The following is a 57671-nucleotide window of genomic DNA, read 5'->3' as shown; positions in this document are numbered from 1 at the left end:
CAAGGTATTACATAAAGGTTTCAAAAATCAAACAAGGCTCTTTCTTAATTAGCCTTGTTTTCTTACATATAATCTCGTTGAACTACTCATGCGTTAGTTACATTAATTATCAAATAATGGCATTATATCAATACCACCCAAAACCAAGTATGCCATTATCTAAATTACTTTCATTCCATTCTAAAATTCCTTCTCCTTCGACGATCCCTTGTTCTTCCATCTCTTTTTTATAGAACTTTATAATATCATTACGTTTTAAGTCATCCTCAGGTAATTCAACTAATAAGGAGTCAGCATAGGGTCCTCCTTCATCTTCAATACGGTCTTTTTCATCACTAATACCTACTACACACACTTTTCCTGCACCTAGTTCATAAAGTTTCTCGACAAAATTAATAGCGTTAATTGTTTCACCGAATCGATTAGTCGCAAATGCTGATGGATTATTATTACTCTTAAGCCACTCTAGTGCTTCAATTTTTTTCAATCAAATCATTCCACCTTATTGTAATTTTACGTTTATGTTAGGATTTTGATATAAAAGAAAAATCTCCTGCAAAATAGACCCTTTTTTAATGTGTTTTTAAAGTTCTACAATACAATGTTTCTTATTGAACTAATCTGCAAGTAAGTCCCACAAATTATCAACAATGTACATAAACAAACATAAAAAAAGGAAGTGAATTTAATTCACTTCCCTTTTACATCATAACCAGATTAATGTTAAGAATGTTAAAAGTGTAATTACAGCAACTGTAAGTCCTGAATATAGGAAGAATGCTTGTGTGCTGTGACCTTTATTTTTCATGTGCATGAAGTAATAAAGTTGGAACACTAATTGTACTACAGCAAGTAATAAAATAAATGGTACTGTAAAGTATGGGTCCATTTTATCTCTGTATAATACTGCTGCGAATGATGCAAGTGTTAAAACGATCATTAATGCAAATGAAATTAATTGCTGTTTCATTTCTTCTGCATGTTTACGTCTGTGATACTTTATTTCAACTTGATTTCTTTGATGAGAGTTTGTATTTGTACCCATTTTCTTATCCCACCATTCCCATTAAGTATACTACTGTAAAGATGAAAATCCATACTACGTCAATGAAGTGCCAGTATAAACTTGCAATATAAAACTTCGGAGCGTTGTATAAATTTAAACCTCTTCCACCATTTCGAAGCATTAAAGTAGTGATCCAAAGTAAACCAACAAATACGTGGGCACCATGAGTACCTACTAATGTATAGAATGAAGAACCAAATGCACTACTCTTAATTGTAAAATGATATTCGTGCATATAGTGTCTAAATTCGTAAATTTCTAATAATAAAAATCCTAGACCTAATAAAACTGTAATTCCTAACCATAGCATCATCTTTTTGTGTTCAAAGTTTTTCATGTGGTACATAGCGTAAACACTTGTAAGAGATGATGTTAAAAGTAACATTGTAGCAATGAATACTAATTTTGGTTCGAACATTTCTGCAGCACTTGCTCCACCAGCAGTAGAGTTTCTTAAAGCTAAGAAAGTACCAAATAATGATGCGAATAATACAGTTTCTCCACCAAGAAATAGCCAGAATGCTAAGAACTTATTTTTACCTTCTTCTGTAGCTTTTTCAGGGTTATGAGGAAACGTTTCAGCTGTAAATTTTTGATTCATTTCCATTATGCCTCAACCCCCTCATCAGCTATGTCTTCTTTATGGATATGGAATCCATGATCATCAATCCAAGAACGTAAGAACATTGAACCGAATGTAATAACTAAGCCAAGAATTAAAACACCAACTGCAGTGTGATTCTTAAGTTGGTCATTATACAATGCCCCAAATGCTGCAATAAATAAGCCAACTGACATAACAAACGGTAAAATAGATGAGTTTGGCATATGAATATCACCTAGTGGTTCAGCAGGTGTCATTTTGCCGTCTCCTTCTATTTTTTCTACCCATAGAGCGTCTAATCCACGTACATATGGAATTTGAGCAAAGTTATATTCTGGTGCAGGAGAAGGAATTGACCACTCAAGTGTACGACCTACACCCCATGCATCTCCAGCAGCTTTCTTACCTTTAATTGCTGTATAAACTACGTTGATTAACATAACGATTGTAGCTAGACCCATGAACATTGCTCCGATTGAGCTGATCATGTTTCCTGTATCTAAGCCTTGTCCAGGTAAATATGTAAAGTAACGACGAGGCATACCCATTAAACCTAAGAAATGTTGGATAAAGAATGTTAAATGGAAACCAATAAAGAATAAAAAGAATGTAATTTTACCTAATGTTTCATTTAAGATTTTACCAAACATTTTTGGCCACCAGTAATGTGCACCGGCAAATAGACCAAATACTACCCCACCTACGATTACGTAGTGGAAGTGAGCTACTACGAAATAACTATCATGGAATTGATAGTCAGCAGGAGCTGCAGCGTTCATAATACCAGTTACCCCACCTAGAACGAATGATGGAATAAAAGCAACTGACCAAAGCATTGGTGTTGTAAAACGAATTTGTCCGCCCCACATTGTTAATAACCAGTTAAAGATTTTAACCCCTGTAGGAACTGCAATTGCCATTGTTGCAACAGCGAAAATTGCATTTGCTACTGCACCAAGACCGTCTGTAAACATATGGTGAGCCCATACCATGAATCCTAAGAAACCAATCAAAACTGTTGCGAATACCATTGAAGAGTAACCGAATAAACGTTTCTTTGAAAATGCTGGAATGATATCTGAGAAGATACCAAATGCCGGTAATATAAGAATGTAAACCTCTGGATGTCCGAAAATCCAGAATAAATGTTCAAAGATCATTGAGTTTCCACCTAAAGATGCATCAAAGAATGCAGTTCCAAATAGGCGGTCAAACATTAATAACGCTAACCCGATTGTTAATGCCGGGAACGCAAATAAAATAAGTGCTGATGTTACAAAAACTGTCCAAGTAAATAGTGGCATACGCATGTATGTTAACCCTGGAGCACGCATGTTAATAATCGTTGCTAAGAAGTTAATACCACCTGCTAATGTACCAATACCTGAAATTTGTAGACCTAATAAGTAGAAGTCTACACCATGTGATTTACTGTGTAGAGCTAGTGTCGCATATGAAGTCCAACCTGCGTCAGGCGCTCCACCTAAGAACCAACTTAGGTTTAAGAAAACTCCACCAACGAAGAATAACCAGAAACCTAAAGAATTTAAAAACGGGAAAGCTACGTCACGAGCACCAATTTGTAAAGGTACTACCGCGTTAAAAAATGCAAAGATCATCGGCATCGCCGCTAAGAAAATCATTGTTGTACCATGCATTGTTAATACTTGGTTATAAGCATCACCAACTAAAAATGTGTTGTCTGGCTTAATTAATTGTATACGAATAAATAACGCTTCCATCCCACCAACTAAGAAAAAGAATCCGCCTGCAATTAAATACAGGATTGCAATTTTCTTATGGTCGACTGTCGTTAAGTAGTCCCACAATAGTGGTTTCTTTTTCGCTACAGAACTCACAGTATTACCCCCTTTGCTTCATATCCATTAATTTATTTTGCAATTTTTAAGCTAGTTAAGTATGCAGTTAATGCATCAATCTGATCAGCTGATAAGTCACCATATTTACCTGTCATAAGGTTTCCTGGCTTCATAGCTTCCGGATTTGTTAACCATTTTTTGATGTTTGCTTCATTATTTTTAGCAATACCAGCAACCATATCACGATCACCGAAGTTAGCTAAGTTTGGAGCAAGTCGTGCAGCAGGTGGTCTTGTATCATTTGCATCTGCAGCATGACAACCAATACAGCTTTGTTTGAAGATTTTTTCACCTTCTTGTGCATCTGCTGTTACAGCTTGACCTTTCTGATTCTTCATATCAGCTAACCACTTATCGTAATCGGCTTGACTTACAACTTTAACTTTAAATTGCATTAATGAATGTGAAGGACCACAAAACTCTGCACAGAATCCATTATATGTACCTTCTTTATCCGCTGAAAGCCACATTTTGTTTTCGCCTTCAACGTTTGTATCAAGCTTACCTGCTAATGATGGTACCCAGAATGAGTGTTTGATATCTTGACCTTTAAGGTTTAAGATAACTTTTTTACCAACTGGGATATACATGTCTTGAGAAGTAATGAATTTTTGTTTTGGATACTCAAATTCCCACCAGAAAAGATGAGCATTTACATTAATAACAATTGCATCTTTTTTCTTCTCATCTTTTGCTATTTGCTTCTCATCTGAAAGCTTAAACGTTTGTGATACTGTTGGTACTGCTAAAATAATAAGTAAAATAACAGGAATAATTGTCCAAAGAAGCTCTAAGAAATGATTACCTTCTACTTGCTTTGGAATAATATTCTCTTGACCTTTACGGTGACGATATTTCACGATTACGTAAAGGAAAAGAACTGTTACTACAGCAACAACGAATACCATGATCAACGTACTTAGCTTCATAAGATCGTATTGCATTTTTGCTACTTCACCTTGAGGATTCAGTGTAGATTGATTTGCATGTCCACATGCACTCAAAATAACTGCTATCAAGGAAATTAGCGAGACTAATCGCCAATGTTTCATAAGTATACTTCCCCCTCTTTCAATTTAAAGTGTTTCATTCTTATTTAAAAATAAGATTAAACAAACAATAAAAAAATCCCCCGTAATACCCCTAATTAAAACGAAATTGTAAACACAATCATTGACATAAATAGAAGAGTTAAATAGTTTATGGAGTATATAAACATCAGTTTAGAGAACTTTTGATCATCCTTTTGTTTATAACAATATAATCCTAAAATAACCCATCCAATATTCAATATTGTTGCAAAAATAATAAATGGTAAACCTAGAGCTTGCATGTAAAATGGCAGTGGTAATAAACATAATACCCAAATCATCACTTGACGTTTCGTCATTTCAAATCCGTAAACGACTGGTAGCATTGGAATTCCCGCTCTTTTGTATTCTTCAGAACGTCTCATCGCAAGTGCTAAGAAATGAGGTGGTTGCCATATAAACATGATTAAAAACAGCATCCAAGCAATTGGATGCAAATTCGCATCGATTGCTGCCCATCCAATTAATGGGGGTGCTGCACCAGATATACTACCTACTACTGTGTTTAACGTGTAATTACGTTTCGTCCAAAGAGTGTATAGTACGATATATGTAAATGCACCAATAAATGCATATACAACAGCCATTAAGGTTGTGAAAGCCATAAAAGTAAAGCCCACAATTAATAAAAGAATACCAATCGAAATTGTAACGCTTGGTTTAATATTACCGGTTACAGTCGGTCTGTTTTTCGTTCTCTCCATATATGGATCAATATCACGATCAATATAGTTATTGATTACACATGATCCCGCAATAATAAGTGATGAACCAATTACAGTAATAATTGCTTTTGGTAAATAATCTAATATATCTAATCCATTTATTTGGATTGCTAACCAGATACCTGTAAAAGTTGTCAGTATATTAGAGTTTACGATCCCTATTTTCATTAAAGAAAGTAAATCTTTCTTTAGTGAACTAGAAGGATGATTAGTTTCTTCGTTATTAGAAACATTATTAGCTAATTGTTCCAAGTCAATCCTCCTCTTTTTTTGCAAAACTTCATTTTTCATACCCATTTTTTAATGGTTCATAATGAGTTTTTAATTTAGACATACTTCTATTAAACTAAATTCAATGAAATTTTTGTGATAAATATATGAACAAATTGTGTACGTTTCAAAAAAATTTTAACGTAAACAGCCTATCTTTTCAATACTAAATACTATTTAATTATAAAATTAATTATTTCTATATTTCAAAAATGAATACATTCAAAGTTAAGAAAAAACAAATATTATGTCTAAATATGAAGGTTACCTTTGAATTTTATGTCGTAATCTTATATGATATAGAAGTATTATTTACAGAATAATTTTTTTAATAATTAAATTTTAAAATTATTATTATTTTATAAAAGTGGGTGGATATACTTGCTACGTGTTTTAAAAGGGGTATCGTTAATTACCTCATTCATTCTTTTAATTGTTTTATTGGGTGGTGCACTCGTAACAAAGACTAATTCTGGACTCGGTTGCGGAAGATCATGGCCTCTTTGTAAAGGTCAAATCATTCCTGATCATCTGACTATTCAAACTGTCATTGAATTATCTCATCGTGCAGCATCAGGCCTTGCTGGGATATTTGTTTTATTATTAGCAGTCCTTGCTTGGATTGTCATTCCTCATAAAAGAGAAACAAAGTTTTTAGCAATCATTTCTTGTATTTTTCTAGTTGCTCAAGCATTAATTGGGGCAGCCGCGGTTGTTTGGGGTCAAGTCCCAGCTGTAAAAGCAATTCATTTTGGTATTTCTCTAATTTGTTTTGCTGCTGTAGTCATGTTAACATTATTAATTTTCGAGCGTGATCGCAATTATCAAAAAAATTCTTTTTATGTCGGAAAAAGAATGAAATTTCATACTTACGGTTTATGGATTTATTCATACTTAGTAGTTTATACTGGCGCTCTTGTCCGTCACGAAAATGCTAGCTTAGCTTGTCCTAGCTGGCCATTATGTAGTAAAGCAAACAACGGTATTCCCACACAAGTTCATGAATGGATTCAAATGGGGCATCGATTCGCTGCATTTCTTTTATTCGTCTGGGTAATTATTGCTTTTGTACATGCTTATAAATACTATCGTAATGAGCGTGGCATTTATTTTGGATGGTTTGTATCTTTAATTCTTGTTACTCTTCAAGTAATTTGTGGAGCGGTTATAGTCTTTACAAACCTAAATATTTATGTTGCATTAACACATGCCATTTTAATTTCATGCTTGTTTGCAATATTTAGTTTCCAAAGTTTAGTTTGTACAAGAAGTAAAAGCTCAAATTCTGAGTTACTTCAAAATAAAAATATCTCATAAAAAAGGTATTTCTTCCACTTAATTGTAGAAGAAATACCTTTTTTTACATTTAAAATTAAAGCGAAGAAGAGATGTCCTTTTACTGCAACTTCTCTAACTTCGCTATACATTGTACTTTTTATCTTTGATCTAGTTCTATTAGTAAATCACCTGTAGAAATACTCTCTCCTGATGTAATTAGAATGTCTCTTATGACACCAGTAAATGGAGATTGGACAGTAGTTTCCATTTTCATTGCTTCTGTAATTGCTAAAGTTTGACCTTTTTCAACTACATCTCCCTTTTTAACTAGTACATTTAAAACAGTACCTGGCATTGTTGCGTTAATATGGTTTGGATTACTAGTGTCCCCTTTTCTTTTTTGAACGACAGTAGATTTAATAGAGTAATCTTTAACCACTATTTCTCGAGGCTGACCATTTAATTCAAAGTATATTACTCTTGTTCCGTCAGGTTGAGCTTGACCAATCGAAACAAGTTTAACAATCAGTGTTTTACCTCGTTCAATATCTACTTTAATTTCTTCATCCAGTCTCATTCCATGGAAGAAAGAAGGTGTATCAAGTACAGATAAGTCTCCATAGCTTTCTACATTTTTTTGATAGTCAATAAATACTTTAGGATATAGGCAATAAGCTAATATATCAAAATTAGTAACCTGGCGATTTAACGTCTTGAATAAATACTCCTCAACATCTTTAAAATCGATTGGTTTTAATGACTCACCAGCTCTTTCAGTTAATGGCTGTCTGCCTTTTAAGATGATACGTTGTAAACTCTTTGGAAATCCTCCATGAGGTTGTCCCAATTTTCCTTCAAAAAATTCGATTACTGAATCAGGAAAATCGATATGCTCTCCTTTTTCATATACAGAATCTTCGTCTAAATTATTTTGAACCATAAACAAAGCCATATCTCCAACAACTTTTGAAGAAGGTGTTACTTTAACGACATCTCCAAATAGTTGATTTACCCTACCATACATATCCTTAACTTCTTCAAATCGGTCTCCTAAACCAACACCTTTAGCTTGTTGTTTTAAGTTAGAATACTGACCACCTGGCATTTCATGTTGATAAACCTCTGTATGTGGTGAAACCATACCACTTTCAAAACTACTATAATACTTACGAACGCCTTCCCAGTATGTTGATAACTGCTCTAAGCCGTTTATATTTAAGTTTGTCTCGTTATTTGAACCTTTTAGAGCATAATATAAACTATTTGCACTTGGTTGAGAAGTTAATCCAGACATACTTCCAATTGCGATGTCTACAACATCTACGCCAGCTTCTATTGCTTTTACATATGTGTATAAACCATTACCACTCGTATCATGAGTATGTAAGTGGATTGGTAGATCTACAGTATCCTTCAATTCACTAATTAACGTATAAGCAGCCTGAGGCTTTAATAGACCTGCCATGTCTTTAATAGCTAAAATATGTGCACCAGCCGATTCTAAATCCTTTGCAAGCTCTTTATAATACGCTAGATTATATTTTGTTCTAGTTGGGTCTAATATATCTCCTGTGTAACAGATCGATGCCTCAGCAAGCTTTCCACTCTCTCTTACAGCATCTATTGCAACTTCCATCCCTTTAATCCAATTTAGACTATCAAATATTCTAAATACATCGATTCCAGCTTGAGCCGATGCTTCAATAAACTTTTTAACAAGATTATCAGGGTAATTTTTATATCCAACTGCATTTGATCCACGTAAAAGCATTTGGAATAATACATTTGGAACTTGTTCTCTTAAATTTAATAATCTTTCCCATGGATCTTCATTTAAGAAACGGTAAGCTACATCGAAAGTTGCTCCGCCCCACATTTCCATAGAGAATAAGTTAGGTAATAATTTTGAAGTTTGTTCTGCTACTGTAATTAGGTCTTTTGAACGAATTCTCGTTGCAAGCAGTGATTGGTGAGCATCCCTAAACGTTGTATCTGTAAATAAAACATTCGGTTGATTTTTTAACCACTTCGAAAATTCATCCGCACCTAATTTATCTAGTAATTGTTTAGTTCCACTTTCAGCATTTTTTATATGATTTACATTTGGAATGATAATATCATCATAAGCTGGTTTTTCTTTAACCGATATACCTGGAAATCCATTCACTGTTACATTCCCGATATAATTTAATAATTTTGTTCCGCGGTCTCTTCTTTTTGCAAAAACAAATAATTCCGGAGATGAATCGACAAATGAAGTATTATACTCACCAGATAAGAAATCTGGGTGTGTCGTAACATTTTCTAAAAATGGAATATTTGTTTTAATCCCACGGATACGGAATTCTTTTAAATTTCGATTTAACTTCGCAATTGCGCCTTCGAATGTCAATGCATGAGTTGTAACTTTTACTAATAATGAATCATAGTAAGGTGTAATAACAGCACCTTGGAAGCTGTTACCAGTGTCTAATCTTACACCAAAACCTCCACCTGAACGATATGCCATAATTTTTCCTGTATCAGGCATAAAATTATTTAGTGGGTCCTCCGTTGTAACACGTGCTTGAATCGCAAAACCAATTCTTGGAATCTCATCTTGTAATGGTATTCCTACTTTATCACTATGTAAACTATTACCTTGTGCAATTAAGATCTGTGTTTGAACAATATCAATTCCTGTAATCATTTCAGTAATTGTATGTTCAACCTGTACGCGTGGATTAACCTCAATAAAATAAAAATCATTACCAGAAACTAAAAATTCAACTGTACCAGCGTTAACATATTCTACTTCTTTCATCAATTGAACAGCCGCGTCGCAAATTCTATTTCTTAAATCTTCACTAATCGAAGTACATGGTGCAACTTCAACTAATTTTTGATGTCTTCTTTGAATTGAACAATCGCGTTCAAACAAATGAATGATATTCCCTTGGTTATCCCCTAATATTTGAACTTCAATATGCTTTGGATTTTCAATAAACTTCTCAACATAAACTTCATCATTACCAAAAGCAGCTTTTGCTTCAGACTTAGCACGCTCGTATGCATCTTTTACTCCTGCATTCGTACGGACAATCCTCATTCCACGACCGCCACCACCTAGAGCAGCTTTAATAATAATCGGGAATCCATAAGTTTCACCAAATTCCTTTACATCATCCAATGAGTTTACTGGACCATTACTCCCAGGAATGATTGGCAAATTAGCTTGAAGAGCTTGCTTCTTTGCTTTAATTTTATCTCCAAAAATATCTAAGTGTCTTGAATATGGTCCGATAAAAATAATTCCCTCTTCTTCACATCTTTGAGCAAATTTAATATTTTCTGATAAGAATCCATATCCTGGATGAATTGCATCTACATCGTTTTTCTTTGCAATTTCAATAATACCTTCAATATCTAGATAAGCATCAATTGGCTTTTTACCTTTTCCAACTATATATGCTTCGTCAGCTTTATAACGGTGATATGACCCTTCATCTTCTTTAGAATAAATACCAACTGTTCTAATTCCTAACTCAGTGCATGCTCGAAATACTCGAATTGCAATTTCACCTCGGTTAGCAACAAGAACTTTTTTAATCTGTTTCGTGTAAGTCATTTGTAAGCCTCCTGTATTTATGAAAGATAATTATCAATAAATTAAGAATAAACTTTTTTCAAAATGCATTTTTGAAGATTTTATAAAGTTTCTTTATGAATCTTATTTCGTATTGAAATATTCATTAAAATACCAACCATCGAAAGCATAACGATTAATGAAGTTCCTCCATAACTAACAAAAGGTAACGGAACACCCGTAAGTGGAATTAACGAAGTGACTCCTCCAATATTTATAAATGATTGAATGACGATGATTGCACTAATCCCTGTAGCTAATAATGAATCAAAAGAATCCTTTGATTGATGAGCTATTAACAATCCACGCCAAACAATTATGAATATACATAAAATAACTACAATTACTCCTATTAAACCTGTTTCTTCACCGATTATTGCTAGAATAAAGTCGGTATGAGGTTCAGGTAAATAACCTAATTTTTGAATACTTTTACCTAATCCAACTCCAGTAAGTCCACCATTGGCAAATGCTATTAGTGAATTTACGATTTGAAATCCGATTCCTTGTGCATAGTCAAAAGGATTTCGGAAAGCTAAAAATCGATTAACTTGTACATCTGTTAAACCGATCCCTAAACTGATACAAATACTAATTAATGGATATAGTAATCCAATGCCACCAACGAATAAGAGAATTAATCTCTTTACAATAAAACCACTACAAAACGAAACGACAGCACAAGTACCGATTATTAATAAAGCTGTACCTGTATCCGGTTGTAATCTCAATAGAATGATATAAATAGCTACTATGCTCCATGGAGCAAATAGCATTTTCCAGTTCTTTGTAATTCGTTTTTGTCTTTTGGAGTACCATCCTGCTAATAGAACGATTGACCCTAATTTGATTAACTCAGCTGGTTGAATTCCAAATACCCAGCTTTTTGCATTATTTCTAACTTCACCAAAGAGTAGAACTGCAATAAGTAATCCTATACTTACCCCTATATTTAATATCATGGCAATTCTTTTTCTAAAGAAAGTTGCAGGTAGAAACATTAAAAAAACAAATGCAAACATCCCTACTTCAAATGCAATTAATTGCTTATGAAAGAAATAGTCACTTGGCCAATGTTCACTTTGATAACGAATGGATGGTAATGGTGAGCTTGCACTATACACCATAATTAATCCAAATAAACACAACACTAATAATGGAACAAAAATCATATAATCAATATTTTTCAAATATTTTTTTAACATTACTTAATCATCCCTGCTTTGATTAATTATACTTTATGTATTCAACTATTTTGCTAAATTCCCTTTTTAAATAAAAACATTGTAACATAGATTAATAGATTTATTACTTATAACAATTAAAAAAATTCACAAAAAAAAGCTCAAACATTTATTGTTTGAACTTTTGTTGCAAATAATTATTTATTCTTTTGATCTGTAAACGCTTCATGTAGAGCAGAAAGTTGACGCTCTAGTTCAGAAAGAAGTTCTCTTCCTTGTTCTGCTTCAATTAAACCTAAACGAGAAGCAAAATCAATCTCCCTTGATAATCCAAACATTTGAGTATCTAAAACCTCTTCATATAGAGGGCATTGTGGCATCGTTAAATGATCAAGTTGCACATTTATTAATTTTAATATTTTTTCAGCATCTTTTTTTAATAATTCAAATGCTTTGTCTTTGTAATCTGTTACAGCATCAGACCTCAATTTTCTCCCTCCGCTTCCGTACAAGCTATCTATTTAATATTATAGTTCTTTTTAGGAAAAATCAACTTAAATCAAAAGTTTTACAAATATGTATTTTAGAAAATTATATTTTTGCAACAGTTTATTTATTAGAGTTTTCTTATGTTAGGATGTAATTTTAAATAAAAATCTAATTTCTACAATAAAAGAACGCTCTAGATAATCACTATAAAAAAGTTGAAAACATAAAAAAATTAAATGAAAATAAGTGCCTATATTGTTCAATTGTTTGTCTTTTTACTTAAAATAGTCGTACACTATAGTTAGACTTAGTACATAGAAGGGGTTTTGGTATGAGTGATGTTTTTCAATTAACAGGTAATGTGGAGTTTCCGTTAACGATTGATCCAAGTGTTTGGATTTTTGATGAAAGAAAGGTTAAGTTAGATAGTTTGTTAGCTGGTGATTTGAAAAAGGTTGATGAGCTTGAGCAATATACGAAAAGTGTTTCAAAGCATTGGGATCGTGAAATTGTTGAAGGTGCAAAGGTTGATAATAGCCCTTTATACGCTACTCAAAAAAAAGAATGGCTTAAGGAATCGTATGCAATGCCATTTTCATATTTTATAGATAATAGTAATCCGAAAAATCGTAATTCAGAAGTTACAATCGAAACAGAAGATGAATTAATAAAATTACCTTTTGAAACTGTATATGAAAGTTATTTAGCATTTTCATACAATGGCAAGAGAATCCTTGAAGATGGGCCAGTACATTTATATTTTGCTGATGGCACAAATAAAGAAACACCAATTACATCAATCAAGAAGATTATTTTATAGTTTAAAACAAAAGCAACATCTTACTGATCGATTTTGGTAAGATGTTGCTTTTGTAAGCATTTAATTATTACAATATATCCGCTGCAAGTTGGGCAATTGATGAACGTTCGCCTTTTATTAGTTTTACATGTCCACTTATTTTTTGATCTTTAAATTTTTCAACTACATATGTTAATCCATTGTTGTATTCATCTAAATATGGATGATCAATTTGTTCTGGATCCCCCATTAATACAATTTTACTCTTATCACCAACACGAGTTAAAATTGTTTTTACTTCATGCCTAGTTAGATTCTGTGCTTCATCTATAATAATAAATTGCTCTGGGATACTTCTACCTCTTATATAAGTTAAAGCTTCTACTTCAATTGAGCCCATTCCGGCTAATATCGCATCGAGTTCACCTGGTTTTTTCGTATTGAATAAGTATTCTAGGTTATCATAAATCGGTTGCATCCATGGACGAAGTTTTTCATCCTTTTCACCTGGTAAATAACCAAGATCTTTTCCAACTGGAACAATCGGTCTAGCAACTAATAACTTTTTATAGCTTTGCAGGTCCTCACTTTGCATTAAACCTGCTGCTAAAGCTAATAAAGTTTTTCCAGTTCCTGCTTTTCCAATCAATGTAACTAATGGTATATCGTCTCGAAGTAGTAATTCTAAGGCCATGGACTGTTGTGCATTTCTTGGTCTTATGCCCCAAATATGTTCATTCGAGAAAACAAATTTCTTAATTTTTGTACCTGTTTTATCTACAACTCCAAGAGCTGAACTCTTACCACCGAGAGCATCCTTTAATACGATGAATTGATTAGGATAAAATGGATGGTTCGCTATATCTGAAACAGGAAGTTCAGTTTTCTCGTAAAACTTGTTTAATAAATCTGTATTTATGTAATACTCTAGATAACCGGTATAAATATGATCAACTTCCACTACTCGATCACTTAAATAATCTTCAGCTAGTAAATTTAATGCATCCGCTTTTACACGAACTAATGTATCTTTACTAACTAAAATCACTGTTTTTCCACTTTCTTTTGCTTCTTCTTCAAGTGATAAGTTTTTTGCAACAGCTAAAATGCGATTATCGTTCGTTTTTTCAACAAAGATCTCTTGCAATTGTTGAAATGAGCGATGATTTAATTCAATTCTAAACGAACCACCGTTTTCAAGAGGAATACTTTCATGTAATTTCCCTAGTTCTCGAAAGCTATCAATTAGTTTGGATACATACCTAGCATTACGACCAACTTCATCCATATATCTCTTCTTTGAGTCTACTTCCTCTAATACAACAGCTGGTACAACTACTTCATTATCTTCAAATGAAAAGATTGCTAGTGGGTCTTGCAGTAGTACATTGGTGTCGAGAACGTATATTTTACTCAATCCTTAACCTCCTGACTAAAAATAACTCAGATTAGAATAATTAGTTTTAATTCTAAATTGATTGGTCTTACATTTGGTTACTAGTCGAAGAATGGACGAACCGTTAATATATTATATGAAATTCTCTCTACTTTAGAATATTTTTTAATGTTTAAAGCTCAGTTGGATCTAAGACCACTTAAAACTGCAACATCTAATTTTTTTGCAGCTCTCTCATCATAAGTTTTTGCATACTCTGGTTCGACTGTTATTTTTGACCCATAAAACAATATATTTTTTACTTCATTAACTTTCACTTCTATACACGCTAATTTTAATGGAATCCCAGGCATTTGCTTCGTTAAAATTTTTGCATTTCCTGAGATACTATAAACTGTTTCATTTGAGAATAAGCTTAATGATACCCCTTCAACCTCTTCGATATTCGATATAATTGCTGATCTTTGATCGACTGCAAAACGAATCGTCTTATCGTCTAAGGCAGCAAGCCAAGAAATTGCATTCGTAACTGGTGCATTCTTTTCGGAGTTAAAAGTACTTAAAAAAACAATCTTTTCTTTATTACAATCTTCTAATAAGCTTGGTGATAATGTTTTCTCAATACTGTTTGCCATCACTATTTCATCTCCTTCAAATAAAGAGTATACTAATATAATTCAAAGTTTATTGAAAACTTCCTGCTAAAACCACTGTTTTCTAAAAATATATTCTAAAACCTGTTATAATTATGTTAACTTAAGCTTCATATATAAGGAGAGAAATTTCACATGAGAGTTAAATGCATGATTTGTGATAAAAGCGAATCTATTAGCGATGAATCACCTATTGCAAAAAAATTAAGAAATCGTCCTATCCATACATATACATGCTCTGAATGTTACGATCGAATTAAAATAAAAACAGAACAAAGAATTGCAACAGGAAATTTCCGTTTCTTAAAACCGGTAAAGGACAATGACGAGTGGTAAATTATTAAAAAAGAAGCCTATTGGGCTTCTTTTTTTCATAGTGTTGAAATATAAAATGTTCAATAAGTAAAAAGGAAATTAAATGTATATTTATGCTGAAATTATTTTTTGGGATGATCTATTAATGGTTATATATGTTAATATATTTGAGCAATGTTATGATTCCAATTACACTAGTAATGTTTTTTTCAGAAGTTAAAAATACTTTGAGTAAACTTTTTACAAAAACAAATTCCATTGATCAGTTAGTTTATTAATTAATGTTCGATTGTAATTGAACTAAAAACTGATTAATAAACAGCTGTTAGGTTACTCTTAGTAAAGGCTATTTGATAATGATTTATTGCAGACTTCTTTAGATGAATATGTTGATTGGAACGAAGGGGTGCTCGACTCCTATGGGATAAGTGGGAAGGCTGAGACCCCGCAGGCTTTTGCCGAGGAGGCTAAAGAATCTCGCCCCATGGAAAGCGAGCATCCTGTAGTGGAAATCAACATCACTATACTCCTTTTACGAAAATTTGGTAAATTAATTGACAAGATTGTTTTTCAACAGCGTGAAAAAAAGCCAATTGGGCTTCTTTTTTTGGACTTAGATATTATTTTCATGTATAAATCCAATATAAGTTTAAACAAAAAAAACCTAGATTAATTTCTAGGTTTTTAATACTTCTCTGGATTAACTCTTACTTGATCTAAAAAGCAATCAATCATTTCAATAGGAAAGCGCGTAGTTCGCTCTTTTTCTGCTTGTGTAAATGTAATTAAATAGAAATCTTCCATTTTTTCTATTTTCACGTTAGATACTTGATGATCTTCTTTTAAAATCGAATCAAACATCTCATACGTCTCTTTAGCAGCTTCATCCGAAGGTCTACCTTCATATATAACTTTTATCGTTAACCAATTATATAAAGCGTCCTGAACAGATTTCATCTAGATACCAACTTTCTAAAAAGTGTTACATTATGTAGTAGCATTATTCTTTTTTGATTGATGTAAACGAATCTTATAAACACCTAATACGAAAACACTAGCAAGTAATGCTTCCACGATTGGTATCCTTAAAGCTAAGAAAGTAAGGAAACTACATCCAATCATAAGCAAAACATAAATGATTAAACTTTTAAGGATGCTCAATTTTTTTGCGAAACCTAAATGATATACTACAATACATAGTACAACAATTAAACCATATAATATCCACATGGAAAGATGAATATCATGAGTTATATTTATTAACTGTGTGATGACAAATTCAAAACCCTTTGGAGCTTTTTCCAAATCCATATCCCCCTATTTTATAATAAAACTAAAATACTTCTATTCGTTTTTAGACTGTCTGAAAATCAATATTTTGTACTTTGTTTACAAAAATGAAACCGACTATTTCTAGTCGGTTTTATTATATCATAATTATTTTAAAATTTAATTATTCTTGTTCAGCGAATTTTTTCTTTTTCGCTGCACGCTCACGCTCATTTTTATCAAGAAGCTTTTTACGTAAACGAATTGATGTTGGCGTAACTTCACAGTACTCATCATCATTTAAGTATTCTAAAGATTCTTCAAGCGTCATAATACGTGGTTTTTTCATTGTTGTTGTTTGGTCTTTATTCGCTGAACGGATGTTAGTAGCGTGTTTAACCTTAACAACGTTTACTGATAAATCATTATCACGGTTATGCTCACCAACAATCATACCATCATAAACATCTGTTCCTGGCTCAAGGAAAATTACACCACGGTCTTCTAGACCCATAATTCCGTATGTTGAAGCTTTACCAGTTTCCATTGATACTAATACACCTTGACGACGTCCACCAACTTGACCTTGAATAGCTGGTTGGTAGCTATCGAATGAGTGGTTAATGATTCCATAACCACGAGTTAAAGTTAAGAATTCTGTAGTATAACCAATTAATCCACGAGCTGGTACCATAAATGTTAAACGGACTTGACCGTTACCATTATTCACCATATCTCTCATTTCACCTTTACGAGCACCCATTGATTCCATGATTGAACCAGTATATTCTTCAGGAACGTCAATTTGTACATGCTCAACAGGCTCACATCTTACACCGTCAATCACACGAATGATAACTTCTGGTTTTGAAACTTGAAGCTCATATCCTTCACGACGCATGTTTTCAATAAGGATTGATAAGTGAAGCTCTCCACGTCCACTTACGATCCATACATCAGGAGAATCAGTATTTTCTACACGTAAACTTACGTCAGTTTGAAGTTCTTGTAATAATCTCTCTTCAATTTTACGAGAAGTTACAAATTTACCTTCACGACCTGCAAAAGGTGAATTATTAACTAAGAATGTCATTTGAAGAGTTGGCTCATCAATACGTAAGATTGGAAGTGCTTCTTGGTGTTCAGCAGGACATACTGTTTCACCTACGTTGATATCTTCCATACCAGAAACTGCTACTAAGTCACCAGCTTTTGCTTCTTGGATTTCAATACGTTTTAATCCAATGAATCCAAACATTTTTGTAATACGGAATTGTTTAACTGATCCATCAAGTTTCATTAAAGCAACTGATTGACCAACTTGCATTGTTCCACGGAAAATACGTCCGATACCGATACGTCCAACATAGTCATTGTAGTCTAATAATGTTACTTGGAATTGTAAAGGCTCTTCACTATTATCGATTGGAGATGGAATGTGCTCAATAATTGTATCGAATAAAGCATTCATATTCGGTTCTTGTTTAGAAGGATCAGATTCTAAGCTAGAAGTTCCGTTGATAGCTGATGCGAATACAACTGGGAATTCTAATTGATCTTCATCTGCACCTAATTCAATAAATAAATCGATTACTTCGTCAACAACTTCATCAGGACGTGCGAAGTCACGGTCGATTTTATTTACTACTACGATTGGTGTTAAATGTTGTTCTAAAGCTTTTTTCAATACGAAACGAGTTTGTGGCATACAACCTTCATATGCATCTACAACTAAAAGAACACCATCAACCATTTTCATGATACGTTCTACTTCTCCACCAAAATCGGCGTGTCCAGGAGTATCCATGATGTTAATACGTTTACCTTCATATTGGATTGCAGTGTTTTTAGCTAAGATTGTAATTCCACGTTCACGTTCTATATCATTAGAGTCCATTGCACGTTCATTAACGTTTTCGTTTGAACGGAATGTACCTGATTGTTTTAATAACTCATCAACTAACGTTGTTTTCCCATGGTCAACGTGCGCAATAATTGCTATATTGCGTAAATCTTCTCTTTTTTTCAAAATATATTCACTCCTAAAATGTCTACACATCTATTTTCATTATTAACTAAAACATTATAGCACATGCACACGGAAATATATCAAGAAAATGTTTAATCAAAAATATAATTTATTAATAAATATTTAGGAAAGATTTATTTTTTTCAAATTTACATCCGATTCGACAAAGAGTAAAATAGGAATTATGAACAGGAGGATTCACCATGTCTAGCATAAAATTTAGACTTTTCTGCGTTGCAACTTTATCCGTAATCTTCTTAATTCTAGTTGGTATAATGCTAGCAGAACTAAGTACTATTGGCGCTGTTATTTCACTAATTATTTCAATATCGTTAGTTGGTTATGGTTTTTCATTACGTGCTAAATTAAAAAGAGAAGGCAAGTTATAAACCTCTTCTCTTTTTTAACACTGTCTGCACACTAAAAAAGAAGGCAAGTTATAAACCAAACTTACCTTCTTTTTATTATTTTTGTAGAAATTCGATATAATCAGTAAGTAATTCCTCATGAATCGAAGCGTTACTTATTAGCACTGAGCTTTTTTTAAGAATTGAAAGGCTTTCATTTTTAAGCGAAGTACAAATTCCGCCTAGCTCTTCTACAATAATTTTACCCGCGGCAAAGTCCCAAGGTGATAATCTCGGGGTGATATAGGCATCAATCCTTCCCATTGCCACATAGACCATTTCCATCGCTGCTGAACCATATGACCGACTTCCTCTAACTTTTCGAACAAGATTACTTAATTTTTCATGGTTTAAATAACGATTTTTAGTTAACCAAATAGCATTTACAGCTACAATAGCCTCTTCTAGTACTACATTTTTCAAAGGTGTTATTTCAAGATCATTTAAATAAGCTCCTTCACCTTTTTTAGCAAAATATAGTTCATTATGTATTACATCCATTATAAAACCCATTTTACCGATTCCATTTTCATAAATACCTAAAGAAATCATAAAATTACGTTTTTGGTGAACAAAATTCATCGTTCCATCGATTGGATCAAGAATCCATACAACCCCCGTTACTTGATCCAAATCATCGCCTTTACCTTCTTCACCAAGTAAGTAATGATTTGGAAATTTCTTTTTTATTTTTTCGTAAAAGAATTTTTCAATTTCTTCATCTTTATTTGTTACTAAGTCATTTTCGTTTGATTTAGTATTGATTGTTATGGAGTCGTATAATGAGCTTTTAATATTTTTAGCTGCCTCTTGAAGCAAAATCCTCGCGAATTGTTCAATTTCTTTCCAATCTACATTCATATTTAAACACTCCAAACTCTACGTGCTAAAACTATATTATTATGGTCCTGTTTATCAGTTTACCAATTTTAACCTAAAAAAACCTAATGAAATGATTTTTATTTAAGATGAAAGATGAGGAACTATTTTGGAGGGTGGGCATACGATAGACCATTGGGCATTTAGCGGAAGATTTAGCGCACAGAAAAACGAACCTATTTAAAGGTTCGGTAAATAAACTCGCTAAGCTTCTAGACGAATTAATTCTAATCTTAATAATTCTAATTTCTTCTTAGATTCAATCATTGCTTCATTATCATTGACTGTCATAGCATCGAATAGTGTAGCTAGTTCGTAATCTAATTCTAATCTAAGTACAGGAATTCTCTTTTCTGCATCAGTTCTTTTTAACGCATTAATCACTTGTCTCATCATTATCCCTCCATAGAATATAAGTTGGCAAAACAAATTGTAAAAGTTAATTAACAAAATTTTCTGATTTTTATCTTGCTACTAATATATGTTATTTAAGCTTATAATGTAACTGTTTTATGAAGAAACATATTACCCATTTGTTTTGGACAAACATGGTATACTAATTAGATAATGTAATTAGGGGGTTCAAAAATGACTCAAACTTTTTTTAAAGAAAGTGATTTTGAAATATTTACAACTGACTCAACATTAGAAACTAGAATGAGTGCTATACAAAATGAAATTCAACCAAAATTTAAAGAAATTGAAGAAGAAATATTACCTTTTTTAAATGTACAAACTGATCAAAACTTTTTTGGCCATATTGCTAAGCATGCTAGACGTACTGTGAATGCTCCAAAAGATACTTGGATTGCTTTTGCAACAAATAATCGCGGATACAAAATGCTTCCTCATTTCCAATTTGGACTGTGGGGTACTCACCTGTTTGTTTACTTTGGAATTATTTATGAAAGTCCAAATAAGCAATCGATTGCCATTAATTTTGAAAAGAATAAAAATAAACTTTACAAAATGATTCCGAAAGATTTTGTTGTATCTTACGATCATATGAAGCCTGACGTGGTACAAAAAAGTAAAATGAATAAAGATGAATTCAATAAAGGTATTCAAAGATTTCATGATGTAAAAAAAGCAGAATACCTATGTGGAATTACAATTGCAAAAGATGAAGCAATTACACTTACAAAGGAAGAACTAATCCAACGTATTATAGAAACATATAATACTTTAATTCCTTTATACAAACTAAGTATAAACTGAATTAATATAAGTGTTGTTTAATTATACATATGTCAAAAACAAAAGTCTATGCCCATTCTTTACACATTTTTCGACAGGACGAATATGAAATTGCTTTACTTAAACAATACTTATATAAGTAAAGCCCATTGAAAGTAGTTAATCTTCCTTTAATGGGCTTCTATTTTTTACTTAATAATTTTTTATTACTATATAAATTTTAACAATGAACTTATTTAATACTACATTTTAATTTTATCACCAGGAGCACCATTTTTAGCCTTTTGCATGACTCTGTATGCAGAATAACCGGATATCTCTTCTAACTCATTACATAATTTTTTTTCTTCTGCGATACTAGGAACAATTGATTTAAATTGTTTGTATGTAGCCATTAACACTTCACGATCTATTCCCTTTTCATACGCTTTTTCTACTGATGTGTAGAACTTTATTACCTCAATTGTCTCATCTGTTGTCCAATCATATGAAATTGGGTATTGGTAATCCATTTACTTCACTCCTACTATTTTCTAATTAATTCCATTTTAACACATTTTTTAAATTCCATTCTTATTTTAAAAATTGATATAATTTCATTCAAATGAATAAAATTTCATAACTTTATAATATTTTTCTATACAGAAAATTCATAGAATGATATAATCTTTTTGTTTTTCAAATGAAGGTAAGACAGTTTATAACTTAATGAGAGTAAACAGTTGAATTGTTTACAAACATATCACTTCCGAAAAACACTATTATTCATTAAATGGGGTGTATGTTAAATGAAACAAATTGAAACGCCGTTATTTTCTTCTTTATTAGAACATGCAAAGAAGAACCCAATTCAATTCCATATTCCAGGACATAAAAAAGGAAATGGAATGGATCCAACATTTAGAGAGTTCATTGGTGATAATGCATTATCGATCGATTTAATCAACATTGCTCCTTTAGATGATCTACATCATCCAAAAGGTAAAATAAAACAAGCACAAGATCTTGCAGCTAAAGCTTTTGGTGCTGACCACACATTCTTTTCAGTTCAAGGCACAAGTGGCGCAATCATGACAATGGTAATGAGTGTTTGTGGACCTGGCGATAAAATTATCGTTCCAAGAAATGTTCACAAATCTGTTTTATCTGCAATCATTTTCTCGGGAGCTACACCAATTTTTGTTCATCCTGAAATTGATAGTGAATTAGGGATTTCACACGGTATTACGACAAATGCAGTGAAAGAGGCCATTTTAAATAATCCTGATGCAAAAGCAGTGTTAGTCATTAATCCTACATACTTTGGATTTGTAGCAGATTTAAAAAGCATTGTTGAATTAGCACATTCACATGGCTTAGCCGTATTAGTTGATGAAGCGCATGGTGTACATATTCATTTCCATAACGAATTACCGATCTCTGCGATGCAAGCAGGGGCTGACATGGCTGCTACGAGCGTACACAAGCTTGGTGGCTCTATGACTCAAAGTTCCATTTTAAATGTAAGAGAAGGCATTGTGAATGTCCACAGAGTACAATCTGTACTAAGTATGCTAACAACTACTTCAACATCTTATTTATTGCTTGCTTCACTAGATGTTGCAAGAAAGAGATTAGCCACTGTTGGTGAAGAATTACTTACGAATACTATTAGACTAGCAAATAATGCACGAAATAAAATTAATTCAATCAATGGTTTATATTGCCCTGGTTATGACTTAGTTGGGAACGAGGCTACATTCAATTTTGATCCTACTAAAATATTAATCAGCGTAAAAAAACTGGGTATAACGGGCCATGATGTTGAAGTTTGGTTAAGAGAGCGATTTAATATTGAAGTTGAAATGTCTGATTTATATAATGTTCTTTGCATTTTAACACCAGGTGATAGTGAAGAAGACATTCAGCAGTTAATTCATGCACTTGAAGTATTAGTAACTGAATTTGACATCTCAGAGCACAATACAAATTTAAACGTTGAGATCCCAACGATTCCAAATTTAGCAGTCTCTCCTAGGGATGCATTTTACTCCGAAACAGAATCTGTTCCACTTGAGGAATCTGTCGGTAGAATTATTGCTGAATTTGTAATGGTTTATCCACCTGGTATTCCAATCTTTTTACCTGGTGAAGAAATTACTCTAGAAAATCTAGTTTATATTAAAAAGAATATTGAAGCAGGATTACCTGTTCAAGGCCCAGAAGACGAAGAATTATTAACGTTAAAAGTATTAAAATAACGAAAACTTTTATGAAGAAACTAGGAAATGAATCCTAGTTTTTTTTCATTCTAAATCACATCTAAATTATATAGGCATATGATAGGTAAGGTAATTATATTGATTTCGTACGAAAAAATTGTTTTTACGTTAGGATGTGGACTCATTGATAGTCGTGAATAATAAAATTGTTCATGCTTCATTAAAAAATAGCGAAGATTCAAATAATAAACTTTATCAAGAAATATTGTCTAGTTTAACAAACAGTAAAAAGTCTCATATTTATAAATCTGACCGTGAACTTTCTTTTGATTTAACAATTAGAACTTATATACTTCAGGCTTCTAAAGATTTATTAACAAGTGGCATGCAATTTAGGGTTTTTAGACGAGCATATTGTAATCCTATGTTTTGGATTCGCACACCAATGGGTGGATTTAGACTTAGGCCAGGCATAAGAACCTCCATGGGAATTTATGATATTTTTCGCAATGGACAATTTTACGCTACAGAATGTGCAACTGCAATCATTATGATATTTTATAAAGCCCTGCTAGATCTTTTAGGCTATGAAATTTTTGATCAACTATTCGATAATGGCATATACTTATACACTTGGAATTACGACCCTAAATTAGCTATATTAACGGCTGAAGTAGATCGTCCAGCCCCTGGTGACGTTGTTTATATAAAAAATCCTGAAGTTGACCCAATGACACCAGAATGGCAAGGAGAAAACACTGTTTCTATGGGAAGTAATTATTATTATGGTCATGGTATCGGAATACGTTCATTACACGAAATTATTTTCCATTTAAATATGCATAGATATCCTTTTGCGATGGTTTCTGCCTTTTTAACAAATTTAAATACTAGAATTGACTCAAACGAAATGGCTCAATATTTAAAAGATACTTCAAAATTAATTCCAGTTACAACGAAGGAAGCTTCATCCGAGGTTATAACTGCAAGAATTGGAGATCAAACTCAAATTGCATAAAAAGAAAAGTGGGTGATTCTTAATTGAGTCTCCCTTTTTTGCGCGTTAATTAAAAACATTTTTACCCTTAAAGAAAAACATAAAAAACCACAAGGAAAAACGATCGCCTTGTGGAATTTCTTATTTATAAATGTCTATAGTTACTCTATTAGACCTTATGTTTTAATTAATAATTATTAGCAAACTTCATTTTCAGTTGGTTCACAATCTTCACAGTTTTTAACGTAAAGAGTTGTTACTTTTTCATCCTCGAAATGACCTACTGTTTTTTCACAACATTTACATACGAACGTTCCCATTATTGTAACCCCTTTCATAATGTTGTATCAATTAACTAACTTCATTATAATGTGTTATACTTATTTACGCAAGTGGTAAATAAGTATAACTTAAATTTTCTAATACTAGATTATTCAAGGGGTTTTATAAGGTGAACACATTTTATTTAGTATAACACATTTATTTTTTATTCATAGCTCTCCTCTATACTTGGTGACGGTAACCAGTCAGCTAAATATTCTGCGAGCTCCATTGCCTCTTCCTCACTTTTTAGTTTACATAAAAATTTCAACTGATTGGGAAATGAAACATCCTGTCGATCTAATAAAATGCATTGTCTAGATTGCATGCAGATAACGAGTGGCTTTCCAAAGAACATGTTAGTATATACAATACCAATATCGTATCTTGTATCGTTCGTTACGAAGCCAACAAATCGGACTCTTACATTTTCGTGATCATCATATAATTTTTCAAACATTGTTTCACCCACTCCTCTGGTTTAGTATTGTAAGTTAATACATATGAAGAAAAAACTAAAATCATACCGAATACTTGTCTAAAAATTTGAAATAATGTTATGATAAAAAAGATTAAAAGTGATGTTTTTCATAGAACATCTTAGGGGGAAAATTTAAAAATGGTTCAACAAGCTACCATTCAATTAGTGGATAAATCCAAATACCAAGAAGCAAATTTAGATTTAATAAATAATTTAATAAATGATTACATACAATCTTCAACTAAGATCGGTCAACAAGTTGACTGGAATTATGAAAGGGTTTCCTTTCCCTACTCTATTTCAAATAAAAAATTAGATGATCAAGATGCACTTTATCTACAGAGCAATGATTCACGTTATAAACATTTTGTTGTTTCTATTCAAGATGATAAAAATATCGTGATTACTCTATTACCAAACTCAACTTATGGTGATAAAGGAAAAGCAAATGAGCTATGTAGATATTTAGCTCAAAAAATTGAAGCAAAGCTTGAATTATTTAACAATCGAATCATGTATTTTTACAAACGATAATTTAAAATAAGTTTACGATCGCCTGGCAAAAGAAAAATATCGAAGCATAAAAGCAAGTAATAATAATACTTGCTTTTCTTGTGTTTCCAACGTATTTTGCAATTAAATAAAGCTGGTAAAAGAATACTAGAAACAAGATGACTTTAGAATATAATTGATCCCTTTTCGACAAGAATAAAACAAATGAAAACCCTATCCAAAATAGTTGATGAATCATTAATACTATTAATTGTTTTCGCATCAATACTCCCACCAATCAATGATCAAATACTAGAAAGTTTGTTTTTTAAACGTTATGCGAGACATGCCTTAATCATGCAAAAAAACCTCCTAACAAATAGGAGATTGCAGACAGTCGTTTTTTTCGTTATTTTGCCATCGTATTGCGTTTAGTGCATCTACATTTAGCAAACTACTTTATGCTTTAAATAAACCGTTTCAAATCAATTTGAACAGTAAAAAACCTCCTATAAAATATAGGAGGTTTTTAAGTAATTATTTTAAAACGTGGATTGGATGACCCATCGCTAATTCTGCAGCTTCCATTGAGATTTCACCTAATGTTGGGTGAGCGTGAATTGTTTGAGCAATATCCTCAACGCTCATGCAAGCTTCAATTGCAAGACCAAGTTCAGAAATGATATCTGAAGCATTTACACCTGCAACTTGAGCACCAACTAGTACTCCATCTTCTTTACGAGAAACTAATTGTACGAATCCATCAGTTGAATTTAGTGATAATGCGCGACCATTTCCACCGAATGGGAATTTTGCTACATTTACAGCTAATCCTTCATCATCTGCTTGTTTTTTTGTATAACCAACAGTTGCTAATTCTGGATCAGTAAATACTACAGCAGGGATAGCTAAGTATTCGATTTGACTTGACATACCACTGATTGCCTCAGCAGCAACTTTACCTTCATAAGAAGCTTTGTGTGCTAATGGAGGACCAGCAATTACGTCACCAATTGCGTAAATATTATTAATTGTTGTACGAGCTTGTTTATCAGTAGTAATTACACCACGTTCGTTAATTTCAACACCAACATTTTCTAAGCCCATGTCACGAGAGTTCGGGAAACGTCCAACTGTTACTAAAACGTAATCAGCTTCGATTTCTTGCATTTCGCCATTTGTTTCGAATTTAACTGTTACGCCATCTGCAGTTTCTTCAACGCCTTTACCGAACGCTTTTGTTACGATATCGACATTACCTTTTTTCTTTAATCCACGTTTAACAATTGAGCTCATAGATTTTTCAAAACCATTTAAGATTTCGTCACCAGCTTCAAGAATTGTTACATGTGTACCAAAGTTAGCATAAGCAGTACCTAATTCCATACCAATATAGCCGCCACCAATAACAACTAATTTTTTTGGAATTTCAGGTAAGTTTAATGCACCTGTAGAATCGATTACACGGTTGCTCCATTTGAAACCAGGGATTTCGATTGGAGTTGAACCTGTTGCGATGATCGCATTGTTAAAAGTATAGGTTTGAGCTGATTCTTCAGTAATTACACGAAGAGTGTTAGCATCATTAAAGTAAGCTTCACCTTTAATAACTTCAACTTTGTTTCCTTTTAATAAACCAGCAACACCGCCAGTTAATTTATTAACTACACTGCTTTTCCAAGCTTGAACTTTTGTAAAATCAACTTTTACATTTTCTGCTGTAATACCGATATCTTCAGAATGCTTAGCTGTTTCATAACGGTGACCAGCAGTAATTAATGCCTTTGAAGGAATACAACCTACGTTTAGACATACCCCACCAAGATTACCTTTTTCAATAACAGCAACTTTTTGTCCAAGTTGTGCTGCACGAATTGCTGCAACATAACCACCAGGACCGGCACCGATAACGACCGTATCTAGTTCAATTGCGAAATCTCCTACTACCATTTATCTTACGCCTCCATTAATAATAATTCTGGATCATTTAATAATCGTTTAATATGGTTTAATGCGTTTTGAGCAGTTGCACCATCGATAATACGGTGGTCAAAGCTTAATGATAACGCTAATACTGGAGCAACCACGATTTCTCCATTTAATACTACTGGTTTTTCAGCAATACGACCAATACCTAAAATAGCTACTTCTGGGTGGTTAATTACTGGAGTAAACCATTGTCCACCAGCTGAACCGATATTTGTGATTGTGCATGTAGCACCTTTCATTTCTGCAGGAGCTAATTTACCATCACGAGCTTTAGTAGCTAATTCATTAATTTCAGCAGAAATTGAGAAGATTGCTTTACGATCAGCATCTTTAACAACTGGTACTAATAAACCTTTATCAGTATCTGCAGCAATACCAATGTTATAGTAATGTTTGTGTACGATTTCGCTAGTAGCATCATCGATTGATGTATTTAAAGCTGGGAATTTACGTAATGCAGAAGTTAAAGCTTTAACAACATAAGGTAAGAATGTTAATTTGATACCTTGTGCAGCTGCAACTTCTTTATATTTTTTACGGCTAGCAACTAGTTTCGTTACATCTATTTCATCCATTAATGTTACGTGAGGAGCAGTATGTTTAGAGTTAACCATTGCTTTAGCGATTGCTTTACGAATTCCACTCATTTTTTCACGAGTTTCAGGATATGCTCCTTCTGGAATTGGCATTGCTTTTGGAGCTTCTTGTGTAGCAGCTGGAGCTTCTGTTACAACTTCAACAGCAACTTCTGTTTGTGCTGCAGCAGCTGGAGCTACTCCACCTAATAAGAATGCATCTACGTCTTGTTTTGTTACACGGCCATTTTTAGCTGAACCTGGTACAATACGTAAATCTACGTTTTTCTCACGAGCGTATTTACGTACAGATGGCATTGCAATTACATGTGCTTTTGGTTCAATCGCAGCAACAGGTGATAGTGGTGCAGCATCTGTTTTTGGTTCACTTTGCTCATAAGATTCTTGTACTTTTGCTTGAACTGCTTCAGCAGCTTCTGGTACTGGAGTAGTAGTTGGAGCTTCTTCAGCATGTTGTCCTTTGAAGCTAATGTTTTCATATCCAGGTGCATCTAAACGTACTAATACGTCACCAACAACTGCAACTGTTCCTTCTGCAACTAATACTTCTAATACTTTCCCTTTTACAGGTGATGGAATTTCTACTACTGATTTATCGTTTTGAACTTCACAAATGATATCATCTTCATTTACTTCGTCGCCTGCTTTAATAAACCATTTTACAATTTCACCTTCGTGAATACCTTCACCGATATCTGGTAATCTAAATTCAAATAGACTTGCCACTGAGTTTGACACAGATTTCTACCTCCGAACAAAGTTAAATTATTTTTTTAAAATATTTTATTTATAATGTAAGAAAGGTATTGATGATTTCATCAAATACCTTTCACTATTTTTTGTTATAAACTAAATTAGAAGTTTAAAACTTTTTGAATGCCTTCAACAACATCTTTATGGTTTGGTAACCATACTGTTTCCGCTTCTGAGAATGGGTAAACAGTATCAGCTGCAGTAATACGAACAACTGGTGCTTCTAATGAAAGGATACAACGATCATTAATTTCAGCAACAATATTTGCAGCAATACCAGCTTGTTTTTGTGCTTCTTGTACAACAACAGCACGGCCAGTTTTCTCAACAGATGCAACGATTGCAGCAGTATCTAATGGATGAACAGTACGTAAGTCAACAACTTCTACTGATACTCCGTCTTTTTCTAATTCTTCAGCAGCTTTTAATGCAGCGTGAACCATTGCACCATAAGCAAATACTGATACATCTTTACCTTCGCGTTTAACATCCGCTTTACCTAATTCGATAGTGTACTCGCCTTCAGGTACATCTTCACGGAATGAACGGTATAATTTCATGTGCTCTAAATAGATAACAGGGTCATTATCACGAATAGATGAAATTAAAAGACCTTTAGCATCTTTAGGTGTTGATGGAATAACTACTTTTAAACCAGGAGTTTGAGCCATTAATCCTTCTAAACTATCCGCGTGCATTTCTGGTGTATGAACACCACCACCAAATGGTGAACGGAAAGTAATTGGTGAAGTAAAACGACCGCTTGTACGGTAACGCATACGTGCTGCTTGACCAGCGATTGAGTCCATGATTTCGAATAAGAATCCGAAGAATTGGATTTCTGCTACTGGACGGAAACCTTCAATTCCAAGACCGATTGCTAATCCACCGATTCCTGATTCAGCAAGTGGTGTATCGAATATACGTTGCTCACCGAATTCTGCTTGTAAACCTTCAGTTGCACGGAATACACCACCGTTTACTCCAACGTCCTCACCAAATACTACTACAGTAGGATCGTTCTTCATTTCAACGCGTAATGCATCTGTGATAGCTTGAATCATTGTCATTTGCGCCATGACTTACTTCGACTCCTTCTCTTTATAAATTGCATATTGCTCTTCTATATTACTTGTTTTAGTTTCGAACATATTTTCCATTAAATGAGTAACTTTTTGTTTTGGTTCTTGGTCAGCAAGTTTGATTGCATCTTTAATTGCTTCTTTTGCTTCTTCGATAATTGCATTTTCTTCTTCTTCTGTCCAAAGACCTTTTTTCTCTAAGAACTTACGGAAACGAACGATTGGATCTTTTGCTTCCCACTCATTTTCAGTATCTTTTGTACGGTAACGAGTTGGGTCATCACCAGCCATTGTATGTGGTCCATAACGGAATGTTAATGTTTCAATTAATGTTGGACCTTCGCCATTTACAGCACGTTTACGAGCTTCTGATGTAGCTGCATAAACTGCTAATGGATCCATACCATCAACTTGAATACCAGCAATACCTACAGCAATTGCTTTTTGAGCAATTGTTCTAGCTTTTGATTGCTTAGAAACTGGAGTTGAGATTGCGTATCTGTTATTTTGAACAACGAAAATCGCAGGAGCATTGTAAGCACCAGCAAAGTTCATACCCTCATAGAAATCACCTTGAGAAGATCCACCGTCACCTGTATATGTAATGGCAACAGATTTTTGGCCTTTTAACTTCATACCAAGTGCAACACCTGCAGCTTGAATAATTTGAGCACCAATAATAATTTGTGGGAAGATTGTATTTACATCTTCAGGAATTTGACTTCCTACTAAATGTCCACGTGACCATAAAAATGCTTTATATAATGGTAAACCGTGCCAGATCATTTGAGGTACATCACGGTAACCAGGTAAGATAAAGTCTTCTTTCTCAAGAGCAAATTGACTTGCTAATTGAGAAGCTTCTTGTCCTGCAGTAGGAGCATAGAAACCTAAACGACCTTGTCTGTTTAATGAAATTGAACGTTGGTCAAGAACACGAGTCCATACCATACGTTTCATTAATTCTTTTAATTGCTCATCTGATAATTCAGGCATCGCTGCTTCATTAACGACTTCGCCCTCTTCATTTAAAATTTGAAGAGTTCCAACTGAATCACCAAATTGAAGCATTTGATCCATTAATTCAGAAACAGTTTGTGTATTCTTCATTTCTGTTGTTTCCTTTCCAGCTACTTTTTTCGTAGTAGTTGCCACTAAAACCCACACCCTTCTTTAATTATGGAGGATTTATTTTCTTTATCCATCATGTGTATTTTCTTAAGAGTAATTACAAGTAACTTAAACTTATAATTAAAATCTGTACTTATACTATTCGTGTATTACACTAGTACAACATTGAACACTAGTACAGTTTATAACACGTTCATAAACTCGTCAAATATTTTGTTGTATTATTTTATTCATGATTTTTCAAAAAATTTGCCACAAAATTTTAACCCTGTACTACCTTTGAAACAGCAATCTGTTATACAATAACAGAAACTCCTTTAAATTATACTCAAATAGCTAATAATGGTTTTTTTTTATCTTAAATTTCAAACTGTACTACAACGATTTTTATTTAGTAATTCTAGTCCCGATATGTTATTTACCATATTTTTCATATATGTCTTTTTGTAAATTATTTAATTTTTGAGTATAAAGATTTAATTGATCATTGTATTTAATGACATCTTTATAAATGTGATTTGTATCCTTTGTCTCATTCTTTACATTTTTTAAATCAACTTTTTTCTGCGATAATAAGTTATAAATTGAAAGATCCGTTTCCATTGCATCTTTATATTTAGAATTCAATTTATCGTATAACTCTGTTCTTTCTCTCCATGTTTTTATAAAGTTATTAACTTCATTTCGAAACTGTTCATCCTTCGTTTCAATATTTATTGTTTGAAGTTCTTTAATTTTTATGTCTATATCGTGAATTAATTTTGACTCCTCATTGACTCGTTCTTTTCGTTCATTTAATAAATTAATTGCTTGTTTAGCTGACTCTTGTCTTTTATTTACTTCGCTGATTTTATATAAATAAATTTTTTCATAATACTCCAATTCTTTTACTTCCAGTTTTTGAATACCTTCTCCAGCTTTTTGAAATTTCTGTTCCATTTTAGCAATTTCAGCTAGTTGATTTATTACTAAATTCTTTTGTTTTACTTGAGAAGTACAACCCGAACAAAGGATAAAGACTATGACTATTACAAGAAATAAAGAATTAAATTTTTTATACATAATTTCACCCAATTTTTTTTCATTATTATTTCCATGTTGCATCTTTTCACACTTTTTATACGTCCTAAAAAATAATCTGGTCACATACCCACACACTTTATGTAGTTTTTCATAATTTGTAGTATCCGCTATATGCGGAAACAGTTTAAAGGGAGGTTATTATATGTACGGTTACGGATACGGTGGAAAAGGTGGATACCCTGGTTATGGTTACGGCGGCGGATGCGGTTGCGGTTACGGCGGTTTCGCATTAATCGTTGTTCTATTCATTTTATTAATTATCGTTGGTGCAGCTTTCGTTTTATAATTCACACTTGTAAGCCTCTATTATTAATGTATAACCACAAACTTTAAGGAGCGATAATTTATCGCTCCTTTTTCCATTCTACCTGCTTGTGACTGACAATTTAATAAAGATTTGTTAGACTAAATTAATAATACTAGTGAATAGTACATACTTATATTAAGGAAAAATGAGACAGGAGTGAAATTCATTTGATTACAATGAAAGATATAATTCGAGAAGGCGATCCTAGATTAAGGGAAATCTCGAGTGAAGTAAGCTTACCTCCATCGGCAGAGGATATTCATTTAGCGAATTCATTATTAGAATATGTTATAAATAGTCAGAATCCAGAAATAGCTGCCGAATACGGTCTACGATCTGGTATCGGATTAGCTGCGCCACAAATTGGAATTCTAAAAAGAGCCATAGGTGTTCATGTTACTGACTTACAAGGTAATTTATATAGTTATGCTTTATTAAATCCAAAAATTGTAAGTCATTCTGTTGAGGAAGTTTATTTATCAGGTGGTGAAGGCTGCTTATCTGTTGATCGAGATGTTCCTGGATATGTTCCACGATACGCAAGAATAACAGTTACTGGTTTTGACACGAGATTAGGAGAAGTAAAAATTCGTTTAAAAGGTTTACCAGCAATTTGCTTCCAGCATGAAATTGATCATCTAAATGGAGTAATGTTTTATGATCGTATTAATAAAACAAATCCTTTTTCTCCTCCAGAAGGCGCTTCACCTTTAGAGAGAAAATAAAAAAGAGCGATTGGAAAACCAATCGCTCTTTCAGACTGCCCGCCAAACGCTCGCTTTCTTCGTTGCTTCGCCTGTCTGCGGTGCTCTTACCGTTTAGGGTAACTCCGCTCCTCACCAGACTTCGCGCCTCGAAAGACAAGCGCTTGCAATCAGTCTGAAAATAAATGTTTTTGTAGTTATATCTACAGACTTAAAGAAGTCCTGCCCATTTTAAACCGTTTAAAATTCCATCTTCATCAACATTCGTTGTGATATGGTTAGCTAATTTTTTTAGTGGATCTACTGCATTACCCATGGCGATACCTGTACCAACTTTTTCAATCATTTCTAAATCATTTAATCCGTCACCAAATGCGATCACATTTTGCATATCAAATCCAAGATGGTTTACCATTTGAAGTATTCCATTCGCTTTAGATCCTCCAACTGGTAAGACATCTGACGAATATTCATGCCAACGAATAAAATTAAATTCATTAAACCCATCGGTTAAAGATGGCTCTTGATGCTCTTCACAGAACAGTAAGACTTGATAAATTTCACGATTAAGATAAAAATCATGCTGAACTTCAGGATGTTGCATTCTGATCGATGTCATTGCTTCTTTTATATGAGGATGTGAATCAATTGACGCTCTCATTGTCTCGTTATTTAAATAGATAAGCGGAATGCCTAGTTCTTTTGCTTTTTGAGTAAATTGGTGAAGTTGTTCTGGATGTAGGGCATGTTTGTGAATAGCTTCACCTTCAAATTCAGCATATTGTCCATTTAAACTTATAAAACTATTTATATTTAATTCTTCACGAATTTCTTTAAACATGAATGGCGCACGACCAGTTGCAATCGCTACGTGGATATCTTTATTTTGAAGTTCCGAAATTGCTTTCTTTGTACTATCCGGAATTACTTTATCATGATTTAAAATCGTTCCATCTATATCAAAAAAAACGATTGGTTTAGTCATATTATTCTCCCCTCACTAAGACGCTGCATTTGCTTTTGAGTTATTCATTTTTGACTTTTGTTTACTATTCGTAATAAATACTCCTAGAAGTACGATTAACAACCCTAATATCATTTTGAAAGATAAAGGCTCACTTAAAAAGAAAAAGCCCCAAATCGAAGCAAATACAGGTACTATATAAGTAACCATTGTTGCAAATTCTGCACTTCCCTCTTTAACCATATAATAAAATAATAAATATGCCAACCCAGAACATATAACGCCTAGTCCAAACACACCACTAAAAACTTCAAAATTAACAAATGGTTTTAAAGTGCCCTTCCCTACAATGATCATATAAAAAAAGCCGAATACACCAGAAATACCTAAGGTTAAAAATGAAACAATCATTACATCAATTTTTTGTAAATACTTTTTCGTTAAATGTGAACCAAGCCCATAACAAAAAGTAACAAATAACATTAATATTGAATAAATTATATTATCGGAGAAAATTGTTGATGGATTAAGATTCATCATAATCATAAGTCCAACGATCCCGATCATAAGTCCAATCCATTGTTTCTTATGAATTTTTTGAGAAAAGAAAAAATAGCCAATAATGAGTGTTGCAATTGGCGTAAAAGCATTCAATACTGCCGCTTCATTACTTTGCAGATGTGTCTCGCTAAAAGAAAGAAAAAGCCACGGTATAGCATGATTAAATAATGAAATGACGATAATTAAACTCATTTTCGGTAAATTTTTATAATCAATCTTTACCTTTTTGATTAACATAATAATTAATAATGTCATAGCACCAAAGAAACAGCGATAAAATACAATTGCTTCTGGCCCTATATCGTTTAAAAGGAGCTTAATAAATAAAAAAGATGTACTCCAAATAATACTTAATAAAAACAAAGCTCCATATAACTTCTTCACATTCTTCTCCCCTTAACTTTAAGATACCCTCTATTTTAACTGCTTTTTGGATTATATTGAATGAAAATGTTTTTTCGTTCTATACTAAACATAAATATACTATGTCCGTGTTCTCTTTATATAAGTTTAATTTCATGTCTAGGAGGTAAAACTAATGTTACGTAAACTTCGAAAAAAATTAAAAAAACGGCTAAAACAATTTTTGAAAAAGAAGAAATATATCTCAATAATTTCAAATTTTTTTTTAAAATAACCGTATTTTAGGTAATCTTCAATAAAAAGAATGAAAATATATAGAAAATCACTTATAATATTGAGAAGATAGTGATTTGACAAGGAGAGATTTAAATGATTTTTAAAGTATACTATCAGGAATTACCATTAGAGGTACCTGTAAGAGAAAAAACTAAAACAGTTTATCTAGAAGCAGATAGTGAAAGAGAAGTTCGTGCGAAATTATTACCTTTCAATTATAATATTGAGCTTGTTCAAGCTTTAACCGGTGCTCATCTTGAATTCGAAAAACAAAGTGAAAGCTTTAAAATTTTGGAGCTAGCGTAATTTATGAAATTTCTTAAAAATGATCAAGCTGCCGTATTCGCACTAGGTGGCTTAGGGGAAATTGGTAAAAATACATACGCAGTACAATATCAAGATGAAATTATATTAATAGATGCCGGAATCAAGTTCCCTGAAGATGAGCTACTAGGGATAGACTATGTTATACCTGATTATTCCTACTTAGTTCGAAATGAGGAAAAAATTAAAGGTTTATTTATCACTCACGGACATGAAGACCACATTGGTGGTATTCCATATTTATTAAGAGAATTAAACATTCCAATTTATGGTGGAAAACTTGCTCTTGGCTTAATTAAAAATAAACTAGAAGAACACGGTCTTTTAAGAAAAGCAAAATTAATTGAAATAAAAGAAGACGACATCATTAAATTTAGAAAAACTAGCGTAACTTTTTACCGTACTACTCACAGTATTCCAGATTGTTACGGAATTGTTGTAAAAACTCCACAAGGACAAGTCGTTCATACAGGTGACTTTAAATTCGACTTTACACCAGTTGGAGAAACAGCTAATTTAACAAAAATGGCTGAGATTGGTAAGGAAGGCGTTTTATGTCTACTTTCTGACAGTACAAATAGTGAAGTATCACATTTTACAATGTCTGAAAGAAAAGTCGGAGACACGATTAATGAAATCTTCCGTAAAGTAGACGGTCGAATTATTTTTGCAACATTCGCATCAAACATTCATCGTCTTCAGCAAGTAGTTGAATCTGCTATTGCAACTGGACGTAAAATTGCTGTTTTTGGTAGAAGTATGGAAGCGAATATCGAGATTGGTCATGACTTAGGTTATATCAAATGTCCAAAGGATACATTTATCGATGCATCTCAAATTAATCGTATTCCAGCTAATCAATTAGTCATTTTATGTACAGGTAGTCAAGGTGAACCTATGGCTGCATTATCACGTATAGCAAATGGTACACATCGTCAAATTCAAATTATTCCTGGAGATACTGTAGTATTTTCTTCTTCACCAATTCCAGGTAATACAATGAGCGTAAACCGTACAATCAACTTACTATACCGTGCTGGTGCAGAAGTAATTCACGGTTCATTAAATGATATTCATACTAGTGGTCATGGTGGACAAGAAGAACAAAAATTAATGCTTAGACTGATGAAACCTAAATACTTTATGCCAATTCACGGTGAATATAGAATGCAGCGCATGCATGCTAAGCTTGCTATGGACTGTGGAGTACCTGAAGAAAACTGCTTTATCATGGATAATGGTGAGGTTTTAGCTCTTCGTGCAGATGAGGCTATGGTTGCAGGTAAAGTTCCTTCTGGTAATGTTTATATTGATGGAAGCGGTATCGGCGATATTGGTAATATCGTTTTAAGAGACCGTAGAATTTTATCTGAAGAAGGTCTTGTAATCGTTGTCGTAAGTATCGATATGAAAGAATTTAAAATCTCGGCAGGACCAGATATTATTTCACGCGGTTTCGTTTATATGAGAGAAAGTGGCGATTTAATAAATGAAGCACAAGCAATGATTTCTACTCATTTAAACAAGATCATGGAGCGTAAAACTTCTCAATGGTCTGAGATAAAAAATGAAATTACTGATACTTTATCACCTTTCTTATACGAAAAAACAAAACGTAAACCAATGATTCTCCCAATTATTATGGAAGTTTAATCATTAGTACATGATAAAAGGGCGATTTCAAAAGTCAAAATACTTTTGAAATCGCCCTTTTTTATTAATCTTGAAAGTCATTTTTTTCATTACTTTTTAAAAACACTTTCATAAAAAAAGGTTTATGAAGAACTAAAAATATAAAATACACTGTAAATAAGATAAAAAATACAACAAACAGGATAATTAGTACGATCGCTAAACTACTTTTTGCAAAACTTGTTTCAATTCTTAAATAAGGATATAAGATAAATGGTAGATGACTTATTCCATACCCAAAAAATGCGAAGAAATATTGTAATAATACTAATATAAACGCTAAACCATATCTTTTTCTTTTTATAACAAAATAAATTGCTATACAAAAGCAAATTAAAGAGATAAGAAAGAATTCCCATACATTATGCATTCGATCAAAATGAACTTTATTATGTAACTTCATTGATAAAAATACGATGATACTCGAAATAATCGTTGGCAATGACCAGACTAGTACATACTTTCTTAATTTAGTTTCCGATTCCGAATCATTAATTAGTTTTGCGGAATAAATTAAAAACATTGCACTAATAAATAGGACTGAACATACAGCCAATAGCATAACGGATAGTGAATAAGAATTCGTAATTAATTTAAATGGATAAAAACGTATATCTGTTCCGTTCTCGATAATAAATCCACCTTCAGAAATTGTTAAAACTGTAGATAATGTAACAGGTATTAATAGACTTGTCGCACCATACAAAATTAAAAAGAACTTACTCCTATTTCCCCCATATTGCTGAAAAGTATAAAACGATCCCCTAATTGCTAAAAAAATCATTGCTACACTACCCGGAACTAATAAGGGAACACCATAATAATATGCTACCCTTGGGAATATACCGACTACACCTACGAAGAAGAAAATGAAAAATAATGTAGCAAGTTCCCAAATAGATGAAAGATGTCGATTTATTAAGCCAATTAATTTTGGTTCTTCTTTAGTTGTAATTGCATAAAACGCATAAAATCCTGCACCAAAATCAATTGAAGCAATAATCATGTAGGCATATAAAAACAACCATAAGATAAAGATTGCGATTGTTTGAATCTCCAAACTTTTTTCCTCCTACAGAAAAATTCCTTAAAATAAAGATTAGTTTTCTTTAATTATACCTATAAAATACACTTTCTACTAGTTTCAAGATGAAGATTACGGAAATACAAAAAGAGACTTTAAAAAAAGTCTCCTCAGACTGTTGATTAACGCTCGCTTTCTTCGTTGCCTCGCCTGTTCTGTGGTGCTCATTACCGTCAAAGGTAACTTCGCGCCTCGAAAGACAAGCGCTTGCAATCAGTCTGAAACTCAGTTTTTTTGGATTTCCTTACACGAAAAAAGAGACTTTAAAAAAGTCTCTTATGTGATGATTGATTCTAAAAACTATTCTACTTTTGCTGCTTCATCTAGTACTCGATTAACACGCTTTTCTAACATTGGCATTCCGCCTTCTCCAGCTTGGAAGTGGCGTAATACACCTGTTTTATCAAACACGTAATATGATGGTACATATTTATTTTCAAAAGCATCTGTAATCGTATGTTGGTTATCAACTAAAATTGTTTGTGTAATTCCATGTTCGTTTGCAACTTCTTTAATTTTATCAATATCTAAATCATCTTCAGATCTTGGCATATGAACACTTACAACATTTAATCGATCTTTATATTCATCTCTAAAAGCATTAATGTTTGGCATTGCTACTTTACATAAATGGCAACTAACTGACCAAAAATGTATTAATGTTGGTTTATCACCAATTAGGTTTTCTTTTTGAATTTCTCCATTTAATACTGTTGTTGCACCATCTAATTCAGGCATTGGTGAGCGAAGTCTCATTTTATAGTCCTCCTACTTGTTTCATTAGCTCAATGTGAGCTTGTTCCACTTTTCGTTATTGTGTTTAAAAAGGCCTAACTATAAGTTAGACCTTTGACATTAAATCTTAATTGACTGTGAATTATAGAGTTGCTTGACCTGGTTTCCAGTTAGCTGGGCAAAGTCCACCAGTTTGTAAAGCTTGAAGTACACGTAAAACTTCATCAACTTCACGACCGATGTTGTTGTGGTGTACTACTTGGTACATTAATTCACCCTCTGGGCTGATGATGAATAATCCACGTAATGCAATACCTTCTTCTTCAATTAATACGCCATAGTCACGAGAAATAGCGTGGTTTGTATCTGCACCTAATGCATATTTTAATTGTCCTAAGCCATTATCTTTACGATCAGTGTTGATCCATGCTAAGTGAGTGTGGATTGTATCTGTAGAAACACCTACAACTTCAGCATCAAGATCTTCAAACTCGTCGTAACGATCAGAGATTGCTACGATTTCAGTTGGACATACAAAAGTGAAGTCCATTGGATAGAAGTATAATACTGTCCATTTATCGTTTTTCATGTTTTCTTCTAAGCTTACTTTACCAAATTCTTTATTTGCTAAAACTGCTTCCATTTCAAAGCGTGGTGCTTGTTTTCCTACTAAACGTTCTGCCATCGTTATTACCTCCAATATTTATGTAACTATTTATCATACAAGTGATATTATAGTAAACTAGTTAATTAAAGTCAATATTAATTTATAATTATTATTAACTGAAAATCATTTTCATTGTTATTGTTTCATAAAGTCCGAAATAAATCGAATCATTAAAGGAATCACATTCTCATCTGGGTTTAATTTTTGGTTATGGAGTCCGAAATCTGAATTTACACCAATCCAAAACATTAGGCCAGGAATTTCTTTTGTCATATAACCAAAATCTTCACCTGTCATTGCAACATTGCATAGGACAGCCTCAATACCGTCATATTGTTTCGCAAAATGAAAGAATTCATTCGTCAACGATTCATCGTTTATTACTCCATAGTAATTACTTCCAAAATCTACTTCTATTTTACACTGAAAACTCTCTTTAAATCCATTCACAAGACTTTCAATTCTGTTTTTTAATTTTAGCATCGCTTCTTCACTTAATGCTCGCATCGTACCTTCTATTCGAACATGATCTGCAATAACGTTTTGAACTGTACCACCGGTTATCTTTCCAATCGTAATAACAGCACTGTCTAATGGATTAACATTTCTTGATACAACCGATTGTACTTGAGTGATAAAATGACTTGATGCAACGATCATATCATTCGTTAAATGAGGGAAAGCAGCATGACCGCTTAAGCCATGAAAATCAATAAAAAGCTCTGATGTATGAGCAAATAACATACCAGGTTTCGTAGCAATCGTACCAACAGGATATTCAGGCGCTATATGTAAACCGTAAATTACATCTGGTTTAAATGGTTTAAATTCTTCACTTTTAAGTAAAGGCTCCGCTCCTCCAGGCCCTTCTTCAGCAGGTTGAAAAATAAATACGACATCGTCATTTATTGGCTCATTAACAAGGTTAGTAAGAACACCCAAAGCAATACTCATATGTACATCATGACCACAGGCATGCATATTACCTTCATGAATCGATGAAAACTCTAATCCTGTGTTTTCTTTCATTGGCAATCCATCAATGTCTGTACGGTAACCAATCGTTCTAGTAGAATTTAACCCTTTTACGCGAACGAAAATACCTGTTCTCCAAGTATCAATTACCATTCTTTCTTGATCTAAACTAGATAAATAATCTAGTAAATAAGCTTGTGTTTTGAATTCTTGAAATCCAAGTTCGGGAATTAAATGTAAATCCCGTCTAATTTTAATAAATGAATCCATTTTAACTCCTCCAAAAAAAGCGTGAAAATATAATTTCTACGCTCAGACTGCCCACAGAACGCGTGTTTTCTTCGTTGATCACTTGCCTGTTTCGATGATAAATTACCGTAATAAGGGTAACTCCATTTCCTACTTCACGACTTGAAAGTCAAATGCTTGTAATCAGTCTGAACTTATATTTTAGTATAATGCCTATAAAGTAAGCGTAGAAAATAAATTCTACGCTTACTCCTTGTTATTATTGATTTAGTTGTCGTAAAGCCTGAATGATTTCAGTTTTTGAAATTGTTTTATCATCGATATCTTTGATCTTTCTAGCAGGAACACCTGCAACTACAGTGTAAGGAGCAACGTCTTCAGTAACAATTGCACCTGCAGCTACTACTGCGCCTTCACCTACTTTAATACCTTCTAAAACTACTGCATTAGCACCAATTAGTACATTATCTTCAAGAATAACTGGGTTTGCTGATGGTGGCTCGATTACACCAGCTAAAACTGCGCCAGCACCAACGTGACAGTTTTTACCTGTTGTTGCACGTCCACCAAGTACTGCGTTCATATCGATCATTGTACCTTCACCAATTACAGCACCGATGTTAATTACCGCACCCATCATAATAACTGCATTGTCTCCAATTGTAACTTGATCACGAATAAATGCACCTGGCTCGATACGAGCTTTAATACCTTTAGCATCTAAAAGTGGAATCGCTGAATTACGACGATCTGATTCTACTACATAATCTTCTATGTATTCTTTTTGCTCTTCAAGGATTACTTTAACATCATCCCACTCACCAAATAAAACTCCAGAATTTTGAGAAATAAATGATTGAACTGATTCAGAAATAGTAAGCTTGTCTAATTGACCTTTTACATAAACCTTTACAGGTGTTTTTTTAGTACTATTTGCAATAAATGCAATAATTTCATTTGCGTCCATTAATTTCATAATGAATTGCCCCCTTTATTATTATCAATAAGAATACTCTATCAAATCTAGTAAGTAACTAGCAACATTTTGTCGATTAATCTTTATTTTTTTTTCGAATTGATTCTATAAATCCTTCTACTTGTTTTAATTTCATCGCATCTCGATTATAAAGTAAGTATGTATCGCGATATAACCCTGATTGTTCTTTTGTAATTAAAGGTGTTTTTATAATATTTTCATCACTTACATCATGTAATACAGAGGAAGGTAAGATCGCAAAGCCTAGTCCATTCAATACAAATTGCTTACATGTCTCAATTTGATCGACCACAATTTCATGTTTTGGTAATGAATTAAAATGCTCATACCACCATGACTGGATTAGCTGATAGTAATTTGAATTACTTTTAAACTGAATAAATGGTCTTTGTATAGTTTTATATTCCTCAAGACTATGTTTTTTTGTATCAACTAATAATAATTCATCAGAAAACAGTAATTCCTTCTCTCCAAACCAATTTTGGTTTCCTCGTACAATTGCTAGATGAACTTCATTTTCATATAAGCGATTTGTGATTTCACTACTCCAACCGGTAAAAAGTGAAACTTGTACTTCTGGATAGCTTGACACATATTTTTTTAAAACTGGTGGTAACCAGTATTGCGCAACAACAGATGAAACGGCAATCTTTAAAGTACCCGAAATATCGGATTTTAAAATTTGTAACTGCTCTAACATTGTTTGATACGTTTCTTCCATCTTTTTCGCATAGTTTAAGATGATTTCTCCAGAGGCAGTAATAATCAATCCTTTTTGAGAACGAATAAACAATTCACTACCCATCTGCTTCTCTAAATTTTGTAGCCTTTGACTTAAGGCTGGTTGAGAAACAAACAGCCTCTCTGCTGCCTTCCTCATATTCTTCTCTTCAGATAAAGTAATTATTAGACGTATATCATCAATTTGCACATAATCCCCCCTTGCCCTTAAACCTAAAAGAATTAGACCTTTCAACACTTCTTAAAAAAAACCAATACTAAAAAAGCAAGTCAATTTGATGATGACTTACTTTTTTATTCGTTAATGCTTATTATATCTTCTAACATTTTTATTCAATTGTTTTAAAATCGCTCTACGAGTTAATATACCTTCAAAAGTATTATTAGCATCAACCACACATACAAAAGGATGATCAACTACAGATTCAAGCCCCTTAGCGAGTGTATCAGTTGTTTTTAATAATGGTATTTCAGTACCCATTACCTCTTCAACTTTCATATTACTTAAACGTTCAAATTCGATTCTTTCTAATCCAAGTATTCCATCTAATATCATAGATGTACTAATTAAACCTAACAACTGAAACTTTGGATTTAACACTGGAATTGAAGAATACCCAGATTTTGTAAGTACTAATAACGCATGCTCCAAACTATTACCTATTTGGACATGAGCTACTTTTTCACTTGAAATAATGACTTCTTCTACTTTATGTTCAAAAAATTGTGAACCATCAATACTAATCAAAAACATCGTCCCCCAATAGAAAAGCAAAAGTATTTAAAAATGGTAGAAATTATCTATTCATAAATAAACATCAAATAAATACACATACAACTTTGCTAATCAACTGTATAGAAAAAATTCTATACACTATTTTATTCGATTAAGGACTATGTCCCCATCCCTATATTATCAGATTTGTAACCCCTTTCCAATTTAACTTTTCTTAAAAATTTACTTATTTAACTATAACTATTCAAAAAACAAAAAAACGTTTAGATAAATAATTTATTATCTAAACGTTCATCTATATTTGTCTTCATAATCCTAAATCCCTTAACTTTTGATATAAATGTATTAATCTTTCGTATTGATCCTCGCCCGCATCCATTAAACCACTTTCTATATCAGTTATCTGTGATGAAATGAGTTCAATTGCATAATTTTGTTTCATCACTGTGTCCACCAATAAAGACAATTCATCTTCTGTGAAATTTTGTTCACTTAGCATCCATCATCCCTCCTAATCCTCATTTTAATCAATGTTTATTTAGTTTAAACTTCTTATTTTGTAAATTTATTTGCATAGCTAAATGCTGTATAAGAATCAGGTTTTATCTTAGGAATGATGCCCATTGCACTTACTTTAGATGTCATTTCTTGTATAAACTCTTTCGTTAACCCCATCGTACCAATATCCAGATGAATCTCAAAACTAAAATTATTCGAATTAGCATTTTCATGAAGAGGACTAAAAATTTTTTCTAAATGAAAAGGTGATAATAAAAAAGCTATTTCCTGACTATACATCGTTTCTAGAAATATTTTCTCTTTTAAATTTCGGATTTTCTTGTGATGCCAACAAGTATGTAAACATCCCCAAGCTCCATTACCTACCCTATGCAAATGAAGTGCTGTAATAAACTTAGTTCCATTACTATGAACCTGAGAATCTGTCCCAATGGAAAGTCGATATTGTTTATTAGGATCACTTTTTACAAAATGATATAGCCGATCAACTACATGATCAAAACTCATATTTCTTTCACTTACATTGTAAAATCGATACTGATCTTTATTCACGTATATGACCTCCCTTTTCATAACAATACATAATAATGTATTCATTAAGAATTGGGATTAGCACGACCTTACTATTTTGTAATAAAATATTTAAAAAAAAGAAAAAACAAGCTAAGCTTGTTTTTTCTTTTCTTATGAAATAATTTCGTATATTTCAATTGCTACCATATCGATATTATCGAATGGGAACGTTTGTGGTTTTTCACCTTGTTGAAATACTTCTAATTCAAATGTTTCATTTTTCTCAGAATACTTTACGCTACACTTTCTTTCGCCGTTAACTTCAAAATATCTTTGAGCAACCTCACCGTTCGTAGCTTGTTGTTTTAAACTTTCTAAGCGTTCTAAAATTCCTAATAATAAAGACATATTAGAACTCCTTTCTACCATGTGTCATTCCCTAAATATAGGTTTTACTTTCTTACAATTTCTATCCAAAAAACTTCTGATAGATTTCAGCTATGTAAGTGTCCATTAATAAGAATACTTGTATTTCAATATAAATTCAAGAAAAATAGTCGTTTCAACTAAAAAACAAATTTCTTTATATACTATATTTTTCTATGTCATAATAGTTTTATACAAATGCTTTAAGAAAAAATAAAAAAGGATGTCGTTTTATGAAAATCGAATTATTCACACAAGATGGATGCCCTCCTTGTGAATTTTTGAAAAATTATTTAAAAGAAATGAATGCTTCTTATATTGAATATAACGTATCACAAGATGAAAGTGCTAAAAAAAGAATGATGTTTGAGTTAGATTCATACTCAACACCTACTTTAATAATTGATGATGAAGTTATTAGAGGCGTTCAGATGGAGCAAATTGAAGCAGCATTACAAAAACGTTAATCTACTACCTATTAACTCACTTCTCACATTAAAAACACCTAAATGAACATTCATTTAGGTGTTTTTTATCAATCTATACTACATATGGTTTTAGGATTGTTTCAAGGACTTGTCCACAAAATAGTTTCTCTTTTACCCAACTCCTATAAAATGAAAAACAAAAAACATGACGGACGATGCGAAAAGAACTTTCGAAATAAGTCCTCTCAAATAAAATCCTCCTCAGTCTGAACTTTTACTAATCGTATCATTATTATATTGAAATTTACTATACGAATCGTTCTTATCTTTTTTACATTAGTTGACAGAGAAAAACACTACTTTTAATTAATATAGGCTTTTATATATGTATTCGTCGATTTTTGATTGAGATCACTAAAACTCTATGCTCCAAATCAACATTATTTCTAGGTAATTTCTCCCTTTATCTAGATCAAATTTAATGGTAAAGTTAGATAATTTGTGTCAACTTTTCAATTTTTTAAAAATTTATGAACGGTTAGGGAGTGTTTTTATGGAGTATCGTGGTTCAACGGTTTACAATCAAGACGATTTTTTTTCAGAATACATTCGACGAAAGAATAGAGAAGATAGTCCTAACAATGCAATCGAAGGACCAATCATCAGTGAACTAATAGGGAATGTTGATCGAAAAAACGTATTAGATTTAGGTTGTGGTGACGCATCCTTCGGTAAGGAACTTCTACTACTTGGAGCTAAAACCTATACAGGTATCGAGGGATCAGAGCACATGATTAATGCTGCATTGACCAATTTAATGGATACAGTAGGGACCATCCATCATACCTCAATCGAGGATTATCATTTTCCTCCGAATTCATTTGAACTTGTCACTTCTAGATTTGCACTACACTATATTTCAAATATTGAGCTTGTATTTCAAAAAATATTTAACAGCTTAAAAGAAAACGGCCATTTTATATTTAGTGTACAACATCCATTAACTACTGCCCCCTTTTTAAGCAAACTCTCAGGAGATCGACGCGAAAATTGGATTGTAGACGATTACTTTCGAACTGGCGAAAGAAAGGAACCATGGATGAAGAAAGTAGTGGTCAAATACCATCGAACAATTGAACAATATTTTAATCTTTTAAAAAAAACTGGGTTCCAGATCGATCAATTACATGAAGGTACTCCAAAACAAATACATTTTAAAAGCGAAGAAGAGTTTATAAGAAGACAAAGAATACCAATCGTACTTGTTTTTTCTTGTTTTAAATAGACTAAGCATAAAAAATGACTGTCATTGTTTAGCGACAGTCATTTTCTGATTAAATCTTATAAGAGAGTCACTAAAAAAGTAACTCATTATGTTTAAATAAAAAATCATAACTTAAGTCAATATATAAATAGCTTCCATTGTTCATTGGATAAGAAAACGTTCGAATTTTTTCACCTGTTTCAATATCTCTGTATATATCTGATAATTGTCCCTGATCATTTGATTGCATTTTCAAAACGGTTTCTAAAAAATACGGCCTCCAGCTCCAGTTTCTACCTTTATACTTTTCTTGAAGCTCCCACTGCTCACCATTAATTTTAAACAAGTTCGCTGATTGCTGAAAACCATCCTCATCACAAATATACATCCTAAAACAAAAGGAATTTAATTCACTTGATATATTAATTAAAAATGAATTTAAATCCACTCCTAATTTAAATTTATTAATAGTCGATTCGACTTTTTGTTGTATTAAATTAGTCATATCTCTTAGCGCAATTAATTTGTTCTTTTCGCCTCGAATATATTTTAAGATATCATTTTTTAATGGCTCACATTCATGATTTAATTGACGAATTGATGGTTGAGGTATAAACAAGTAAGCACCTTGATAAAATCTTCCACCATTCTTCCATGCATTTCTTAATTGAATTGAATCGATTATTCCATCGTAATACATCGATGCCCCTACTTTTCTTGCCACATAAATTACGGAATTTAACAAATCTTGAAATGATGATGTATGAAGTTGTTGAACCATTTTAAAATCGATTTTAATGATATCAGGAGATAAAAACCGAAGTTTCTCTAAGTTAATTAACTTCTCATTTACGCTATTAATCGCAAATTTAATACCATAAGTTTGATAATATGTAATTAAATTTTTTAGTTCTTTCTCAAAACCATAAAAAAGTTGATGTTGAAGTATAATGACAATTTTATTTAGTTGTATTCCCTTTTCTTCATATGATTGTAAAATCGCTAAAAGATTTTCCGGGTCATCTGAAAGAAGTGCTGAAGGGTGACGATTAATAAAAATACCACCTTCGAATTTAGATTGTACAACTTCATCGAGAGCTTGAATTAATATATGATTGTCAACCTCTAATAAGTAGTCATCTGGCACCAAATCATTTGCAAAGAAGAATTCAAGGCTGTGTAAATTTTCAAGTTTTAGTCTACCAACAACCTCTACTCCTACACAATTTTGTGTATCGGCTCCATATATTGGTTGAAAATATGGTACGACTTTATCTAAGTTACTTATTACGTCTAAAGGATCCATTTTGAACCTCCTTCTAGAATGGGTATTGATGTAAGGACTGTCCTCCATCCATTGTAAAACAAGAACCATTAATATAACCAGCCTCATTTGAAAATAAATATGCACAAAGTCCCGCTATTTCTTCTGGAGTACCCAAACGGCCTAGTGGTACACTTTGAATTGTGCGGTTTTCTAATTCCTCAGAAAGCCATAGTTTAGCTGCTCCACCTGTACGTTCAATAGGTCCAGGAGCAATCGCATTGACTCTAATTCCATATTTTCTCCCCCACTCAACTGCTAAAGTTCTAGTCATAGCAAGAACTCCAGCTTTAGCTGATGCAGAGTGAATGACTCCAGGACCCGCATCCCAAGCATATGTAGCAATTATATTTGTGATCGCACCTTTAATTTTATGTTGTATCATATACCTTCCTACTTCAGAACTACAATAAAAGGTTCCATTTAAAACGATATTTATAACCGTGTTCCAACCGTTTACAGACAAATCCTCTGCAGCACAAATAAAATTACCAGCCGCATTATTTACTAAGAAGTCTATCGTTCCAAATGTTTGATCAACTTCATTTACCATATTTTTAATTAATTCAGGATCCCGAACATCCATAGCTATTGGTAATACTTGACCATCAAATTGTTCAATTTCTTCTTTTGCATTATTTAATTTTTCTAAATCTCTTCCGGCAATGACCACTCTTGCACCATCCTTTGCAAAGCGCATAGCCATTGCTTTCCCCATTCCACTAGAGCCACCAGTAACGATCACAACCTTATCCTTCACTCGTATCACTCCCTTTGTGTCTATAGTTTAACAACATTTTGTTATTTTGAGAATATTTTTAACAATTAAACTATTTAATATAATATGCAGTATTTATTTCTTTAAAAAGGTCGGGGGACAATTGAAAATAAAACTTACATCATTTTTTTTACTATTAATTTGTACAATCTATTATTCAGTCTATGTTGAGCCAACATCAATTCGAACTAAGCATTTAATATTTTCAGACAATCGGTTAAATTCAAATACTACTATTAAATTAATCCAAATCTCTGATACTCACTTTAATAATAAAAAAGATATAGAACGATTTAAAAAGGTAATAAAAAATATAAACCAAATGAAGCCTGATTTTATTCTATTTACTGGGGATTTGGTTAGTGATATACGAAAGTTTTCTTACAAGAATGAAGTTATTCGGCTTTTAAAAGAACTTAATCCAAAAATAGGAAAGCTTGCAATATACGGTAACCATGATCATGGAGGTTATTTTACTGAACAATACGAAGAGCTGTTAACCGAAAGTAATTTTATATTATTAAAAAACGAAGAAAAAACTTATTACGTTCAAAAACAAAAAGTTTCATTTATCGGTCTCGATGATTATATGCTAGGAAACAAACAATATAATGACATTTTAGATCGAATTCAAAAAAATAGTTATACGGTTGTTCTAGCACATGAACCTGACATTGCCGATTTGACGAAAACCTATCCGATAAATCTTCAGCTCTCTGGCCATAGCCATGGCGGACAAATCTATTTACCTTTATATAAGTCCTTTATAATGCCTCCATACGCAAAGAAATATAACCGAGGTGTTTACACCCTATCAAGTAAATATAATAGTCATTTAGTCGTTTCAAATGGAATTGGAACAACTAAACTACCAATTCGCCTATTTACACCACCTGAAATAGTATCAATTGAAATTACTGGCCAAAATAAAAAGTAAAAATGATCAGTAAATATAATTTCTCGACACCTCACCCATACTAGGTTGGTTACCTATTTTTATGGGTACTTGCTCAATTATTTTAGTACTCCATACACTAATATTGAAGACAAGAGAGGAGGTTAAATACATGAATTATCAATATCACCCTAATTTAAATCATTATTATAGAGAAGATCATGCTCCATCCTACTACTTTGATCATAACGAACAACGCTTTGTTCCTTTTTTCCCAATTTTGCCAATAATAGGAGGATTAGCGGGATTAGCAGGCGGATTCGCGTTAGGAGCACTAGCGTTTAGACCACCTTATTATCCGCCATATGGACAATTCCCACCATATCCAGCATATCCTCCATACGGTGGTGGTTTCGGTGGCGGCTTCGGTGGTGGGTACCCTGGATACCAACAACCTTACCCACCTGTAAATCCTGGTGCTTTTTTACCTAATAATGCAGGATTAAATTCGCCAGGTAACATAGGACCCTATCCATACTAATTAAAAAAAGCTAGTCGTATTAATGAATATTATTTCGATTAGCTTTTTATTATATAACCACTTCTTTAGATTTGATTTGAAAAATTTTAAACTAAAGATATAATATACTCATATCTATTATTTTTCGGAGGTAACATAGAAGCATGAAATCGAAAGAACCTAGCCTGAATAAACTAAATTTTACAAATGAAGAAATTTTTCAGGCAATATTTGTTGTAAATAAACATGCTAAAACAGCACTTGAACCAAGTGAACTATATTCACTAAAAAGACAAGCTATCTTAAAGCTTATTGATAAAGGTATTGCTAAGAAAGTTGGATTACATTTTTCAAATAATCCCAAGTCAAGTAAACAACAATCTGATGTGTTGATTGCTTGTGGAGATTTTTTCTTTCATATACCACCTTTAAAAGAAGACTTTAAACTTCTCCCGCATTTAGGAATATTAGAAAATACTCATCGTAACCCAAAAGTATCCATGTCATTAAGCTATGCCAAAAAAATACTTCATCATTTCTTAGGTATTCAAAACGTTAAATCTGAAAACCATTTCAAAAACGGATCTAACTACCGAAGAAATACCCCAGGGCAATTTTTAAGAGCTTCTTCATTTCTAAATAACTCTACATTTACTTTTCCGAGTGAACCAATTCGTAAAAATAAAGGTAAGCAAGAGAAATAAGCTGAAACAATCATTACTAAATAACATTAATATAGATTAAATGGGAAGATTAAAAGACCTTTTAAAATGGGTTTATAATCCTTCCCTTTTTTATTTGAATGTACGGAAATTCTTTATTTACCTCTCATATTTTAGTAGATTTGTCTCACCTATCGTTTGAGACAAACATACTATATGAATAGGGGGTGATTGATATGTTCGGTAATAATAACTTACAAGATATTATTCGTTATGTTGCTGGGTTCTTATTTGCACTTCAATTGTTACTAAATTCTTTTGGGTTTAAATTCCTAAATAATGAACAAATTGATGCTGTAATTAATGTAATTTCATTCCTTTTTATTTTATACTTCGGTGCTAAGCATAATTATTTAGGTAAAAAAGGACAAGCTCAAAAGGCTGTACTTCAAGAAGCAGGATTAGAAAAAACAAATAAGCAGACAAATTCGGATCAATAGATTACTTTATGTCTACTTTTTGATAGATTAGATTACAAATTTAAAGATTTGATTTGAGAGTGATTAAACATTGAGTCACTCTCAATTTTTTAGTCGAATTTATGCTACTTTTTAAGTAATATTTTCTATTTTTCACTATTTTTCCTCATATATTGATTTTAATTTTAGTAATCATATGGACTTTGTTATACATTGTAGAATTATTTTAAGTAGATTAGGTAGGAAAAATTTAACTTTATATTGAATGTTCTAAAAACACATATTTTTCAGGAGGATATCAAATGTCAGTAATTTTTACAAGTAAAGACATTTCAAAGAAATTAAAAATAGGTAAATCACGTGTAAGAGAGATTAGTAAGGAACTAGAAAAGAAAGAATATCATTTTACAAAGAACCAAGATACTAGGATCTATAATCAAAATGATTTTGAATTATTTCAAATGATTATTAAAGAGTACCACGAAAATGAAAATCTTTTACAATCAGTTGAATATGCTTTAAATTACCAGTCTCTTCAAAGTCAAACTGAAGTTCATGTAATTGAAACAACTACAATTGAGAATGAAATGACAGAAAATATCACCCCGAATATTCCTCTAGAAAATAACATACATAAAAATTTTGACATGAAGAATGACATCGAATTAATTGAAGTAAATAAGAATGATATTGTTGAAGATGTAAATACCCAAATTGAAACAGTTGATTCAGAATTAATTCAACATTCACTAATACTAGAAGAAGCAGCTTTAGAAGCGTCTGTATTCCAAGCAGAACAAATCGAAGTCGTAGAGAATAGTCAAATAACTTCACAAGATACAAAGCATATTGAAGAATCACTTTCTCAACTAGAAACAATTGATGAATGCGTAATGGAGCAACCTTTTTCACAAGATACTGAGAAGTTTGAAGACCAATTAGAAATAATTGAAGAAGTCGTAATAAAGCAATCGTTACAAAAAGAAGAGCATGTTACAGTTTCTGGTCCTTTAACAAATCAATCAGATCAAAATTCTGAGGATGAAGAAGTCCAAGAATATCGTTTTGAAGAAATGACTGTTGAACAAGTACTCGAAGAAAATAAAAAACTACCTGATGAAGTAGTTCTTTCAAAGTTTAATGAATCAAACGTAGTAACGGAACCAATCGTTTCAAAAGAGAATGTTACTACTTTTGTACCGACAAATTCTAATCAAATTATGTTTGAAGAGTTTATGTCCCAAATTACGAATCTAGCGTATCAAAATGAACAAATCCTAACTCAAAATCAAACATTAATCAAACAGAACTTAGAGAAGGATCAAAAGTTAGAAAAAATATTATATTCAGTTGAAGAAAAAAGTGAAGAGCTGCAAGGGTTAGCAACAGTAATTGAAGAAAAAGATGAAAAATTAGAGCAAATGTTTGAAGAAATTAAATCAAAAGAATCTGGTCGAGATGCTCAATTAATGAGGATGATTAGAGAATTACAGGAAACAAAGAAGATGGTAGCTGCCTCAAAGGAAAGAGACTGGAAAAATGCAATTAAATCACTCTTTTTTAAACCTAAGTCTGTAAAATAATTCGTTTATTATTTAGCACTTTTACTACATTATGAAAATGAAAGATTTTTAGTTTGAAAAGAGAAGGGAATTTTCCCTTCTCTTTATTCTTTCATTATACCTCTTCACTCTGTTCTTGATGATAAGCTGGTAAGACAATATGAACTTCAGTTCCTTTGCCTTCTTCACTTAAATACTCAATCGTTCCCTTATGAGCTTCAATAATACTAAAAGTAACCATTAGTCCTAGACCTGTTCCTTTTTCTTTTAAAGAATAAAAAGGTTGTCCTAAACGATCCAATTGTGCTTTTGACATACCTACTCCATTATCTTTCACAACAATTCGTATGTACTCTCGATCTCTTTCTTTCTCAATATTTGCTTCAATTTTAATATAGCCTTTCGTGTCCTTTATAGCTTCTACACCATTTTTTAGAACATTAATGATTGCTTGTTTAAGCTTAGCGCGATCTCCGACAGTATACATATCCTCATTTACATTTACTTGTAAGAAAGCACCCTGTAGTGAGGCGTAACTTGACATTAATGTTGTTACTTCATTCAGCTGTTCTGTCATATTGATTATTTTCTTTTCCTCAATTTGAGGTCTAGCTAAGTTTAAATAATCTGAAATGATATTTTCAGCTCGGTCTAGTTCAGCTAATACAAGTTTCATATATTCTCTATTCGTTCCACTTTCTTGATTCTCAATTAACTGAATGAAACCCCTTACAACCGTTAATGGATTTCTCACTTCATGAGCTACACTCGCCGCAAGTTCACTCACCATATTTAATTTCTCTGATTTCTGCATTTGTACGCGAATTTCAGCATTTTCAAATAAAAACTCTCTTAAATAAACATGAAACAGCATTGTAATTGTTAAAACAGTAAAAAATATGCACGCCGAAAAAATTGTTTGATCTGATTGGTACTCTTTTATACCATTTACCGTTGCTTCATAATAAAGCAAACAGACCATACTGAACGAAAATAAAATTGGCATTAAAATACTTAAAGCAAATTTCTTCCTTTTAGAAAAACTAACCCAATGTGGTGAAACAATAAATGGTAAGATACACGAAATCACTTCAAATGGAAAAGATTTCAAAGATGCTAAACCATATAGCAAATACACAAAAATTGCTTTCGTTAAAATAATAATCGTTCCGATCAATCTTCCACCATATAAAATAGATGAATAGATTAATAAAATACTAAAAGTAATAGCCATGCTTTCACTAATGTGAATTGGGTAAAGCAAGCAAATAAAAATATTAAAAAAAGTTAGCAATCCAACTAATATTCTATTTTGTTTCGGGCTTGTATTGTGGTATCTACTAAGCCAGAACATTTCGTATAAAAAGACCGGAATGATTATGATTGCAAATTGAATTAATAAATCTTTTAATTGCAGCATTAAAGTGTCCCCCACCCCTTCTTTCAACAAATTATAACATAGTTATTTAAACTTCTAATTATTAATACAAAAAATTCAAAAAAAACATTTCTACATAGAACGTCACATTATTACAAAGTATTCTAAAATATAAGAAAAGTCGTCAAGCTTAAGTACTTAACGACTTAAAACCAACCTTTTCTTTTAAAAAATATGTACATTAGGATCGTAACAAATCCCATTAAAATTAAGATAAATAAGTATCCATATTTCCATGTTAATTCCGGCATATAGTGGAAATTCATTCCATATAAACCTACGATAAACGTTAGTGGTAAAAAGAAAGATGATATTATTGTTAGTGTTTTCATAATATTATTCATTTTTTCTGAGCTTAATGAAAAATAGCTTTCTCGAATATCGGAAGCTAAATCTCGATTCGTCTCAATCATATCCGAAAGCTTCATTAAATGATCGTGTATATCTTCAAAATAAATTCGATGTTCAGATATATCTTTAAATCGATTTGAATTAAGAATTCGATATAATAAATCACGAGTTGGTAAAATCGTCCTTCTTAATTTCGATAAATCAGATTTAATATCATATAATCTTTCTACAGCATTATTTACTTGTTTCTTTAATGGATCAATTTCTAAGTCTGATAGTTCATCCTCTAAACGATAAATTAGTGGAAAATAACTATCAACAAGCTCATCAATAATTCGATGCGTTAAATGAAGTGGACTCTTCGAAGCTCGACGGTCTGACATTATATTCTCTAAAACTTGTTGTACGGTCGGACTTTTATGGATATGAAATGTGACAACATAATGATCACTTACAAAAATATCTAGTTCCGTCTCCTCTAAGTCTTTTTTATTTAATTCGTGCAAAATTAAAAAATGATATCCTTCATAGTAGTCAAGTTTAGGTCGTTGTACATATTCCAAACAATCTTCAATCGCTAAAGGATGAAAATTAAATTCGGTTGATAAAAGTTGAATCTCATCTTCAGTCGGTTCATCAATGTCTACCCAATACCATAAGTAATTATTTGATTTTGCATCTGCTATTGTAATATTACGATCGATTACTTTATTTTTTGTTATTCCTATTACTTGTAACAAGTTACTCACCTTCTTTAGGCAATCAAATTATTTCACTACTAAATACTTTTTTTATTATATGGTAAAATGAAGAAAATTTCATTGAATAGTTCGATTAAAAAGTTTAATTTTAATATAAAAATAATAAGTAGAGGGATTTAAAATGAACAAATATATAAACGAAAGTGTAAAAGAAATTCAAATCTCCGGTATTAGAAAATTTGCCCAAAAAATTGAAAAATATGACAATGTCATTGCATTAACATTGGGTCAACCTGATTTTCCAACTCCAGCACCTATTAAAGAAGCTGCTATTCATGCAATTAATCAAAATCAAACAGTCTATACACCTAATGCAGGACTGCCTGCACTTAGAAATGCTGCTTCTAATTTTTTAAAGAAAAAATATTCTTTATCATATGATCCATCGAATGAAATAATCGTTACAGTAGGAGCTAGTCAAGCACTCGATGTTACATTCAGGACGATCCTTAATGATGACTGTGAGGTTATTCTTCCTGCACCAATCTATCCTGGCTATGCACCAATTATTCAAACATGTGGTGCAAAACCAGTTTTTGTCGATACATCTAATAGTGGTTTTAAAATTACACCTGAATTATTGGAAGAACAGATCACTGAAAAAACACGTTGTATTGTTTTACCTTATCCAAATAACCCAACAGGCGTCACATTAACGAAAGAGGAACTTGAGAATTTAGCTAACTACTTATCTCAGAAAGACGTATTCATTTTATCAGATGAAATATATAGTGAGCTGACATATGATACGGCTCATACTTCAATTGCTAGTTACCCTGGTATGAGAGAAAAGACAATTGTCATAAACGGTCTTAGCAAATCACATTCGATGACTGGTTGGAGAATTGGTTTTATCTATGCGCCTGCTTATTTAGCTCAGGAAATCTTAAAAGTGCATCAGTATAACGTATCATGCGCTACATCAATATCTCAATATGCAGCAATTACAGCATTAACTGATTGCATTGATTCTCCAATTGAAATGGCAAAGGAATATAAAATAAGACGTAATTATATGATTGATCGATTAGAAAAGATGGGCCTACCTTGTATTAAGCCAGAAGGTGCATTTTATTTATTCCCATCAATTAAAGAATTCAATATGCCTTCCATGGAGTTCGCACTAAATCTAGTAGAAAAACATAATCTAGCGGTTATTCCAGGAGAAGCTTTTTCTGAATATGGAGATTCATTTATTCGATTATCATATGCTTATTCAATGAAAGAACTAGAAATTGCATGTGACCGATTAGAAGAGTTTGTAACTAGTCTTAGAAATTAATATAAAAAAGCAGGGGTGGATTATTTGATCCTCCCCTGCTTTTTTATCTAGCTTGTATTACTTTTGTTTTAAATAACAAGTCCTGAATTGTTTTATGGTCTTTTCTAAATAACATTAAATAGACATTAACTATTAATGGTACACCTAAAAATAGAACTGATATTCCTGCTATAAAGATAAAACGTATGAAAAATAGTATCATTGTCGTTTCTTCATAGTTATCTTTTATCATTTTAATAGCTAAAAATCTTTGACCAAATGTCATCCCTTTATTAAATTGTGGAACAACTACAAATAATATGATCATAATAATTGAAATAACGATTAAATCGACCGTCGAATTTCCTGATGTAGAATTAAAACGACTTAATATCTTCTCAGGATTCATCGTAATAATAGCAATAATGATCCCATAAACTACTGAAACGATAAACGTATCGAATAAAAACGCACTTAATCGTTGATAAAACTTTGCAAGTTGAAAATTTTGCACTTGTTAACCTCTATTCATTAAATTATTGAATGTGGTGAGACGGATCGTATAAAGTATAAAGTGCTTGCGTTCCTTTTTCATCTAAACCATTTTTAGACAGTTCATCGTAGCATTTTTTTGCAAGGAAAAGTCCTGGTAGATTTAATTCCATTTTTTCAGCTTCTTCAATTGCGATTCCCATATCTTTTATAAAATGTTTAATATAGAATCCCGGCTCGAAATCGCCTCTTAAAACACGAGGTGCTAAATTAGATAATGACCAACTACCCGCTGCACCCGTAGAAATACTTCCTAATACTTTTTCACCGTCTAATCCTGC

General features: G+C 32.4%; 64 protein-coding genes (1 of these 64 only partly in view). 21 read left to right on the top strand and 43 right to left on the bottom strand.

Going from position 1 to position 57671, the window contains the following annotated elements; translation table 11 throughout:
- Positions 1 to 127 precede the first annotated feature (127 nt).
- From BED47_RS22620 to cyoE, 6 genes are all read right to left on the bottom strand, one after another.
- Positions 128 to 487 carry a hypothetical protein gene (locus BED47_RS22620; RefSeq protein ID WP_069035566.1) on the bottom strand — a complete coding sequence of 120 codons (360 nt, stop codon included), beginning with the start codon at positions 485 to 487 and terminating at the stop codon, positions 128 to 130.
- Positions 488 to 706: 219 nt separating this feature from the next.
- Positions 707 to 1045 (bottom strand): cytochrome c oxidase subunit IVB, encoded by a 339-nt coding sequence (ctaF, locus tag BED47_RS22615; RefSeq protein WP_069035565.1) that lies wholly within the window; start codon positions 1043 to 1045, stop codon positions 707 to 709.
- Positions 1046 to 1049: 4 nt separating this feature from the next.
- Positions 1050 to 1673 (bottom strand): cytochrome (ubi)quinol oxidase subunit III, encoded by a 624-nt coding sequence (locus BED47_RS22610; RefSeq protein WP_069035564.1) that lies wholly within the window; start codon positions 1671 to 1673, stop codon positions 1050 to 1052.
- Positions 1673 to 3529: a cytochrome c oxidase subunit I gene (ctaD, locus tag BED47_RS22605; protein ID WP_069035563.1), complete on the bottom strand. Its 1857-nt coding sequence runs from the start codon at positions 3527 to 3529 to the stop codon at positions 1673 to 1675. Before ctaD ends, BED47_RS22610 begins: the two co-directional genes overlap by 1 nt.
- Before the next feature lie 32 nt (positions 3530 to 3561).
- Positions 3562 to 4602: a cytochrome c oxidase subunit II gene (gene coxB / locus BED47_RS22600; protein WP_069035562.1), complete on the bottom strand. Its 1041-nt coding sequence runs from the start codon at positions 4600 to 4602 to the stop codon at positions 3562 to 3564.
- Positions 4603 to 4697: 95 nt separating this feature from the next.
- Positions 4698 to 5657 (bottom strand): heme o synthase, encoded by a 960-nt coding sequence (cyoE, locus tag BED47_RS22595; protein WP_084007051.1) that lies wholly within the window; start codon positions 5655 to 5657, stop codon positions 4698 to 4700.
- A 360-nt stretch (positions 5658 to 6017) separates the two neighbouring features.
- On the opposite strand from cyoE, the gene BED47_RS22590 reads away from it, so the two are divergent.
- A complete protein-coding gene (locus BED47_RS22590; protein WP_069035561.1) occupies positions 6018 to 6953 on the top strand; it encodes a COX15/CtaA family protein in 936 nt (311 codons plus the stop codon).
- A 118-nt stretch (positions 6954 to 7071) separates the two neighbouring features.
- On the opposite strand, the gene pyc is transcribed toward BED47_RS22590, so the two are convergent.
- The 3 genes from pyc to BED47_RS22575 all read right to left on the bottom strand — a co-directional run bounded on the left by pyc (position 7072) and on the right by BED47_RS22575 (position 12211).
- On the bottom strand, positions 7072 to 10521 hold the full coding sequence (gene pyc / locus BED47_RS22585) for a pyruvate carboxylase (RefSeq protein ID WP_069035560.1): 3450 nt from the start codon (positions 10519 to 10521) through the stop codon (positions 7072 to 7074).
- 80 nt (positions 10522 to 10601) lie between these two features.
- Complete coding sequence (locus BED47_RS22580; protein ID WP_069035559.1) at positions 10602 to 11744, bottom strand: FtsW/RodA/SpoVE family cell cycle protein; 1143 nt, start codon at positions 11742 to 11744, stop codon at positions 10602 to 10604.
- A 176-nt stretch (positions 11745 to 11920) separates the two neighbouring features.
- On the bottom strand, positions 11921 to 12211 hold the full coding sequence (locus BED47_RS22575; protein WP_069035558.1) for a YlaN family protein: 291 nt from the start codon (positions 12209 to 12211) through the stop codon (positions 11921 to 11923).
- Between the two features lie 332 nt (positions 12212 to 12543).
- On the opposite strand from BED47_RS22575, the gene BED47_RS22570 reads away from it, so the two are divergent.
- Complete coding sequence (locus BED47_RS22570; RefSeq protein ID WP_069035557.1) at positions 12544 to 13032, top strand: hypothetical protein; 489 nt, start codon at positions 12544 to 12546, stop codon at positions 13030 to 13032.
- A gap of 67 nt (positions 13033 to 13099) precedes the next feature.
- On the opposite strand, the gene BED47_RS22565 is transcribed toward BED47_RS22570, so the two are convergent.
- Positions 13100 to 14428 carry a PhoH family protein gene (locus BED47_RS22565; RefSeq protein ID WP_056468520.1) on the bottom strand — a complete coding sequence of 443 codons (1329 nt, stop codon included), beginning with the start codon at positions 14426 to 14428 and terminating at the stop codon, positions 13100 to 13102.
- Positions 14429 to 14586: 158 nt separating this feature from the next.
- Entirely contained in the window at positions 14587 to 15042 is a 456-nt protein-coding gene (locus BED47_RS22560; protein ID WP_069035644.1) for a pyridoxamine 5'-phosphate oxidase family protein, read from the bottom strand.
- A 153-nt stretch (positions 15043 to 15195) separates the two neighbouring features.
- On the opposite strand from BED47_RS22560, the gene BED47_RS22555 reads away from it, so the two are divergent.
- The gene (locus BED47_RS22555; protein ID WP_056468526.1) at positions 15196 to 15396 is read left to right on the top strand and encodes a YlaI family protein; all 201 of its coding nucleotides are present in this window, start codon (positions 15196 to 15198) and stop codon (positions 15394 to 15396) included.
- A 343-nt stretch (positions 15397 to 15739) separates the two neighbouring features.
- Positions 15740 to 16048: a hypothetical protein gene (locus BED47_RS22550; RefSeq protein WP_069035556.1), complete on the top strand. Its 309-nt coding sequence runs from the start codon at positions 15740 to 15742 to the stop codon at positions 16046 to 16048.
- 11 nt (positions 16049 to 16059) lie between these two features.
- On the opposite strand, the gene BED47_RS22545 is transcribed toward BED47_RS22550, so the two are convergent.
- The 3 genes from BED47_RS22545 to typA form a co-directional block, all read right to left on the bottom strand.
- Positions 16060 to 16332, bottom strand: a complete 273-nt coding sequence (locus tag BED47_RS22545; protein WP_069035555.1) for a hypothetical protein — start codon at positions 16330 to 16332, stop codon at positions 16060 to 16062.
- A 30-nt stretch (positions 16333 to 16362) separates the two neighbouring features.
- On the bottom strand, positions 16363 to 16680 hold the full coding sequence (locus tag BED47_RS22540) for a YlaH-like family protein (RefSeq protein ID WP_235821791.1): 318 nt from the start codon (positions 16678 to 16680) through the stop codon (positions 16363 to 16365).
- A 148-nt stretch (positions 16681 to 16828) separates the two neighbouring features.
- On the bottom strand, positions 16829 to 18676 hold the full coding sequence (gene typA, locus BED47_RS22535; protein ID WP_069035643.1) for a translational GTPase TypA: 1848 nt from the start codon (positions 18674 to 18676) through the stop codon (positions 16829 to 16831).
- Between the two features lie 200 nt (positions 18677 to 18876).
- On the opposite strand from typA, the gene BED47_RS22530 reads away from it, so the two are divergent.
- Positions 18877 to 19062, top strand: coding sequence for a DUF5325 family protein (locus BED47_RS22530; RefSeq protein ID WP_069035553.1), 186 nt, complete (start codon positions 18877 to 18879; stop codon positions 19060 to 19062).
- Between the two features lie 75 nt (positions 19063 to 19137).
- On the opposite strand, the gene BED47_RS22525 is transcribed toward BED47_RS22530, so the two are convergent.
- Positions 19138 to 19941, bottom strand: coding sequence for an inositol monophosphatase family protein (locus tag BED47_RS22525; RefSeq protein WP_069035552.1), 804 nt, complete (start codon positions 19939 to 19941; stop codon positions 19138 to 19140).
- A gap of 222 nt (positions 19942 to 20163) precedes the next feature.
- Positions 20164 to 20352, bottom strand: coding sequence for a hypothetical protein (locus BED47_RS22520; RefSeq protein WP_056468536.1), 189 nt, complete (start codon positions 20350 to 20352; stop codon positions 20164 to 20166).
- 195 nt (positions 20353 to 20547) lie between these two features.
- Between BED47_RS22520 and BED47_RS22515 the strand changes: the two genes are divergently transcribed.
- The gene (locus BED47_RS22515) at positions 20548 to 21177 is read left to right on the top strand and encodes a YktB family protein (protein ID WP_069035551.1); all 630 of its coding nucleotides are present in this window, start codon (positions 20548 to 20550) and stop codon (positions 21175 to 21177) included.
- A gap of 221 nt (positions 21178 to 21398) precedes the next feature.
- Here BED47_RS22515 and BED47_RS22510 read toward each other — a convergent pair whose 3' ends face one another.
- Positions 21399 to 21668 carry a UPF0223 family protein gene (locus BED47_RS22510; RefSeq protein WP_069035550.1) on the bottom strand — a complete coding sequence of 90 codons (270 nt, stop codon included), beginning with the start codon at positions 21666 to 21668 and terminating at the stop codon, positions 21399 to 21401.
- A gap of 276 nt (positions 21669 to 21944) precedes the next feature.
- Between BED47_RS22510 and BED47_RS22505 the strand changes: the two genes are divergently transcribed.
- Together BED47_RS22505 and BED47_RS22500 are read left to right on the top strand one after the other, a co-directional pair.
- A complete protein-coding gene (locus BED47_RS22505; RefSeq protein WP_069035549.1) occupies positions 21945 to 23396 on the top strand; it encodes an aminotransferase class I/II-fold pyridoxal phosphate-dependent enzyme in 1452 nt (483 codons plus the stop codon).
- 154 nt (positions 23397 to 23550) lie between these two features.
- Positions 23551 to 24375 (top strand): protein-glutamine gamma-glutamyltransferase, encoded by an 825-nt coding sequence (locus BED47_RS22500; RefSeq protein WP_254664649.1) that lies wholly within the window; start codon positions 23551 to 23553, stop codon positions 24373 to 24375.
- Between the two features lie 176 nt (positions 24376 to 24551).
- Here BED47_RS22500 and BED47_RS22495 read toward each other — a convergent pair whose 3' ends face one another.
- Together BED47_RS22495 and BED47_RS22490 are read right to left on the bottom strand one after the other, a co-directional pair.
- Complete coding sequence (locus tag BED47_RS22495) at positions 24552 to 24674, bottom strand: GapA-binding peptide SR1P (protein WP_056468549.1); 123 nt, start codon at positions 24672 to 24674, stop codon at positions 24552 to 24554.
- Between the two features lie 167 nt (positions 24675 to 24841).
- Positions 24842 to 25135 carry a DUF3055 domain-containing protein gene (locus tag BED47_RS22490; protein ID WP_069035547.1) on the bottom strand — a complete coding sequence of 98 codons (294 nt, stop codon included), beginning with the start codon at positions 25133 to 25135 and terminating at the stop codon, positions 24842 to 24844.
- A 159-nt stretch (positions 25136 to 25294) separates the two neighbouring features.
- Here BED47_RS22490 and BED47_RS22485 point away from each other — a divergent pair, with 159 nt between their 5' ends.
- On the top strand, positions 25295 to 25690 hold the full coding sequence (locus tag BED47_RS22485) for a DUF1885 family protein (protein WP_069035546.1): 396 nt from the start codon (positions 25295 to 25297) through the stop codon (positions 25688 to 25690).
- A 1-nt stretch (position 25691) separates the two neighbouring features.
- Here BED47_RS22485 and BED47_RS23860 read toward each other — a convergent pair whose 3' ends face one another.
- From BED47_RS23860 to BED47_RS22455, 6 genes are all read right to left on the bottom strand, one after another.
- Positions 25692 to 25931: a hypothetical protein gene (locus tag BED47_RS23860; protein ID WP_069035545.1), complete on the bottom strand. Its 240-nt coding sequence runs from the start codon at positions 25929 to 25931 to the stop codon at positions 25692 to 25694.
- Positions 25932 to 26185: 254 nt separating this feature from the next.
- Positions 26186 to 27598 (bottom strand): dihydrolipoyl dehydrogenase, encoded by a 1413-nt coding sequence (gene lpdA, locus BED47_RS22475; RefSeq protein ID WP_069035544.1) that lies wholly within the window; start codon positions 27596 to 27598, stop codon positions 26186 to 26188.
- Between the two features lie 5 nt (positions 27599 to 27603).
- The gene (locus tag BED47_RS22470; RefSeq protein WP_069035642.1) at positions 27604 to 28959 is read right to left on the bottom strand and encodes a dihydrolipoamide acetyltransferase family protein; all 1356 of its coding nucleotides are present in this window, start codon (positions 28957 to 28959) and stop codon (positions 27604 to 27606) included.
- 128 nt (positions 28960 to 29087) lie between these two features.
- Positions 29088 to 30065: an alpha-ketoacid dehydrogenase subunit beta gene (locus BED47_RS22465; protein WP_069035543.1), complete on the bottom strand. Its 978-nt coding sequence runs from the start codon at positions 30063 to 30065 to the stop codon at positions 29088 to 29090.
- Between the two features lie 3 nt (positions 30066 to 30068).
- Entirely contained in the window at positions 30069 to 31148 is a 1080-nt protein-coding gene (pdhA, locus tag BED47_RS22460) for a pyruvate dehydrogenase (acetyl-transferring) E1 component subunit alpha (RefSeq protein WP_069035641.1), read from the bottom strand.
- Between the two features lie 465 nt (positions 31149 to 31613).
- Positions 31614 to 32261, bottom strand: a complete 648-nt coding sequence (locus tag BED47_RS22455; protein WP_175403539.1) for a YkyA family protein — start codon at positions 32259 to 32261, stop codon at positions 31614 to 31616.
- A gap of 163 nt (positions 32262 to 32424) precedes the next feature.
- Between BED47_RS22455 and BED47_RS22450 the strand changes: the two genes are divergently transcribed.
- On the top strand, positions 32425 to 32568 hold the full coding sequence (locus BED47_RS22450; protein WP_069035541.1) for a YjcZ family sporulation protein: 144 nt from the start codon (positions 32425 to 32427) through the stop codon (positions 32566 to 32568).
- 188 nt (positions 32569 to 32756) lie between these two features.
- On the top strand, positions 32757 to 33314 hold the full coding sequence (gene def / locus BED47_RS22445) for a peptide deformylase (RefSeq protein WP_069035540.1): 558 nt from the start codon (positions 32757 to 32759) through the stop codon (positions 33312 to 33314).
- 190 nt (positions 33315 to 33504) lie between these two features.
- On the opposite strand, the gene BED47_RS22440 is transcribed toward def, so the two are convergent.
- Positions 33505 to 34278, bottom strand: coding sequence for a Cof-type HAD-IIB family hydrolase (locus tag BED47_RS22440; protein ID WP_069035539.1), 774 nt, complete (start codon positions 34276 to 34278; stop codon positions 33505 to 33507).
- Positions 34279 to 34293: 15 nt separating this feature from the next.
- The gene (locus BED47_RS22435; RefSeq protein WP_069035538.1) at positions 34294 to 35202 is read right to left on the bottom strand and encodes a DMT family transporter; all 909 of its coding nucleotides are present in this window, start codon (positions 35200 to 35202) and stop codon (positions 34294 to 34296) included.
- A 348-nt stretch (positions 35203 to 35550) separates the two neighbouring features.
- On the opposite strand from BED47_RS22435, the gene BED47_RS22430 reads away from it, so the two are divergent.
- Together BED47_RS22430 and rnjA are read left to right on the top strand one after the other, a co-directional pair.
- Positions 35551 to 35763: a DNA-dependent RNA polymerase subunit epsilon gene (locus BED47_RS22430; RefSeq protein ID WP_069035537.1), complete on the top strand. Its 213-nt coding sequence runs from the start codon at positions 35551 to 35553 to the stop codon at positions 35761 to 35763.
- A 3-nt stretch (positions 35764 to 35766) separates the two neighbouring features.
- Positions 35767 to 37434, top strand: a complete 1668-nt coding sequence (gene rnjA, locus BED47_RS22425; protein WP_069035536.1) for a ribonuclease J1 — start codon at positions 35767 to 35769, stop codon at positions 37432 to 37434.
- Positions 37435 to 37498: 64 nt separating this feature from the next.
- Here rnjA and BED47_RS22420 read toward each other — a convergent pair whose 3' ends face one another.
- The 10 genes from BED47_RS22420 to BED47_RS22375 all read right to left on the bottom strand — a co-directional run bounded on the left by BED47_RS22420 (position 37499) and on the right by BED47_RS22375 (position 45097).
- Positions 37499 to 38533, bottom strand: a complete 1035-nt coding sequence (locus BED47_RS22420) for a cytochrome d ubiquinol oxidase subunit II (protein WP_069035535.1) — start codon at positions 38531 to 38533, stop codon at positions 37499 to 37501.
- Between the two features lie 324 nt (positions 38534 to 38857).
- On the bottom strand, positions 38858 to 39313 hold the full coding sequence (locus BED47_RS22415; RefSeq protein ID WP_069035534.1) for a TlpA family protein disulfide reductase: 456 nt from the start codon (positions 39311 to 39313) through the stop codon (positions 38858 to 38860).
- 121 nt (positions 39314 to 39434) lie between these two features.
- Positions 39435 to 39977: a peroxiredoxin gene (locus BED47_RS22410; RefSeq protein WP_056468592.1), complete on the bottom strand. Its 543-nt coding sequence runs from the start codon at positions 39975 to 39977 to the stop codon at positions 39435 to 39437.
- A gap of 117 nt (positions 39978 to 40094) precedes the next feature.
- On the bottom strand, positions 40095 to 41204 hold the full coding sequence (locus BED47_RS22405; RefSeq protein ID WP_069035533.1) for an N-acetyldiaminopimelate deacetylase: 1110 nt from the start codon (positions 41202 to 41204) through the stop codon (positions 40095 to 40097).
- A 238-nt stretch (positions 41205 to 41442) separates the two neighbouring features.
- Positions 41443 to 42159: a 2,3,4,5-tetrahydropyridine-2,6-dicarboxylate N-acetyltransferase gene (dapD, locus tag BED47_RS22400; RefSeq protein ID WP_069035532.1), complete on the bottom strand. Its 717-nt coding sequence runs from the start codon at positions 42157 to 42159 to the stop codon at positions 41443 to 41445.
- 76 nt (positions 42160 to 42235) lie between these two features.
- Positions 42236 to 43111 carry a LysR family transcriptional regulator gene (locus BED47_RS22395; protein WP_069035531.1) on the bottom strand — a complete coding sequence of 292 codons (876 nt, stop codon included), beginning with the start codon at positions 43109 to 43111 and terminating at the stop codon, positions 42236 to 42238.
- A gap of 111 nt (positions 43112 to 43222) precedes the next feature.
- A complete protein-coding gene (gene cbpB / locus BED47_RS22390; RefSeq protein ID WP_069035530.1) occupies positions 43223 to 43669 on the bottom strand; it encodes a cyclic-di-AMP-binding protein CbpB in 447 nt (148 codons plus the stop codon).
- Between the two features lie 295 nt (positions 43670 to 43964).
- Positions 43965 to 44156, bottom strand: a complete 192-nt coding sequence (gene abbA / locus BED47_RS22385; protein ID WP_069035529.1) for an antirepressor AbbA — start codon at positions 44154 to 44156, stop codon at positions 43965 to 43967.
- Positions 44157 to 44209: 53 nt separating this feature from the next.
- Positions 44210 to 44683 (bottom strand): ribonuclease H-like YkuK family protein, encoded by a 474-nt coding sequence (locus tag BED47_RS22380; RefSeq protein ID WP_387324921.1) that lies wholly within the window; start codon positions 44681 to 44683, stop codon positions 44210 to 44212.
- Between the two features lie 177 nt (positions 44684 to 44860).
- Positions 44861 to 45097, bottom strand: coding sequence for a YkuJ family protein (locus BED47_RS22375; RefSeq protein WP_056474223.1), 237 nt, complete (start codon positions 45095 to 45097; stop codon positions 44861 to 44863).
- A 251-nt stretch (positions 45098 to 45348) separates the two neighbouring features.
- On the opposite strand from BED47_RS22375, the gene BED47_RS22370 reads away from it, so the two are divergent.
- Both BED47_RS22370 and BED47_RS22365 read left to right on the top strand, forming a co-directional pair.
- Entirely contained in the window at positions 45349 to 45582 is a 234-nt protein-coding gene (locus BED47_RS22370; protein WP_025568652.1) for a glutaredoxin domain-containing protein, read from the top strand.
- Between the two features lie 514 nt (positions 45583 to 46096).
- On the top strand, positions 46097 to 46828 hold the full coding sequence (locus BED47_RS22365) for a class I SAM-dependent methyltransferase (RefSeq protein ID WP_069035528.1): 732 nt from the start codon (positions 46097 to 46099) through the stop codon (positions 46826 to 46828).
- Between the two features lie 70 nt (positions 46829 to 46898).
- On the opposite strand, the gene BED47_RS22360 is transcribed toward BED47_RS22365, so the two are convergent.
- Together BED47_RS22360 and fadH are read right to left on the bottom strand one after the other, a co-directional pair.
- Complete coding sequence (locus tag BED47_RS22360) at positions 46899 to 48113, bottom strand: EAL domain-containing protein (RefSeq protein WP_025568650.1); 1215 nt, start codon at positions 48111 to 48113, stop codon at positions 46899 to 46901.
- Positions 48114 to 48126: 13 nt separating this feature from the next.
- Positions 48127 to 48891: a 2,4-dienoyl-CoA reductase gene (gene fadH / locus BED47_RS22355; RefSeq protein ID WP_025568649.1), complete on the bottom strand. Its 765-nt coding sequence runs from the start codon at positions 48889 to 48891 to the stop codon at positions 48127 to 48129.
- Positions 48892 to 49012: 121 nt separating this feature from the next.
- Here fadH and BED47_RS22350 point away from each other — a divergent pair, with 121 nt between their 5' ends.
- The 5 genes from BED47_RS22350 to BED47_RS22330 all read left to right on the top strand — a co-directional run bounded on the left by BED47_RS22350 (position 49013) and on the right by BED47_RS22330 (position 53048).
- A complete protein-coding gene (locus BED47_RS22350; RefSeq protein WP_025568648.1) occupies positions 49013 to 49846 on the top strand; it encodes a metallophosphoesterase in 834 nt (277 codons plus the stop codon).
- Positions 49847 to 49976: 130 nt separating this feature from the next.
- A complete protein-coding gene (locus BED47_RS24600; protein WP_025568647.1) occupies positions 49977 to 50345 on the top strand; it encodes a hypothetical protein in 369 nt (122 codons plus the stop codon).
- A gap of 143 nt (positions 50346 to 50488) precedes the next feature.
- Positions 50489 to 51028, top strand: coding sequence for a YkyB family protein (locus tag BED47_RS22340; RefSeq protein WP_025568646.1), 540 nt, complete (start codon positions 50489 to 50491; stop codon positions 51026 to 51028).
- 194 nt (positions 51029 to 51222) lie between these two features.
- Positions 51223 to 51486, top strand: coding sequence for a phage holin (locus BED47_RS22335; RefSeq protein ID WP_025568645.1), 264 nt, complete (start codon positions 51223 to 51225; stop codon positions 51484 to 51486).
- Between the two features lie 281 nt (positions 51487 to 51767).
- Positions 51768 to 53048, top strand: a complete 1281-nt coding sequence (locus BED47_RS22330) for a DUF3967 domain-containing protein (protein ID WP_069035527.1) — start codon at positions 51768 to 51770, stop codon at positions 53046 to 53048.
- Between the two features lie 94 nt (positions 53049 to 53142).
- Here the strand turns inward: BED47_RS22330 and BED47_RS22325 are convergent, their stop codons facing one another.
- Entirely contained in the window at positions 53143 to 54447 is a 1305-nt protein-coding gene (locus BED47_RS22325) for a sensor histidine kinase (RefSeq protein WP_025568643.1), read from the bottom strand.
- 164 nt (positions 54448 to 54611) lie between these two features.
- Entirely contained in the window at positions 54612 to 55556 is a 945-nt protein-coding gene (gene corA, locus BED47_RS22320) for a magnesium/cobalt transporter CorA (protein WP_069035526.1), read from the bottom strand.
- 142 nt (positions 55557 to 55698) lie between these two features.
- On the opposite strand from corA, the gene BED47_RS22315 reads away from it, so the two are divergent.
- On the top strand, positions 55699 to 56859 hold the full coding sequence (locus tag BED47_RS22315) for an aminotransferase A (RefSeq protein ID WP_069035525.1): 1161 nt from the start codon (positions 55699 to 55701) through the stop codon (positions 56857 to 56859).
- Between the two features lie 43 nt (positions 56860 to 56902).
- On the opposite strand, the gene BED47_RS22310 is transcribed toward BED47_RS22315, so the two are convergent.
- Both BED47_RS22310 and BED47_RS22305 read right to left on the bottom strand, forming a co-directional pair.
- Positions 56903 to 57352 carry an RDD family protein gene (locus tag BED47_RS22310; protein ID WP_069035524.1) on the bottom strand — a complete coding sequence of 150 codons (450 nt, stop codon included), beginning with the start codon at positions 57350 to 57352 and terminating at the stop codon, positions 56903 to 56905.
- Between the two features lie 22 nt (positions 57353 to 57374).
- On the bottom strand, positions 57375 to 57671 hold the end of the coding sequence (locus tag BED47_RS22305) for an NAD(P)-dependent oxidoreductase (protein WP_091022292.1). It continues 594 nt past the right edge of the window; 297 of the gene's 891 nt are visible here — the last part of the coding sequence; its start codon lies beyond the right edge, outside the window; its stop codon occupies positions 57375 to 57377.

Origin of the sequence: Gottfriedia luciferensis (genome assembly GCF_001712755.1) — a bacterium.
Taxonomy (GTDB): Bacteria; Bacillota; Bacilli; order Bacillales; family Bacillaceae_G; genus Gottfriedia; species Gottfriedia luciferensis_B.
The sequence above is the reverse complement of the archived record's forward strand: the minus strand, read 5'-3'. Positions and strand labels throughout refer to the sequence as shown.

What these genes read in the sequence shown, in the direction of transcription:
- BED47_RS22510 (WP_069035550.1), bottom strand. Translation starts at nt 21,668, where the DNA reads ATGGATTACCAATACCCAATTTCATATGATTGGACAACAGATGAGACA.
- BED47_RS22410 (WP_056468592.1), bottom strand. Translation starts at nt 39,977, where the DNA reads ATGGCAGAACGTTTAGTAGGAAAACAAGCACCACGCTTTGAAATGGAA.
- pyc (WP_069035560.1), bottom strand. Translation starts at nt 10,521, where the DNA reads ATGACTTACACGAAACAGATTAAAAAAGTTCTTGTTGCTAACCGAGGT.
- BED47_RS22515 (WP_069035551.1), top strand. Translation starts at nt 20,548, where the DNA reads ATGACTCAAACTTTTTTTAAAGAAAGTGATTTTGAAATATTTACAACT.
- BED47_RS22335 (WP_025568645.1), top strand. Translation starts at nt 51,223, where the DNA reads ATGTTCGGTAATAATAACTTACAAGATATTATTCGTTATGTTGCTGGG.
- BED47_RS22495 (WP_056468549.1), bottom strand. Translation starts at nt 24,674, where the DNA reads ATGGGAACGTTCGTATGTAAATGTTGTGAAAAAACAGTAGGTCATTTC.
- BED47_RS22560 (WP_069035644.1), bottom strand. Translation starts at nt 15,042, where the DNA reads ATGGCAAACAGTATTGAGAAAACATTATCACCAAGCTTATTAGAAGAT.
- BED47_RS22380 (WP_387324921.1), bottom strand. Translation starts at nt 44,683, where the DNA reads ATGAGTTTTGATCATGTAGTTGATCGGCTATATCATTTTGTAAAAAGT.
- BED47_RS22370 (WP_025568652.1), top strand. Translation starts at nt 45,349, where the DNA reads ATGAAAATCGAATTATTCACACAAGATGGATGCCCTCCTTGTGAATTT.
- BED47_RS23860 (WP_069035545.1), bottom strand. Translation starts at nt 25,931, where the DNA reads ATGCGAAAACAATTAATAGTATTAATGATTCATCAACTATTTTGGATA.
- BED47_RS22440 (WP_069035539.1), bottom strand. Translation starts at nt 34,278, where the DNA reads ATGACTAAACCAATCGTTTTTTTTGATATAGATGGAACGATTTTAAAT.
- BED47_RS22545 (WP_069035555.1), bottom strand. Translation starts at nt 16,332, where the DNA reads ATGAAATCTGTTCAGGACGCTTTATATAATTGGTTAACGATAAAAGTT.
- BED47_RS22330 (WP_069035527.1), top strand. Translation starts at nt 51,768, where the DNA reads ATGTCAGTAATTTTTACAAGTAAAGACATTTCAAAGAAATTAAAAATA.
- BED47_RS22525 (WP_069035552.1), bottom strand. Translation starts at nt 19,941, where the DNA reads ATGAATGTAGATTGGAAAGAAATTGAACAATTCGCGAGGATTTTGCTT.
- ctaF (WP_069035565.1), bottom strand. Translation starts at nt 1,045, where the DNA reads ATGGGTACAAATACAAACTCTCATCAAAGAAATCAAGTTGAAATAAAG.
- BED47_RS22360 (WP_025568650.1), bottom strand. Translation starts at nt 48,113, where the DNA reads ATGGATCCTTTAGACGTAATAAGTAACTTAGATAAAGTCGTACCATAT.
- BED47_RS22530 (WP_069035553.1), top strand. Translation starts at nt 18,877, where the DNA reads ATGTCTAGCATAAAATTTAGACTTTTCTGCGTTGCAACTTTATCCGTA.
- dapD (WP_069035532.1), bottom strand. Translation starts at nt 42,159, where the DNA reads ATGAAATTAATGGACGCAAATGAAATTATTGCATTTATTGCAAATAGT.
- BED47_RS22340 (WP_025568646.1), top strand. Translation starts at nt 50,489, where the DNA reads ATGAAATCGAAAGAACCTAGCCTGAATAAACTAAATTTTACAAATGAA.
- cyoE (WP_084007051.1), bottom strand. Translation starts at nt 5,657, where the DNA reads ATGAAAAATGAAGTTTTGCAAAAAAAGAGGAGGATTGACTTGGAACAA.
- BED47_RS22505 (WP_069035549.1), top strand. Translation starts at nt 21,945, where the DNA reads ATGAAACAAATTGAAACGCCGTTATTTTCTTCTTTATTAGAACATGCA.
- BED47_RS24600 (WP_025568647.1), top strand. Translation starts at nt 49,977, where the DNA reads ATGAATTATCAATATCACCCTAATTTAAATCATTATTATAGAGAAGAT.
- BED47_RS22450 (WP_069035541.1), top strand. Translation starts at nt 32,425, where the DNA reads ATGTACGGTTACGGATACGGTGGAAAAGGTGGATACCCTGGTTATGGT.
- BED47_RS22430 (WP_069035537.1), top strand. Translation starts at nt 35,551, where the DNA reads ATGATTTTTAAAGTATACTATCAGGAATTACCATTAGAGGTACCTGTA.
- BED47_RS22315 (WP_069035525.1), top strand. Translation starts at nt 55,699, where the DNA reads ATGAACAAATATATAAACGAAAGTGTAAAAGAAATTCAAATCTCCGGT.
- BED47_RS22455 (WP_175403539.1), bottom strand. Translation starts at nt 32,261, where the DNA reads ATGTATAAAAAATTTAATTCTTTATTTCTTGTAATAGTCATAGTCTTT.
- BED47_RS22555 (WP_056468526.1), top strand. Translation starts at nt 15,196, where the DNA reads ATGAGAGTTAAATGCATGATTTGTGATAAAAGCGAATCTATTAGCGAT.
- BED47_RS22415 (WP_069035534.1), bottom strand. Translation starts at nt 39,313, where the DNA reads ATGAGACTTCGCTCACCAATGCCTGAATTAGATGGTGCAACAACAGTA.
- BED47_RS22490 (WP_069035547.1), bottom strand. Translation starts at nt 25,135, where the DNA reads ATGTTTGAAAAATTATATGATGATCACGAAAATGTAAGAGTCCGATTT.
- BED47_RS22365 (WP_069035528.1), top strand. Translation starts at nt 46,097, where the DNA reads ATGGAGTATCGTGGTTCAACGGTTTACAATCAAGACGATTTTTTTTCA.
- abbA (WP_069035529.1), bottom strand. Translation starts at nt 44,156, where the DNA reads ATGCTAAGTGAACAAAATTTCACAGAAGATGAATTGTCTTTATTGGTG.
- BED47_RS22610 (WP_069035564.1), bottom strand. Translation starts at nt 1,673, where the DNA reads ATGGAAATGAATCAAAAATTTACAGCTGAAACGTTTCCTCATAACCCT.
- BED47_RS22325 (WP_025568643.1), bottom strand. Translation starts at nt 54,447, where the DNA reads ATGCTGCAATTAAAAGATTTATTAATTCAATTTGCAATCATAATCATT.
- pdhA (WP_069035641.1), bottom strand. Translation starts at nt 31,148, where the DNA reads ATGGATCAAATGCTTCAATTTGGTGATTCAGTTGGAACTCTTCAAATT.
- BED47_RS22580 (WP_069035559.1), bottom strand. Translation starts at nt 11,744, where the DNA reads ATGTTAAAAAAATATTTGAAAAATATTGATTATATGATTTTTGTTCCA.
- BED47_RS22520 (WP_056468536.1), bottom strand. Translation starts at nt 20,352, where the DNA reads ATGAGACAAGTGATTAATGCGTTAAAAAGAACTGATGCAGAAAAGAGA.
- lpdA (WP_069035544.1), bottom strand. Translation starts at nt 27,598, where the DNA reads ATGGTAGTAGGAGATTTCGCAATTGAACTAGATACGGTCGTTATCGGT.
- BED47_RS22485 (WP_069035546.1), top strand. Translation starts at nt 25,295, where the DNA reads ATGGTTCAACAAGCTACCATTCAATTAGTGGATAAATCCAAATACCAA.
- BED47_RS22405 (WP_069035533.1), bottom strand. Translation starts at nt 41,204, where the DNA reads ATGGATTCATTTATTAAAATTAGACGGGATTTACATTTAATTCCCGAA.
- coxB (WP_069035562.1), bottom strand. Translation starts at nt 4,602, where the DNA reads ATGAAACATTGGCGATTAGTCTCGCTAATTTCCTTGATAGCAGTTATT.
- BED47_RS22375 (WP_056474223.1), bottom strand. Translation starts at nt 45,097, where the DNA reads ATGTCTTTATTATTAGGAATTTTAGAACGCTTAGAAAGTTTAAAACAA.
- rnjA (WP_069035536.1), top strand. Translation starts at nt 35,767, where the DNA reads ATGAAATTTCTTAAAAATGATCAAGCTGCCGTATTCGCACTAGGTGGC.
- BED47_RS22570 (WP_069035557.1), top strand. Translation starts at nt 12,544, where the DNA reads ATGAGTGATGTTTTTCAATTAACAGGTAATGTGGAGTTTCCGTTAACG.
- BED47_RS22465 (WP_069035543.1), bottom strand. Translation starts at nt 30,065, where the DNA reads ATGGCGCAAATGACAATGATTCAAGCTATCACAGATGCATTACGCGTT.